Consider the following 55,795-nt stretch of genomic DNA (forward strand, 5'->3'; position numbering starts at 1 on the left):
AAGACCAACGAGGGCGACATCAGCGGCGAACCCGTGTACAAGTCGTGCGAGGCCAAGGACGACGGAACGGCCGTCCTCAACCTCAACAAGGCCAAGGGCGCCTTCCCGGACGCGTTCGGCCTGACCTCGCTGTCCATGTCGAGCCCGGACGCGCTCAAGAAGTACGACGCCGACAACGTCACGCAGAGTGGTGAGGCGTTCAGCTACCCGCCCTACGCCACGGACCACCCGACCGGCACCGGACCGTACAAGTTCGACAGCTTCGACAAGGCCAACAACACGATCACCCTGGTCCGCAACGACGACTACTGGGGCGAGAAGGCCAAGACCGCCAAGCTGATCTTCAAGATCATCCCGGACGAGAACGCGCGCAAGCAGGAACTCGCGGCAGGCACCATCGACGGCTACGACTTCCCGAGCCCCGCGGACTACAACTCGCTCAAGGATGCCGGTGACCAGGTCCTGATCCGGCCCGCGTTCAACATCCTGTACCTGGGCATCAACCAGAAGAACAATCCGAAACTGCAGGACGTGCGTGTCCGCAAGGCGATCGAGTACGCGATCAACAAGGACCAGCTGGTGCGCAACCGCCTGCCGGAAGGCGCCTACGCGCAGGACCAGTTCCTGCCGAACAACGTGCCCGGCTACACGCCCGCGGTGGAAAAGCACAGCTACGACGCCGACATGGCGCGGCAGTTGCTGGCCGAGGCCGGCGCGTCCGATCTGACGCTGAACTTCTACGTCCCGACCGAGGTCACGCGGCCCTACATGCCGAACCCGGTGGACATCGCGGCCGCGGTGACCGACGACCTGAAAGCCGTCGGCATCAAGGTGAACGTGATCCAGGAGCCGTGGAACGGCGGGTTCAAGGACTCCGTGCAGAAGATCGGCAAGCACGATCTGCACCTGCTCGGCTGGACCGGTGACTACGCCGACCCCAGCAACTTCGTCGGTACCTTCTTCGGCCGCCCCAAGGCGGAGTTCGGCTTCGACAACCCGCAGGTCTTCGACGCACTGTCCACCGCGGACGCGCAGACGACCCCGGAGACCAAGAAGACGGCCTACGAGAACGCCAGCGTGGTGATCTCGCAGTACGTTCCCGCGGTTCCGCTGTCGTCGTCGCCGCCGGGGATCGTCGTCCGGTCCGACGTGCAGGGTCTGATCCCGACGCCGCTGACCGACGAGCGCTTCTACACGGTGACCAAGGGCTGAGTCCGCGACCGGCGGCGGGGAAGCGCGTCCGTGCGCGCTTCCCCGCCGTGGCGCGACTCGAGGCAAACAGATGCTCCGATTCGTGATACGTCGGTTGCTGCAAGCGATCCCGACGCTCCTCGTGCTCTCCATCCTGGTCTTCGCCTGGCTCCGCCTGCTGCCCGGTGGTCCCGCCACCGCGCTGCTGGGCGACAAGGCGACGCCGGAGAAGATCGCGTCGCTGAACTCCGTGCTGGGGCTGGATCAGCCGATCCCCGTCCAGTACTTCAAGTTCCTCGGCCGCGTCGTCACCGGTGACTTCGGCGCCTCCCTCGTCAGCGGCGACACCGTGCTGGCCGAGATCGGCCGCGCGCTGCCCGCGACCATCGAGTTGTCCGTCGCGGCGCTGGTCCTCGCGATCGGGTTCGGGATCCCGATGGGGTATCTCGCCGCCCGGTACCGGGGCCGGTTCCTGGACAACGCCACCGTGCTCACCACGCTGGTCGGGGTCGCGGTGCCGGTGTTCTTCTTCGGTGTGCTGCTCAAGTACGTGTTCGCGCAGAAACTCGGGATCCTGCCGCCATCGGGCAGGCAGGACGTGACGATCGACGCCACGCACGTCACCGGGTTCTTCACCCTGGACGGGTTGCTCACCGGTGAGCTGGACGCGACGTGGGACGCGATCAAGCACCTGATCCTGCCCGGTATCGCGCTGGCCAGCATCCCGTTCGCGGTGATCGTGCGGATCACCCGCGCCTCGGTGCTGGACGTGCAGCAGGAGGACTTCGTGCGCACCGCCGAGTCCAAGGGCCTGACCACGGCGACCATCCGGCAGCGCCACGTGCTGCGCAACGCGCTGCTTCCGGTGTCCACGACGATCGGCCTGCAGACCGGTCTGCTGCTCGCGGGTGCCGTGCTCACCGAGAAGGTGTTCAACTGGAACGGCCTGGGTTCCCTGCTGGCGCAGGGCATCGAGCGCCGGGACTACCCACGGTTGCAGGCACTGCTCCTTCTGGCTGCTCTGGTGTACGTGATCGTCAACCTTCTGGTCGACATCTCCTACGCCATCATCGATCCGAGGGTGCGGGTGCGATGACCTCCCTGTTGCGGCGCAAGGCCGAACGCATCGACGACCTGGCCGAATCCGGCGGCACCAGCCTCGCGGCGGACGCGGTCAAGCGGATGGCGCGCAATCCGGTGGCGATCACCGGCGCGGTCATCACGGTCCTGTTCGTGCTGCTGGCGATCTTCGCCCCGTTGCTGGCGCCCAAGAACCCGCACATCCCCTACGACGAGCTGCGCGCGAACCTGCGGCCGGACTCGATCCCGGGTCCGATGGACGGGTTCGTGCTCGGCAGTGACCACCGCGGGTACGACTTCTTCTCCCGTCTGCTGGTCGGTTCGCAGCAGACGCTGATCGTCGGAGTCGTGGCGACCCTGATCGGGGCGTCGGTCGGCATGCTCATCGGCGGGCTGGCAGGCGCGCTGGGCGGCTGGGTGGACACGCTGCTGATGCGGTTCACCGACATCCTGCTCGCGATCCCCTCGCTGCTGCTGGCGATCTCGATCGCGGCGTTGTTCCAGGGCTCGCAGTGGACGGTCATCATCGCGGTCTCGGTGGTCAGCGTGCCGATCTTCGCGCGGCTGCTGAGGGGCGCGATGCTCTCGCAGAGATCGAGCGACCACGTGCTGGCGGCGACCGCGCTGGGTGTGCGGCGCAGCACGATCGTGTTCCGGCACATCCTGCCCAACTCACTCGGTCCGGTGGTCGTGCAGGCGACGCTGACGCTGGCGACGTCGATCATCGACGTGGCCGCGCTCTCCTTCCTCGGTCTCGGCGAAGACGATCCGAGCCGTGCCGAGTGGGGGCTGATGCTGGCGCAGGCCCAGAACCTGCTGGACGTCAAACCGAGCCTGGCGTTCTACCCGGCCATCGCGATCGTCGTGGTGGCGCTGGGGTTCACGCTGCTCGGGGAGTCGCTGCGCGAGGCGCTCGACCCGAAGAACAGGCGGTAGCGCGTTGAGTCTTCTGCAAGTACGCGACCTGTCGGTCGTCTTCCATCGCAAGGGAACCCGGCCGTTCACAGCGGTCGACGGTGTCTCGTTCGAGGTCGAGCCGGGCCGCACGGTCGGTCTGGTCGGCGAGTCCGGCAGCGGCAAGTCGGTGACGGCGCTGGCGATCATGGGCCTGCTGCCCAAACGTGGGGCGGAGGTCGCGGGCGAGGTCCTCTTCGAGGACACCGACCTGCTGCACCTGTCCGACAAACAGCTGCGTGACCGGCGCGGCCGCGACCTCGGCATGGTGTTCCAGGACCCGCTGTCCTCGCTGAACCCGGTGATCCCGATCGGTCTGCAGATCACCGAGGTGCTGGAACGGCACCGCAAGATGGAACGCAAGAAGGCCAGGGTGGAGGCCGCGGACCTGCTCGACCGGGTGGGCATTCCCGATCCGAATCGTCGCCTGTCGGAGTACCCGCACCAGCTTTCCGGCGGGATGCGGCAGCGCGCGCTCATCGCGATCGCGCTGGCCTGCCGTCCGCGGCTGCTGATCGCCGACGAACCGACCACCGCGCTGGACGTGACGATCCAGGCGCAGATCCTGGCGCTGCTGTCCGAGCTGGTGCGCGACACCGGCACCGCGCTGATCATGATCACCCACGACCTGGGCGTGGTCGCCGGACTCTGCGACGAGGTCAACGTCATGTACGGCGGCCGGATCGTCGAGCGGGCCGAGCGGCACGCGTTGTTCGCCTCGGCCCGGCACCCCTACACGCACGGGCTGCTCGCCTCGATCCCGCGGCTGGACGCGCCGCGTGGCGAGAAGCTGGTGCCGATCAAGGGGTCGGTGTCGGACAACATCCCGTGGTCGCAGGGGTGCGCGTTCGCGCCACGGTGCCCGAACGCGCTGGAGCGGTGCCGTGCGGTGACGCCGGAACTCGAACCCGACACCGGCGGGATGCTGCGGTGCCACAATCCGGTCGGCCTGGTGGCCGCGGGAGAGGGGGTGCGCTGATGTCCGAACCGCTGGTGACCGTGGAAGGTCTGCAGGTGCACTTCCCGATCAAGCGCGGCATCGTGCTGGACCGCACGGTCGGCCACGTCTACGCGGTGGACGGGGTCGACCTGGTGATCCAGCGCGGCGAGACCTACGGGCTGGTCGGCGAGTCCGGCTGCGGCAAGACCACGCTCGGACGCAGCCTGCTGCGGCTGGTCGAGCCGACCGGCGGGCGTGCCGTGTTCGACGGCACCGACCTGTCGACGCTCAAGGGCGAGTCGCTGCGGAAGATGCGGCGGCGGATGCAGATGGTCTTCCAGGACCCGCTGTCCAGCCTCGACCCGCGGCAGTCGGTCGAGTCGATCCTGGTCGAGGGCATGCGGGCGCACGGCCTGGACAAGGGCAGGGAGAGCACGCGCAAGCGTTTGCGCGAACTGCTCGCGGCGGTCGGACTGCCCGAGAGCTCACTGCGGAAGTACCCGCACGAGTTCTCCGGCGGGCAGCGTCAGCGCATCGGCATCGCGCGGGCGCTGGCCGTCGAGCCGGACCTGATCGTGGCCGACGAGCCGGTGTCCGCGCTGGACGTGTCGGTGCAGGCGCAGGTGATCAACCTGCTGGAGGAACTGCAGGACTCGCTCGGCCTGACCTACCTGGTGATCGCCCACGACCTCGCGGTCGTACGGCACATCTCCGACCGCATCGGCGTGATGTACCTGGGCGCGCTCGTCGAGGAGACCGACGCGGAAACCCTCTACGACGAGCCGTTGCACCCGTACACGCGGGCGCTGCTGTCGGCGATCCCGGTGCCGGACCCGGTGGTCGAGGACGGCCGGGAGCAGATCCTGCTCGCCGGGGACCTGCCCTCGCCCGCCGCGCCGCCGTCGGGCTGCCGGTTCCACACCCGCTGCCCGTGGCGGCAGGAGACCAGGTGCGACACCGAGCGGCCCGCGCTGCGGGAGCTGGCCGCGGGACACCGGGTGGCGTGCCACTGGGCGGAGGACATCCAGGCCGGCCGGATCACGCCGCACGAGGTGAAACCGGAACTGGTCACCGCGCAGGCGTCGGACGCGGTCTTTCCGCAGGCGGCCTCGGTCGCCGAAATGCTGGAGCCCTGATCCGGGTACCCTGGCTGACAATTCCGCCGGGGTATCCGACAGGGGGCTTTTCCGTTGCACATCGACGCGTGGCTGGAGACGGTCCCGCCGCTGGCCGTCTACCTCGCGGTCGGGCTCGTGATCGGGTTCGAAAGCCTCGGGATCCCGTTGCCGGGAGAGATCGTGCTGGTCAGCGCGGCTCTCCTGGCATCGCAGCACGACGGGCTGAACCCGTGGATGATCGGCATCCTCGGCAGTGCCGGCGCGATCGCCGGTGACAGCATCGGGTACCTGATCGGCCGGAAGGGCGGTCAGCGCCTCTTCGACTGGGCGGGCCGGAAGTTTCCGAAGCATTTCGGCCCGTCCCATGTGCACGCCGCTGAGCGAATGTTCCGGAAACGGGGCATGTGGGCGGTTTTCTTCGGGCGGTTCGTCGCGATCCTGCGCATTCTGTGCGGTCCGCTCGCCGGGTCGTTGCACATGCACTACCCGCGCTTCCTCGTCGCGAACGCGCTCGGCGGGATCGTCTGGGCAGGCGGCACGACGGCGCTGGTGTACTCGCTCGGCGTGGTCGCGGAGAAGTGGCTGTCCCGGTTCTCCTACCTCGCGCTGGGCCTGGCCGTCGTGGTGGGCGTGGTGATCAGTCTCGTCATCAAGAAGCGGATGGGCCGCCGTCACGACGAGACGAGTTCGGTGGAGAGCGCGCCGGCCGAGCGCTGACGCCTCGGCAGCGAACCGAACAGCACCCCGGCGACCACGACCACCCCGGCCAGCACCTCGACCAGCGCCGGTGTCTCGTCCAGCAGCAGGAACGCCGAGGTCATGCCGACGACCGGCACCAGCAGCGAGAACGGCGCGACGACGTTGGCCGGGTTGCGCCGCATCAGGACGGTCCAGATGCTCGACCCCAGTACCGTGCCGATGAGCACGACGTAGGCGAACCCGGCGAGCCCGGCCAGTCCGTCCGCGGTGCCGAGCGTGGCCAGCGACTGCCACTGCGTGGACGGGCCCTCGAAGATCGTCGACAGCGCGAACATCGGGATCGGCGGCACCACCGACATCCACAGCGTGAAGTGGACCGGGTTGGGGGCGCTGTCGTGCTGGAGCGCCTTGCGGGAGCAGATGTTGCCCGACGCCCAGCACAACGCGCCGAGCAGGGTCAGCACGACGGGGAACAGGACGGCGTTTTCGGCGCGGTGCCAGGCGATCACGCCCATCCCGGCGACCGCGGCGAGGATGCCGGTGAGTTGTCGTGCCGACAGTGGTTCGCGCAGGAAGACCCCGCCGAGCAGGACGGTGAGCGGCGCGGACGCCTGCAGCACCAGCGACGCCAGCCCGGTCGGCATCCCGTGGGTCAGTGCGAGGAACAGGAACGCGAACTGGCCGGTGCCGAAGCCGAGCCCGAAGCCGATCAGCCAGCGCAGCGGCACCTTCGGACGCGGGATGAACAGGATCGTGGGAATCGCGATCACGGCGAAGCGCAGCGCCCCGGCGAACAGCGGCGGGAAGTGTTCGAGCATCGGGTGCATCGCGATGAAGTTGAGGCCCCACAGGACGACGACGAACAGAGCGAGGAGACGGTCGCGAGTCGGCACTCTTCGAGCTTCCCTGCTGCAACTATGAAGGACAAGCGAGAATATTTGCAGGGACTGTGTAGATTCGCTACATGGACATCGGTCGGTTGCGGGTGCTGCGGGAGTTCGCCGACCGCGGCAGCGTGACGGCCGCGGCACGTGCCCTGCACCTGACGCCGTCGGCGGTGTCGCAGCAGCTCAGAGCGTTGCAGGCGGAGGTCGGGCTGGTCCTCACCGAGCCGGCTGGGCGCGGGTTGCGGCTCACCGACGCGGGCCGTGCGCTGGTGGTGCGCGCGGACGAGGTGATCGCGGCGCTGGAGAGGGCCGAGTCCGAGCTGGACGCCTTCCGCAGTGCGCCGCGGGGCCGGGTGCGGGTCGCGATCTTCCCGTCGGCCGCGTTGATGCTGCTGCCAGGTTTGTTGCACCGGGTCGCCGGGCGCGACAGCCTTGAGGTGGAGATCCGGGATGTCGACATGACACCGGCGGAGGTGCCGGAACTGGTGGCGGACTTCGACATCGTGGTCACCCACCGCGACGAGCACGCCGCACCGTTCCCGCCCGCGCGTCTCGACGTCGTGCACCTGCTGCGGGAGCCGCTGGACGTGGCGCTCCCACCCGGCCACCGCCTCGCCCGACGCCGCCGCGTGGGCCTCACCGATCTCGCCGGGGAGCAGTGGATCTCGGTCGACGTGGGTTTCCCGGTCGACGACGTACTGCGCTCACTGGCCGTGCGGACCGGGGTGCGAGCGGAGATCAAGCAGCGCATCAACGACTTCCGGGTGATCGAGGCACTGGTCGCGGCCGGCCACGGCATCGCACTGCTGCCGAGGTACCTGACGGGGGTCGGCTCACGCCGCCTGGTGCGCCGCCCGCTGGCAGGCATCCGCGCGGCGCGCCATATCGAAGCGGTGATGCGCACAGGCGCCGGAACGCGCCCGGCGGTGGCCACCGTGCTGGACCTCCTGCACGCCGAGGCGGCCGAGGTGACGACGAAGGCGTAGCAGGCGAGCGTCGGCGAGCTGCTTGAAAACCCGAGCCGGGTGGTCATCCCGTCGCCTGAGGCCGTCTGGCTCACAGTGATAGGCCTCAGATCAGGCGACGGGATGACCGCCCAGCGACCCCCTGCCCGAGGTGAGCCGGACTGCGAAAGCCCTGGTCATCCCGGAGCCAGCCCGTCCGGCGAGGACTCTTTTGATCTTTGAACTCGCGCCTTCGGCTGGCGAGGTGACCGCTGGTGGCGTGGGCGGCCGGTAGTCGGTCGGCTTGGGTTCGACCTCCCCCGCCCCTCGTCGCGGATGGTTTCGGTCGCTGAGCAGCGGCGTCAAGGCGGGAAAGCGTGCCTTGACTCCGCTGGTCAGCGACCGAAGCGGGCTTGGGATGAGGGGCGGGGGAGGTCCGGGCACGTCTCGGTTCGACTTGCGTTGCCGGTTGGCCGCTCAGCGGTGGGCGCGGTTGACGGCCGATACCACGGCCCGCAGCGACGCCGTCACGATCGACGGGTCGATGCCGATGCCCCAGAACACCTTGTCGCCGATGGCGCATTCGATGTAGGAGGCTGCTCGGGCGTCGTCGCCGGGGGTGAGGGTGTGTTCGCTGTAGTCGAGCAGCCTCAGGTCGTAGCCGACGGTGGACAGGGCGTCGAAGAAGGCGGCGATGGGGCCGTTGCCCGAGCCGGTGATGTCCTGTTCCTCGCCGTCCACCCGGACGGTGGCGCGCAACTGGTAGTCGCCGTTGGCGGTGACGTGCTGGTTGATCAGCTGCAGCGGCGTTTCGGTTTCCAGGTATTCCTTGGCGAAGGCGTCCCACATGGTCCGCGGGTCGACCTCGCCGCCTTCGGAATCGGTGTAGCGCTGGATGACCTGGGAGAACTCGATCTGCAGGCGGCGGGGCAGGTCGAGCTGGTGCTCGGTCTTCATGATGTAGGCCACCCCGCCCTTGCCGGACTGCGAGTTGACCCGGATCACGGCCTCGTAGCTGCGGCCCACGTCCTTCGGGTCGATGGGCAGGTAGGGCACCTCCCACGGGTACTGCTCGAACGGCACGCCGGCCTTGTCCGCGGCGCGGCGCAGCGCGTCGAAACCCTTGTTGATCGCGTCCTGGTGACTGCCCGAGAAGGCGGTGAACACCAGGTCACCACCCCATGGGTGACGTTCGTGCACCGGCAGCTGGTTGCAGTACTCGACGGTGCGCTTGACCTCGTCGATGTCGGAGAAGTCGATCTGCGGATCGATACCCTGGCTGAACATGTTCATGCCCAGCGCCACCAGGTCCACGTTGCCGGTGCGCTCACCGTTGCCGAACAGGCATCCCTCGATGCGGTCCGCCCCGGCCTGGTAGCCCAGCTCCGCCGCGGCGATCCCGGTGCCCCGGTCGTTGTGCGGATGCAGCGACAGGATCACCCCATCGCGGCGTTCCAGGTTGCGGTTCATCCACTCGATCGAGTCCGCGTAGACGTTCGGGGTGGCCATCTCGACGGTGGCGGGCAGGTTCAGGATCACCGGCCGCTCCGGGGTGGGCTGCCAGATGTCGGTGACCGCGTTGCACACCTCCGCCGCGTACGACAACTCGGTGCCGGTGTAGGACTCCGGCGAGTACTGAAAGCGGAAATCGGTGTCGGAGTACTTCTGCGCGTACTCCACCACCAGATCCGCTGCCTGCAGGGCGATCTTCTTGATGCCCTCGCGCTCCTCCCGGAACACCACCCGCCGCTGCAGGATCGAGGTCGAGTTGTAGATGTGCACGATCGCCCGCGGCGCGCCCTCCAGGGACTGGAAGGTGCGCTCGATCAGCTCCGGACGGCACTGCGTCAGCACCTGGATCCGCACGTCCTCCGGGATCGCGCCGTCCTCGATGATTTCCCGCACGAAATCGAAATCGGTCTGACTCGCCGCCGGGAACCCGACCTCGATCTCCTTGTACCCCATCCGCACCAGCAACTCGAAGAACTTGCGCTTGCGGGCGGGCGACATCGGATCGATCAGGGCCTGGTTGCCGTCACGCAGATCCACCGCGCACCACAACGGCGCACGCTCGATGTGCTTGTCCGGCCACGTGCGATCCGGCAGCCGGATGTCCTCCACCAGCTTGTACCAGGGCTGGTACCGGTGCACCGGCAACGAACTACCGCGCTGCGGGTTCCACGCGGGCTGGTCGGCCGGAGCCGGACGGGACGGCGTGCGTACGCGGTTCGAAATGGGTTCGGGCGTGGTCATGCTGGGGAATTCTCCTGCCGGGTGATCGGGCGACCGGCGACGTGACAAAGCCCCGCGACGGGGGGCCGGCCGTGATCAGGCCCCGTCGCGGCAGCGAAGCAGGAGAGCACGCGCCACGGTTCCACTGTAGCCCCGCGCCGATGATCGTGAAAAGTGACCCCGTCGAGACCCCCGACGGTTACTGGCAGGTAGCCAAGGGCGTCCGCGCGTGGGAAACTCGGCGACATGGCCGAGCACGCCGAAGAGGGCAAGAGCGACGTCGCCGAACCCGACGAGCAGCCGCGCGCCAGGCGCCAGGTGAACTGGGCTCGCGCGAAGGACCAGGTGGTCGGCCTGCTCGCGGGCATCGTGCGCTGGGTCGGCCTGATCTTCGCGCTCATCCTGGTGCTGCACGTGATCTTCGTCGTCGGCGGCGCCAACCCGGACAACGGCATCGTCTCGTTCGTCCGCGACTGGTCCGACGGTCTCGCGCTGGGCTTCAAGGACCTGTTCGAGCCCGCCGACGAAAAGCTGCGCATCCTGGTGAACTACGGCATCGCGGCGATCTTCTGGCTCGTCGTGTCCTCGATCGTCACCCGCATCATCCGGCGCGTCGGCGGCGTCACCTCCTGATCGCCGATGGCACCGATCGTCCGCTGGGCAGGCGGACCGCGTTCGCTGGTCTTCGACGTCGCGGTGGCCGCGTTCTTCGCCTGGCTCGCGATCGCCAAGGTGAGCGCGCCGATCGCCTGGCCGCCCGCCGTCGCGGTCGCCGTGTTCGGTGCGCTGCTGGCCCGGCGCCGGTACCCGCTGGCCGCGGTCGTGGTCGTCGGTGCGGCGCTGGTGGCCGGCGCCAGCCCGCTGCCGCTCGTCGTCGCCGTCTACACGCTGGCCTCGCGCCGCGGGCCCGTCTGGCCGACCGCGGCCGGTGCCGTCGTCGCGGTCGCCGCGTTCCTGATCCCGGCCGAGATCCGCTGGAGCGACGACTGGCCGTACGTGCTGCTGGCCGCGGGCATGTTCCTGCTGGTCCCGCTGCTGGCCGGGCTCTGGGTGCACCAGCGGGCCAAGCTGCTCACGGCCCTGCGCGAGCGTGCGGAGCAGGCCGAGCGGGAGCGCGACCTGCTGACCGAGCGTGCGGTGGTGGCCGAGCGGCGCCGCATCGCGGGCGAGATGCACGACGTGGTGGCGCACCGCGTCAGCGTCATCGCGGTGCAGGCGGGCGCGCTGACCGTGATCTGTGCGGACGAGCAGGCCGCCGCCGCGGCGGAGGTGATCCGCCAGAACAGCACGGCGGCGCTGACCGAACTGCGTGAGGTGCTGCGTGTGCTGCGGGACGGTGCGGCGGACGTGCATCCGCCGACCGGCTTGGACGGCCTGCCCGCGCTGGTCGACGACGCGCGGTCGGCGGGCACGCGTGCCGAGCTGAACCTGCCCGATCCGGTGCCGGAGGTGGCGGTTCCGGTCGCCCGCGCGGCCTACCGGGTGGTGCAGGAGGCACTGACGAACATCGGCAAGCACGCACCGGGGGCGCGGGCGCGGGTCGCCGTCGCGGTGCGCGGGGACGAGCTGGCCGTCGAGGTCGCCGACGACGGGTCCGGTGCGCGCCCGCCCGCGCACGAGCTGCCGAGTTCCGGTTTCGGACTGGTGGGGATGCGGGAACGGGTCGGCCTCGCCGGCGGTACCGTCCACACCGGCCGGTCCGGGGACGGTTTCCTCGTGCGGGCCGTGTTTCCGCTCGTGAGGGACGAGGAGGACGGGTGACGGTACGGGTTCTCCTGCTGGACGACGAGGAACTCGTGCGGGGCGGGCTGCGACTCATCCTCGAGTCCGATCCGGACATCGAGGTGGTCGCCGAGGCGGGCGACGGGACGGGTGTGCTGGACCTGGTGTCCCGGCACCGGCCCGACGTCGTGCTCACCGACATCCAGATGCCGCACGTCGACGGGCTCCAGGTGACGGCGAAGGTGACCGCGTTGCCCGACGCCCCGGTGGTGGTCGTGCTGACCACGTTCGACCTCGACGAGTACGTGCACACCGCGCTGCGCTCGGGCGCCGCCGGGTTCCTGCTCAAGGACATCCCGCCGCGCGAGCTGGTGCACGCCGTGCACGTGGTCGCCAGGGGCGAGGCGATGATCTCGCCGAAGGTGACCAAACGCCTGCTGACCCACTTCACGCGCGGCAGCGCGGAGGCACTCGACCGGGTCGGCACGCTGACCGACCGGGAACGCGACGTCGCACTGGCCGTCGGGCGGGGGCTGAGCAACAGCCGGATCGCGGCCGAGCTGTACCTGAGCGAGTCGACCGTGAAGGTGCACCTGGGTCACGCGATGGCGAAGCTGGGCGCGGGCAACCGCACCCAGGTCGCGATCGCCGTGCACGACGCCGGGCTGGTGTGAAACCCGGCCGAAAGTCGTAGATCGACTGCCGGGTCGTGCGATGTCCGCCGGACGTGCGGTCCCTAGCGTCGGGACCCATGACGCATCGCATCACCGCGCTCGCCCTGGCCTGCGGAATCGCCCTGGTCACGGCCGCTCCGGCACGGGCCGTCAGCGGCGGCACCGAGGTGCCGGACCCGGCCGCGGCGCCGTGGATGGCCACCGTCGCCTTCCCCGGCGACGAGCCGTTGAACCGGCGCGCGTTCTGCGGAGGCACGCTGATCGCACCGGACCGGGTGCTGACCGCCGGGCACTGCGCCGACGGCAAGGACGCCGGCCGCGTCGAGGTGTACCTGGGAGCCGCCGACACCACGAAGGTGACCGGTCCCGGACTGCCGGTCCGCGGCGTCGCGACCCATCCCGGGTTTGAGCTGATCCCGTCACCCGATCTGCCGGACGATCCGGCCGCCTCCGCTGTCGACGACGACGCCGCCGTACTCGTGCTGGAGCACCCCGTCTTCGACGTTGCGCCGGTCAAGCTGGCCAGGAGCGGCCCCGCGCCGGGCACTCCCGCCGCGGTCTTCGGTCACGGGCTGACCCGCACGCCCGCCCAGCCGGGTGACACCGACGTGCTGCGGCGCGGCTCGTTCACCACCATCGACGATGCCACCTGCTCCACCGAGCTGGGCGGCGTCCTGGAGGAGGAGTCGATGCTGTGCGCCCGCGGGGACACGCCGGAGACGACGGTGTGCCCCGGCGACTCCGGTGGCCCGCTGATGCTCGACGGCACCGTGCAGGCCGGGATCACGAGTTTCGCGGGCGAGGTGCGGGGTCTGGCGTGTGGACAGCCCGCGCCCGCGGCGTTCACGGACGTGAGCCGGGTGCGGGAGTGGGCGCTGTCGCCCCGGCTCGCCGTCGCGCCGGTGCCGCTCGGCCCGTCCGTCGTGCGTGGCGAAGCCGCGGCCGGCCGCACGGTGACCTGCGAGCCGCCCGCATGGCGCGGGCGCCCGGACTCGGTGACCTACGAGTGGTACCGGCAGCACGTCGACGACGGGTTCGTCTTCTACACGCCGATCGACGGTGCCGTCGACAGCACGTTCACGGTGACCGCCGACCTGGCCGGGAGCGCGGTGGCCTGCCGGGCCACGGCGACTTCGGCGGGCGGCCACGCCACCGCCATGTCCGACGCGGTCACGGTCGCGTCCTGAGGGAAGGAACCCATGATCGACAAGCCGTGGAACTACGTGCTGGCCGCGCTGATCATCGCGCTGGTGCTCGCCTGCGTGGTCCTGATCATCGGCGCGCTGGTGAGCATCCTGCGTTCACCGCAGTCCGGCGGCATGAAGCTCGTCTGGGTGGTGTTCGTGCTGGTGGCGCCTTACCTGGGCAGCGCGCTGTGGTTCCTGATCGGACGGAAATCCGCGCTCACCGCGAGTTAGAACGCGGGCATGCCCCACTCACCGGTGTAGGCGATTTCGCCCAGCGGGAGCCGCTGACGGGGTGCCTGTTCGCGGGAGACCAGCTTCTCCACACCGAGCAGGGCCGGGTCCCCGGCGTGGCCGACCGCGATCGCCACCCGGGGCACCGCGTCCGCGGGCACGGCGAACGCCTCACGCACGGCGTCGGCGTCGAAACCGGCCATCTGGTGCGCGACCAGGCCGTCCTCGACGGCCTGCAGCACCAGGTTCTGCGCGGCCAGTCCCAGCCCGTACTCGGCGTAGGGGATCTCGCCCTTCTCGTTGCGCGTCACCGCGATCGCGACCAGCAGCGCGCCCGCCCGGTGCGCCCACGCCTGGTTCCGCTCGGTGAGCGTGCCCAGGATCTGCCGGAAGGTCGCGTCACCACGGCGGCCGGCGAGGAAGCGGGCAGGCTGGGTGTTGCCGAACGACGCCGCCCACCTGGCCGCCTCCAGCAGGGCGCGCAGCTGCTCCCAGCTGACCTCACGCGTCTCGTCGAGCGCCCGCGGGCTCCACCGCTGCGCGATCGGCTCGGACAGGGGTGCGCTGGAATCGGCTGGTTTCCGCATCGGATCGCCTACTTCCGATCAGGTCAGAGTTCGCTGTGACGGGCCAGTGCCGCATGTGCCTTCGCGATGTCGGCGGCGGACGGCTGGAGCGGCACCACGCCCATGGGTGCGTCCCGGAACTGGCTGCCCGGGGTCGTCACGGCTTTCGCGACCAGCCCGAAGTTGATGACTACGCCGTTCGTGTCGCCCAGTCCGCCCGCGTGGACATAACCGGTCTTGCACCAGATCGCGACGACCGCGGCCGCGTCCCGCGGCGTCGTCCGGACGAACCGGAGCACGGGCCTGCCGTTGTTCATCTCCGGATCGACGATGGTGACGTAGCTGTCGGCGTCGTCGGGCTCGGCCATGATTCCCCCTCGCGGTTCACGCATCAGATCGCATACTTCCAGACCGTGAGGGCGAACGCGCCGAACCACGCGCTGGCCAGCGCCACGCCCGCGCAGACCCACAGCACGGTGTTCGTCCGCCGCTTCGCCAGCGCGATCGCCACCGGCACCAGCAGCGTGAACGCGGGCAGCAGCAGCCGTGGCTTGGCGTGCATCAGCGCGCTCGACCCGAGCGCCATCACGAGGATCCCGGCGGCGTACACCACCAGCGCCGTCTCGCGTCGCGCCAGCAACGCCATGCCGATCAGCGCACCGGCGATCACCGCGACCGTCAGCACGCTCATCGCCGAGTCTGCGCTGGTCAGGGCGTCGAACACGAACCGCGCCGTCGACGCCCCGCCATCGAACCGGGTTCGCCACCCCTGCCACTCCAGATCGGACCAGGTGGCCAGCTGGGCCTCGAAACCCGAGTCCGGCCGCACGCGCATGCCGGTCCACCACAGGTAACCGAACAGCCCGGCCGGGGCCAGCGCGAGCGCGACCAGCGGGCGGCCGCCACCCTCGCGCCGCGCCAGGGCGATCACCGCCACCACCGCGACCGCCACGACCAGCGCGAGCGCCGACGAGCGCACCAGCCCGGCGAACGCGCAGCACACGCCCGCCAGCTCCCATCGCCGTTCGAGCAGCGCGACCAGCGTCCACACCGCGAGCGCGCAGAACAGCGCCTCGGTGTAGGCCATGGTCAGGACGACGCTCATCGGCGTCGCCGCGAACAACGCCACCAGGATGTAACCGGCCCGCCGCGAACCGCCCCGCACCAGGCGCCCCAACCGGGCCAGGCCGTACGCGGTGCACAGGCCCGCGGCCAGCGAGACGAGGACCGCCGCCGCCGTGGTCCCGACCGCCGCCGACACCAGCCGCACGAGGAACGGGTACGCGGGGAAGAACGCCCGCGGCGTGAACGGGTTCGGGTGACCGAGGGCGTCCGTGGTGGGACCCAGTTCGTAGCCGTGCTCGGCGATCCGGAGGTACCACTGGCCGTCCCAGGCGGAGATCCCGGCGAGCAGGCTCGTGTCGTGCAGCGCGGCGAAGACCGTGAGCACCGCAACACCGAGAGCCCGCACACCGAGGTAGACGGCCGCGGGCAGCAGGAGTGCCCTTCGTCTCAACAGCCGGTCCGCGAGGTTTAGCGGCAGGCCAGGGCCCGCTTGAACCGGTCGTGCCGCGGTCTGGCTCGTCGCCCCCACACCTTCGCCTTTGGCTCAGTTTTGAAAAGTCAGGCAGGAAAGGTTAGTCATTTTCCCACGCGCTTGCCCAGGGGCAGTGGCCGGAGCCACACAACGGGGTGGCCAGGGCCGCAACCCCCGGTAGGCTCTCCCGAAAGGTGCGAAATAGGAGGTCGGCAGACAAGTGGCGCTCGTGGTCCAGAAATACGGCGGTTCGTCGCTGGAGAGCGCTGATCGCATCAAGCGCGTGGCCGAGCGGATCGTGAACACCAAGAAGGCGGGCAACGACGTGGTCGTCGTCTGTTCCGCGATGGGTGACACCACCGACGAGTTGCTCGACCTGGCACAGCAGGTCAACCCGGTGCCGCCGGAACGAGAGATGGACATGCTGCTCACCGCGGGCGAGCGCATTTCCAACGCGCTGGTGGCGATGGCGATTTCGGCACACGGTTTCGAGGCGTGGTCGTTCACCGGTTCCCAGGCGGGCGTCGTTACGACGGGCGTGCACGGCAACGCGCGCATCATCGACGTCACGCCCAGCCGCGTCACCGAGGCGCTCGACCAGGGCTACATCGCCCTGGTCGCCGGGTTCCAGGGCGTCTCGCAGGACACCAAGGACATCACCACGCTCGGCCGCGGTGGATCGGACACCACCGCGGTGGCGCTCGCCGCGGCGCTCGACGCCGACGCGTGCGAGATCTACTCCGATGTGGACGGTGTGTACACCGCCGACCCGCGGATCGTCCCCAACGCACGCAAACTCGACACCATCCCGTACGAGGAGATGCTCGAACTCGCCGCGAGCGGTTCGAAGATCCTGCACCTGCGCTCGGTCGAATACGCCCGCCGCTACGGCGTGCCGATGCGCGTCCGTTCGTCCTACAGCGACAAGCCGGGCACCACCGTGGCCGGTTCGATTGAGGAGATCCCCGTGGAACAAGCGTTGATCACCGGTGTGGCGCACGACCGGTCGGAGGCCAAGGTCACCGTCACCGGGGTGCCCGACCACGCCGGTGCCGCGGCGCGGATCTTCCGGGTCATCGCCGCCGCCGAGATCGACATCGACATGGTCCTGCAGAACATCTCCAACACCGCGGGCCGCACCGACATCACCTTCACACTGTCCAAGGCGAACGGTCCCAAGGCCGTCGCCGAGCTGGAGAAGCTGAAGGGCGAGCTGGAGTTCGACTCCGTGCTCTACGACGACCAGGTCGGCAAGGTGTCGCTGGTGGGCGCGGGCATGCGCTCGCACCCCGGCGTCACCGCGACCTTCTGCGAGGCGCTGGCCAAGGTCGGCGTCAACATCGAAATCATCAACACCTCGGAGATCCGGATCTCGGTCCTGATCCGCGACGCGCAGCTGGACGACGCGGTGCGCGCGATCCACGAGGCGTTCGAACTGGGCGGCGACGAGGAAGCCGTTGTCTACGCGGGGAGTGGTCGCTGATGGCACCCACATTGGCTCTGGTCGGCGCGACCGGTGCGGTCGGCACCGTCATGATCGACATCATCAACGGGCGCGAAAGCGTGCCGTGGGGCGAGATCCGCCTGATCGCCTCGCCGCGGTCGGCAGGCAAGAAGATCACCGTGCGCGGCGAGGAACTGACCGTCATCGCGCTGTCCCCGGAGGCGTTCGACGGCGTCGACGTCGCGATGTTCGACGTGCCGGACGAGATCTCCGCCGAGTGGGCGCCGGTCGCGGCCGAGCGTGGCGCGGTCGCGGTCGACAACTCCGGCGCGTTCCGGATGGACGACGAGGTGCCGCTGGTGGTGCCCGAGGTCAACGCCGACAAGACGCGTGAGCGGCCGCGCGGCATCATCGCGAACCCGAACTGCACGACGCTGTCGATGATGGCGGCACTGGGTGCGCTGCACCGCGAGTTCGGCCTGACCGAGCTGGTCGTCGCGTCCTACCAGGCGGCCTCCGGGGCGGGCCAGCCCGGCATCGACCGGTTGCAGGCCGAACTGGCCGCGGTGTCCGGCAAGGGCCTCGGCGCGAAGGCCGGTGACGTGCGGGCCGAGCTGGAGGGCGCCGGTCTGTCGCTTTCGGACACTCCGTTCGCCGGGACCCCGCTGGCGTTGAACGTCGTTCCCGCCGCCGGTTCCTACAAGGGCGACGGCTGGTTCTCCGAGGAGCTGAAAGTCCGCAACGAATCGCGGAAGATTCTCGGCATTCCGGACCTCAAGGTGTCCGCGACCTGCGTCCGCGTCCCGGTCGTCACCACCCACTCGCTGGCGGTGCACGCGACCTTCGCGCGTGAGGTGACGGTCGAGGCCGCGCACAAGGTGTTCGAGGCCCAGCAGTCGATCGTGCTGGTCGACGACCCGGAGAACGGGAAGTTCCCGAGCCCGGCCGAGGTCGTCGGCGGTGACCCGACCTTCGTGGGCCGGGTGCGGCAGGCGCTGGACTTCCCGAACACGCTGGACTTCTTCGTGTGCGGCGACAACCTGCGCAAGGGCGCGGCGTTGAACACGTACGAAATCGCGGAGAAGCTGGCTCCCGAGTTCGAGTGATCAAATACGCAGAGTTGCCCTGACCGTCCCGAAATCACCCGATGGAGAGACGACTTTTCCCGGTTCTGACCTGAATGCGCTTCTAGGGTGGGCGCTGTCAATGGCAGGGGAAACGTCGGGGAGCTCGCGGTGGCAAGGCATGTCCTGGCCGCGTTGGTGTGCGCGGTGGCGCTGCTCGGGATGAGCGCGCCGCTGCTCGTCGCGAGCGCGGACGACACCGACGGTCCGCTCACGGTGCGGGTCGTCCGGGGTGAGGCAGGGGTCGGCGGCATTCTGGTGGTCGCCACCGACCCCAGCGGCGCCAGCGTCAGCGGCGTCACCGGACCGGACGGCGCCGCGCAGCTGGCCACCGCCCCGCTGTCCGGCGGGAAGTACCGGGTCGACGCCTCGATCCCGGCGTCGATGTCCGACCTCAAACCGGCCGCCGAGGACGCGAACCGGGCCAGTCTGACCGAGTTCGTCGACGTCAGCGGCGGCAAGGCGGTGACGCTGACGATGGGCGTCGGCGCCATGGACGGGCCCGTCCAGCTGGGCGACCGGACCTGGTTCGACACCGACGGCGACGGCGTCCAGGACGGCGACGAGCCGCCGCTGCCCGGCGTGAAGGTGCAGCTACTCGCCTGCGACGGCGGCGGTGCGCCGCTGGCGGAGAAGACCACCGACGGCGCCGGGCGCTACCTGTTCGGCCCGGCCGAGGGACTCCAGCCCAACACCTGCTACACCGTGCGCTTCGACTTCGGCGGCGTGAACACCGCGGCGCTGCCCGGTTCCCCGCCCGTCGACGGTCTCAAGTGGACCACCCCGCGCACGGGTGACCAGTCACTCGACTCCGATGTGGACCCATCGGCGGCCACGGTGCGGGTCACGGTCGGTCCGCCCGGATCGGTGGACCACACCGTCGACGCGGGCGTGGTCGGCGGGCTCAACCGCGTCGGCGACGTGGTGTGGGCCGACGTCAACCGCAACGGCCTGCAGGACCCGGGCGAACCGGGCATCGCCGACATCGGGGTGCGGCTGCAGAAGGCGGACGGCACCCCGGTCGCGGGCACCAGCACCGGCCCGCATGGGCAGTACGCCTTCTCGCACCTGCCCGACGGCGCCTACCAGGTCTGCTTCGACACCGCGGAGCTCCCGCCCCAGTACGGCGACTACCAGCTCACGAAGCCGCGCGCGGGCAACCCCGGTCAGGACTCCGCGCCCGACCCGGCCACCGGCTGCACCGCGCCGACCGAGCTGAAACCGGACCGCACCCAGGACCTCACGCTGGACGCCGGCCTCGCCCCGCCGGTCAACCGCATCGCCGCGCTGGTGTGGCAGGACGACGACGGCGACGGCCAGGCCGGTGCGATCGAGCCCGGCATCGCCGGGGTGCCGGTCAAGCTGCGCAGCGAGGACGGCACGCAGTTCGCGATGACCACCACCGGACCGGACGGGCGCTACGCCTTCGACGACCTGCCGTCTGGCTCGTTCGCGGTGTGCTTCGACCTGGCCAACCTGCCGCCCTCCGCCGCCGACTTCACGCCGGTGCCCAAGAGCGCGGCCTCCGGCGCCGACCCGGCGACCGGCTGCACGTCCGTGGTCACGCTCGGCCTCGGCAAACGCGAGGAAACCACGCTCAACGTCGGTCTGGCCGCGCCGCCCAACCGCATCGGCGACCGCGTGTGGACCGACACGAACCGCAATGGCATCGCCGACGCGGCCGAGTCCGGGCCGAGCGGGGTGCCGGTCAAGCTGCTCCGCGCGGACGGCACCGAGGAGAGCACGACGACGACCGGCGCGGACGGGCAGTACCGCTTCTCCGGAATGCCGGACGGCACCTACCAGGTGTGCGTGGACCGTGCCGCGCTGCCGTCCCCGGTCACCGGCTACCAGTTCACGCGCCCGCGCGCCGGCGAGTCCACGAAGGACTCCGATGTGGACCTGGCGACCGGCTGCACCAGGCCGGTTTCGGTCGGCGTGGGGAGCAGGGAGGACAACACCGTCGGTGTCGGGTTGCTCCCGGCCCGCAACCGGGTCGGTGACCTGCTGTGGGTCGACCGCGACGGCAACGGCGCCCAGGACCCGGACGAGCCGGGTGCGGCGGGGGTCGCGGTGACGATGACGGACACCGAGGGCAGGCCCGTCGCCACGACGCGGACCGCCGCGGACGGCTCCTATCTGCTCGACGACCTGCCCGACGGCACCTACCGGGTGTGCTTCGACCTGGGCGAGGCATACCGCGACTTCCGGCTCGCCGCGGGCGAGGACGGGTGCGCGGGCCCGGTGAACGTCGGGCCGAAGCCGCACGAGGACCTGTCCGTGCGCGTCGCGCTGGTCAGCGGCAACCCCGCGGTGGTGCCCGCGGCGCAGGAGTCGTCGAGCGGCGGCGGTGGCTTCCCGGTCGGCTGGGTCCTGTTCGGCGTCGTCGCCGCGTTCGGGCTGGTCGTCGGGGTGCGTTGGTGGAAGGCTGCCGGACAGGACGAGTGACCCGGTAGTTTGGGCGATATGAGAACTGCGCGGGTGCTCGGAATGGTCGGGATCGCGGTCGTGCTGGCCGGATGTGCGGAAGCCGCCGAGACGGCGGACCGGGCCAGTGCCTGCGCGCAGGCGCTCGGGCTGGCGAACCTGAACCCCAACGCCACGGCGCAGGAGGTGGCCGACCAGGCCCAGCAGAAGGCAGGCGAGCTGCGGGACCTCGGCAACCAGGTCGCCGACCAGACGCTCAAGGAGAACCTGTTCGCCATCGCCGACTCCTACGTCGCGCTGGAGCAGCGCAAGTCGCAGGGCCTGTCCGACGTCAACGACTGGATCCAGACCAACGCGGCCAACCTGGACCGGTTGCGTCAGGCCTGCACGTAGGCGGTCCCCGCCGGCTGCGTGAATGCGCTTTCCCACGCGGGTGCCAGGAATTCGGTGAGGATCCCGGGTGCCGCGGTCTCGGCGAACTCCTCGGCGTGTGCGGTGTCCAGGTCCGGAATGCGGTAGCCCTGCTCGCCCGCGGCCACCGCCGCGGTGAGGGTGACCAGACCTGCCCGGCGGGTGAACGGGGACGAGGTGAAGGTCCAGGCGACGACCCCGGACCGCTGCAGGGCCGTGGTCCGGCGGGTGAACGTGCCGGCGCGGGCGATCAGGAACTCCTCGTCGAAGCCGTGCCCGAGGTTGCGGTAGGCGTCGCGGGCCAGCCAGGCCGTGACCGGTGTCGCGAGCGCCAGGAACGCGGCGCCGCCGAGGAGGTAACCGGGACCGAACACCACGCCCGGGACGACCATCGCGGCGGTGAGCGGCAGAACCACGAAGAGCATTCCGCGCCGGAACCGGCGACGCCGCGCGACCGGCGGGTGCGGGATCAGCGTGCGGCCGAACACGGCGTGCCCTGCGACCCGCCGCACCACTCGCAGCGCTTCGGCCAGCGGCGCGGGAGGCAGGACAGCACTGCGGTGCCGGGTTTCGTCCTCGTCACCGAGGCCGCCCGCGACCGCGGAGACCTTCGCGCCGCCACCCGCGCGCAGCGGAAGCGGTTCGGCCAGCTGCACCCCGCGCAGCCGCGCCCGGTCCATCGTTACCGAGCGCGTCGTGAACAGGCCCCGGCGCACTCCCAGCGCACCCGCACCCGTCCACTCGACGCGAAAGCGCCACCAGTTCTCGATGTACAGCGCGACCGCGCCGGCGCTACCGAGCATGAGGATTCCCAGCAGCAGCACTGGGATCGTGAGCCACAGCGCGCTGGCGCCGAAAGCGGAAAACGCTTCCCGCACGACGCCGATCCGCCACGGCTCGATGCCGAAACCGTCCAGCACGCGGTACAGCGAACCGGCCGCGACGAACACCCCGCCGACCGCCCAGAAGGTCAGTGGCGCGTACCGGATCCACCGCGGGTTCCACGTCGCGAGCACCGGCTCGTCCGACGGTTCGGGGCGCGCCAGCCGCGCCCGCAGCGCCTCCGCCGCGGGCCGGTCGAGCGCGTCCAGCCGCAGTTCACCCTCGCCCGCGGTGCCGACGCGGACGACGACCAGCCCGAGCACGCGGTGGACCGGCGGGGCGGTGAGGTCGACGTTGCGGATCCTGGTCAGCGGGACCTTCCGCACGTGGCGGGTGAACAGCCCGGACACGAGTTCGAACGCGTCGCCGGTGACCCGGTACCGAGTGACGCGGCGGCGGAGCATGCCGCACGCGGTGATCACGGCGAACACGATCGCGATCGTCCCCAGGGTGATCCACATCTGGGGATTGCCGCGGCCGCCGGTCGCCAGCAGGGTCAGCGCGGCCGACCCCAGCGGGGCGGCGAGCCACGCGTTGTCGACAAGGAGGCTTCTCGGGTGCGGACGCTGCCAGGTCATGTCGCCTCCCCGGGCACGGCCTGGGCGGCTTCGCCGATGCGGGCGGCGATCTGCTCGGCGTCCTCGTCCGACAGGCCGGCGATCTTGACGTTCCCGGCCGTCGACGCCGTCGTGACGACTATGGTGGCCAGCCCGAAGGACTGCTGGACCGGCCCGCGCACGACGTCGACCGTCTGCACGCGCGACAGCGGGGCGATCCGCCGCCGCTGCCAGAACCAGCCGCTCGCCGCGTAGACGGCGAACTCGCCCAGCTCCCACGCGTGCACCCGGTACCGCCACCGCGGCATCACGGTCAGGTAGGCGATGGCGGGCAGCACCAGCGTCACCAGCAGCAGCGGACCGAGCCAGACCAGCGCGCCGGGGAAGAACAGCAGCGCCAGGATCGCCAGCGTCAGCGCGGTCAGCAGCGCCGGGCCGGACAGCACCAGCAGGGCCTGCACGGTCCACCAGCGGCGGGCCGCCGGGTGCACCCCGTGCCGTGGTGGCCGTAACCGGTTCACGAGTCCCCCGTTTCCAAGTCATCTGTCTGGAAAACGAGGTTAGCAAGTCAGTTGACTTGAATCAACAGCCGGTCGAGGTAGCGGTCCATCAGCGCGACCGTCTGCTCGGCGGTGAGGGCGCCGAGGTGGAAGTCGGACCGCAGACCCTGCGCCAGCGCGATGAGCAGGGCGGCCTCCTCGGCCGGGTCGCAGTCCGCGGACAGGTCGCCGGAGCGGATGGCCAGCGCGACGATGCCTTCGAGAGTGTTCCGCAGGCCCGCGGCCTGTCGCGTGGCGAAGTCGCGCAGGGACTCGTTGCGGGCGGATTCGAGGAGGAAACTGAGCTGCATCAGGCTGCCGGCCTCGGCGCGGTCGTCGATCGGCACCATCTCGTGGGCGATCGCGCGGAGCCGGGCCCGCGGCGTCGGTTCGGCGAGGGTCATCATCCGCGCGGCGACACGTTCCACGTTCTTGCGGCCCATGAACTCCATGGCGAAGATCATCATCTCGTCGCGGTTGGCGAAGTAGTGCTGGAGCTGGCCCAGCGAAATCCCGGCCTCCGTGGCGACCTCGCGCAGGCTCACCCTGTCCAGCCCGCGTGCTTCGGCCACCCGCCACAGCGCCCGGGCGATCGCCGTTTTCCGCGCCTCGTGGTCCACCTGTCTGGGCACCCGATCCCCTTTCCAATACGAGCGACCCAGTATAGGTGGGCCACCGGGCGTGGGTGTCCCCGCGACTCCTAGGATCGACTGGGAACTGCCTGCTCCTTCGCCGCGCGGGCATCGTGGAGTTCAGCAGGAAATCCAGGAGGGAAGTTCCATGACAGCGAACACACTGGCCGGCGGGACCTTCACGATGACGCAGGACGTGACGGTCGGCCGCATGGGCTACGGCGCGATGCAGCTGGCCGGACCGGGCGTGCTCGGCCCGCCCGCCGACCGCGGCGCCGCGGTCGCCCTGCTGCGCGAGGCCGTCGAGCTGGGCGTCAACCACTTCGACACGGCCGACTTCTACGGCCCGCACATCACGAACCAGATCATCCGCGAGGCCCTGCACCCCTACGACGGGCTGGTCGTGGTGACCAAGGTCGGCGCGGTGCGCGACGCCGACGGCGGCTGGGTGCACGAGCGCTCGCCCGAACAGCTGCGTGCCCAGGTCCACGACAACCTGCGCAACCTCGGCGTCGACGCGCTCGACGTGGTCAACCTGCGCGTCGGTGGTGGCGACGACGGGCACTCGGCGGTGCCCGGCTCGATCGCCGAGCCGTTCACCGCGCTCGCCGAGATGCGGCAGGAGGGGCTGATCAAGTACCTCGGAATCAGCACGGTCAACGCGGAGCAGGTGGCGCAGGCGCAGTCGATCGCGCCGGTCGTGTGCGTGCAGAACGGCTACAACGTCGCCCACCGCGAGGACGACGACCTGGTCGCCTCGCTGGCCGCGCAGGGCATCGCGTACGTGCCGTACTTCCCGCTCGGCGGTTTTTCGCCGCTGCAGTCGAAGACGCTCGATGACGTCGCCGCCCGCCTCGGCACGACCCCGATGGCCGTCGCGCTGGCGTGGCTGCTGCAGCGCTCGCCGAACATCCTGCTCATCCCGGGCACCTCCTCCGCGGCGCACCTCCGCGAAAACGTCGCGGCCGCCACGCTGGAGCTGCCCGCCGACGCCCTCACCGAACTGAACGCCATCGCCTGACCCGCGCCGCGTCGGCCGCCCCGGTCGCCGTGTTTGCCGCTCCGGTCGTCGTGTTTGCCGCTCCGGTCGTCGTGTTTGCCGCTCCGGTCCGCGTGTTGGCCGTCCCGGTCGGCGTGTTGGCCGCTCGGGGCGGCGCGCGGGTCAGGCGACGATCAGGTGCAGGCCGCGGGCGGCGGTGTCACGGTCGATGACGGTGAGTTCGTTCCAGCCGCGGCGCTTGCCTTCGGTGAGCAGGGCACGCACGCGCGGCAGCCGCCGGAGGTGGCGGCAGAACGACGCCGACCGCAGCACGCGGCCGCGCGTCCGCTGTCCGGTCAGCGCCTCCTCCGGCGTGCAGTCCACCCACAGGAGGTGCCGTCGCCGTCCGGTGAGCAGCCCGGTCAGCACCAGCCACGCCCTGGTCGCCGCGCCGGTCGCCGGATCGTGCACGACGACCGGGCCGGGCGTGCGGATCGCGGCCAGCACCACGCGCAGCCGGTGCAGGACGTGCACCGCCGGGCGGTAGCGGCGGTACGGCGTGCCCGGCGGCAGGGCGGCGGCGAGCCGGTCCCGCATCTGGTCGGAGTCGAGGACCTCGACCGGGCGACTGGCCTGTGTGCTGCGCAGCAGGGTGCTCTTGCCCGAGCCCGGCAGCCCGGCGATGACGAGCAGCGCCCGCGGTCCGATCGACATCTCCAGTGCGGTGCCGGTGGTCCTCATGTCTACGCCAACGCGTGATCACACCGCCTGCGTTCCTCACTTACCGGTCAAACCGGTCATTCACAGCGCAGCCGCAGCGGGCGCGTGGACCGTGCGACGGCGCAGCGCGAACGCCACCAGCGCGAACCCGAGCCCGAACACGCCTGCCGCCGCGAAACCCCAGCCGGGGCCACTGTGGTCGATCACGAACCCGACCACCGGGCTGCCCGCGGCCATGCCGAGCCGGGTCGCCGAGTCGAGCAGGCCCATCGCCTCACCGCGAACCCGAGGCGGCGCGAGGCCGGTGATCTCCTCCGCGGTGGAGGCGAGCGTCGGCGCGCAGGCCAGGTTCGTCGGCACCAGCGCGAGCGCCAGCAGCCACCACGGCAGCCCGGTGGCGAACCCGACCGGGATCACGAGCACGGTCAGCAGCAGCATGAGCCGCGCCTGCGACAGCGACCGCCGGACCGCGCCGTGCACGACCCCGCCGATCACCGACGCGACACACATCACCGCGATCACGACGCCCGTCCAGCCCACCTCGCCGGTCGACCGCAGCGCGGCGAGCGTCGCCAGTTCCGTGCCGATCAGGCAGAACAACGCGCCCGCGGCGACCAGCAGGGCGCCGACGAGCCGCGGCGTGAGCCATTCGCGCATCGGCGGCCGCTCCGCGCTGACCGCCTCGGCCTCGTGCCGGACAGGCGGGTCGAACCAGTACAGCGCGAGAGTCCCGAGGCCGAAACACACGCCGATCCCGCTCAGCGCGAGCGTCGAGGACACCTGCGTGGACAGGGCGATCCCGGCGCTCGGCCCGATCATGAACGAGGCTTCGAGCAGGACCGAGTCGAGCGAGTACGCCGAGCGCCGCGACTCCGGCGGCACCAGCGCGGTGAGGACCTGCCGGGCGATCGAGCTGGCGGGCAGCACGAGCATCCCCGCGGGCAGTGCCGTCGCGAGCAGCGCCGCGTACGGCAGGTGCGGGGTCGCGAGCCAGAACACCGCCGACGTCGAACCGCAGACCGCGGTCACCGGGCGCAGGCCGTGGCGGTCGATCATCCGGCCGACCAGCGGGGCGCCGAGCGCGCTGCCGAGCATCGTCGCGGTGCCGACCAGGCCGGCCTGCCCGTAGCCGCGGCCGAGGTCGCTGACCACGTGCAGCGTCAGCGTGATGCCGGTGGCCGTCATCGGCAGGCGGGTGAGGAAGAACAGCAGCATCGCCGTCGGCACGCCGGGCACGGCGAGGACGCGGCGGTACGGCTGGAGGGGCACGCTCCCACTTTGGCACGGGCGTGCAAGTCCTTTTCTGCGGCCGACCTGGGGCGAGGTCACCCGGAGTGGTGAGTTGTCTGGAGTCGTTCCAGATTTTTTCTTGACTGATTCCAGATTAGCGGGCACTGTGGATGTCGATGCCTCACCCAGTCAGCCCCGTGCGGGACCAGCTCAAAGCCGCCGGCCTGCGGATCACCGCTCCGCGGGTCGCCGTGCTGGAGTGGCTCGCCGGGCATCCGCACAGCACCGCCGAGCAGGTCACGGCGGGTGTTCGTGTGGTGCTCGGTTCCGTGTCGGCCCAGGCGGTCTACGACGTCCTGCGTGCCTGCGCGAACGCGGAGCTGGTGCGGCGCATCGAACCGGCCGGTCACCCGGCCCGGTTCGAGACGCGAACCGGGGACAACCACCACCACCTCGTCTGCCGCGGCTGTGGCCGGGCCGAGGACGTCGACTGCGTCCACGGTGCCGCGCCCTGCCTGGCGCCGTCCGACACCGCGGGTTTCGTGGTGGAGGAGGCGGAGGTCGTCTTCTGGGGTCTGTGTCCGGCCTGTTCCACCATCCACCACGACAAGGAGGTGTCGGCGTGACGAAGCCGACCACCAACAACGTCGGCATCCCGGTCGCCAGCGACAACGATTCGCTGACGATCGGCGCCAACGGCCCGATCCTGTTGCAGGACCACTACCTCATCGAGAAGAACGCGCACTTCAACCGCGAGCGCGTCCCGGAGCGCGTGGTGCACGCGAAGGGCGGCGGTGCGTTCGGTTTCCTCGAGGTCACCGAGGACGTCAGCCAGTTCACGAAGGCCGCCCTGTTCCAGCCGGGTGCCCGCACCGAAAGCCTCATCCGGTTCTCGTCGGTGGCAGGCGAGAACGGTTCGCCCGACACCTGGCGCGACCCGCGCGGGTTCGCCGTGAAGTTCTACACCTCGCAGGGCAACTACGACCTCGTCGGCAACAACACGCCGGTGTTCTTCATCCGCGATCCGATCAAGTTCCCGGACTTCATCCACTCGCAGAAGCGCCGCGCCGACAACCACCTGCGCGACCACAACATCCAGTGGGACTTCTGGACCCTGCGCCCGGAGTCGGCGCACCAGGTCACCTGGCTGATGGGCGACCGCGGCATCCCGTCGAACTGGCGTGAGATGGACGGTTTCGGCTCGCACACCTACCTGTGGGAGAACGCGGGCGGCGAGAAGTTCTGGGTGAAGTACCACTTCAAGACCGACCAGGGCATCGGCTACCTGCCGCAGGACGAGGCCGACCGCATCGCGGGCGCGGATTCGGACTTCTACATCCGCGACCTGTGGACCGCGATCGAGCAGGGCAACCACCCCAGCTGGACGCTCTACGTCCAGGTCATGCCGTACGCGGAGGCGGCGGACTACCGGTTCAACCCGTTCGACCTGACGAAGGTGTGGCCGCACGCCGACTACCCGCTCATCAAGGTCGGCCGGTACGTGCTCGACCGCAACCCGTCGAACTACTTCGCGGAGATCGAGCAGGCCGCCTTCGCGCCGACGAACCTGGTGCCCGGCATCGGCCCGTCGCCGGACAAGATGCTGCAGGGCAGGCTGTTCGCCTACCCGGACGCGCACCGCTACCGGATCGGCGCGAACTTCGCGCAGCTGCCGGTGAACGCGCCCAAGTCCGAGGTGAACACCTACTCCCGCGACGGCGCGATGGCCTACCGCAACCCGGGCAACCCGGTGTACGCACCGAACTCGTTCGGCGGCCCGCACGCTGACGCGGCGTACGCCGGTGAGACCGCCTCGGCCTACGGTGTCGAGGACGAGGTCATCCGCAGCGCCTACAAGCTGCACGCCGAGGACGACGACTTCGGCCAGGCGGGAACGTTGGTACGCAAGGTGATGGACGACGAGCAGCGTGAGCGGCTCGCGCAGAACATCATCGGCCACGCGAAGGGCGGCGTTTCGGAACCGGTGCTGGAGCGGGTGTTCGAGTACTGGCGCAACGTGGACAAGACCCTGGGCGACAAGGTTGCCGAGGCGTTCGGCAAGTAGTTCTCTCCCACCACGGAGTACGCGGCCCGGTAAGTCCAATGTGGTCTCGCCGGGCCGCTTTTCGTCGGGTGGGCGCTACGCGGGTTGTTGCGCTGCGCGCGGCTGGGAGCGCCGGCTTCGCTTCGCTACGCCCCGATTGGGCCGCCCCGATTTTTCATCTGTTTCTGCGGCCGAGCAGGCGGTGTCAAGGCGGGAAAGAGTACCTTGACTCCGCCTGATCGGCCGCAGAACTGGGCTGTGTATCGGGGTGCGGGGGAGGGCTGGGGCGGCTGTCGGGTCGGGTTCCGTTGCCGGGCGGCGGTTGTGCAGGTGAGTGGTGTACCGGAAGAGCAAACACGCCGCCCGGAAGAGCCAACACGCCGCCCGGAAGAGCAAACACGCCGCCCGGAAGGGCCAACACGCCAGCCGGAGCGGCCAACACGCCGCGCGCCGCGCCGTGTTTGCCGCTCCGGGCACCGTGTTTGCCGTTCCCGGCGGCGTGTTGGCTGCTCCGGGGCGGCGCCCGGCAACGGCAAGTGATCCGGCACTGTGTCTGCCGGGCTTTCCTCTCCCGCAACCGATCCCCAGCCGTCGTTGGCGGTCTGCTCGATCGCCAAAACACTGAACGATCGGGTCCGGGAGGGGCAATCCGTTGCGAGCTTGCGAGCTCGGCGCTTGGGAAACCCGCGTAGCGGCTACGAGAAACACCTGAACGAGCGGCTGCTGCATCGCGGAAGAAGCATCCAGTCACCCACCGCATGCATTCCATCCCACCCCGGAACGCCGAAACCTCCACCGATCGCACCTTTCGGGCGGTTTCACCCGCGCCGGAATCCCTGCACGTGAAGGACCGCCGGTCCCCATCCGAGTGGCGGATGGGTGAGTGGCGAACACCGTTGGTACCTCTGGGCATCGGGCAAGGGTGCGTCAGGCCAGGAGGTAGGGAAAATGCGAGGGAAGTTCGCCCGGATCGTCGCCGTGGCGGTGGCAGGCAGTGTTCTGGCGCTGGGTGGCGCCACGATGGCCGTCGCCGACGGGAAGGGCACGTCCAGCACACAGGCCGCCGGTGAGCAGTTGCTCCAGATGCGCACGCAGCTCGTCGACTCGGCCTATTCGGCTGATGTGGTGGGCACCCAGCGTGCGCTGGGGCAGGTGAGCCCACTGCTCGGCGACCTCGCCGCGGGTCAGCAGTACCAGATCCAGTCCGACGCACGGCAAACGGCGGCGTCCGCCCGGGACGACGCCACCAACGCGAGCCGGATCATCGCCGACCCGGCTCAGGCGGCCACGATCAAGCAGGTGCCCTCGACGTCGCCGCTGCAGAGCCCGCCGCCGCCGCTGGACATCGTCGCGGACCTGCTCCGGACGCTCATCGAAAAGCTCACGGAGCTGTTGAACGCGCTGACCGGCACCCCGCCGCCCGCGTTGCAGGTCCCGGCCGTCTGAGCCCCCGAGCAGGGAGACCGGAATCCGGTGTGGACGTCCACACCGGATTCCGGTCTTGCCGTCGGCGGACGGGGTGACGTGGGTGACGTGCGTCGCCCGGAGGTCGGAAGCAGCGGTTCGGGTGAGTTTCGCGCCACCGGTGGGTGAGCGGGACACTCAGGGCAATACTTGGTCGTCAAAATCTTGATCAACCGGGCGATCAGCAAGGGCCCGGCGTTCATCAGATGCGGGGGTTTGCCGCCGTCACCCGGATCCGGCACGTGAACGGCCTTGGGCGTTCGAGTGGTGGGAGATCAACTAGGCAGGTACTCCTGAGCCTGACAGGTCCACCGAGGCCAGGAGGTTGAAATGAAAGGCAAGTTCGCCAGGGCCATCGCGGTCGCGGTGGCAGGCAGCGTGCTGGCGCTCTCCGGCGCCGGCGTCGCCGCGGCCGGCGGAAAGGGCACGTCCAGCACGCAGGCCGCCGGAGAACAGGTCCTCCAGCTGCGCGACCAGCTGGCCACGGCCGCCTACGCTGCCGACGTGCCCGCCACCCAGCGTTCGCTCGGCCAGATGAGCCCGCTGCTCGGCGACCTCGCCGCGGGCCAGAAGTACCAGATTCAGTCCGACGCCCAGCAGACCGCAGCCGCGGGCAACGACTACGCGAGCGAAGCGAGCCGCATCCTGGCCGACCCGTCGAAGGCGAGCGAGGCGCGCCAGCTGCCGCCGGTGCCGGAGATCCCGGACCTGCCGCCGCCGCTGAACCTCGTCAGCAACCTGCTCAAGAACCTGTTGAAGACCGTGACCAGCCTCCTCGCTTCGCTGCTCGGCGCAGCTCCGCCGCTACCGGTTCCGGTGCCGGTTCCGGTGGCCTGAACAACCACCCGGCAGGGGGTGACCGGGGTCCGGTGTGGACATCCACATCGGACCCCGGTCCTTTTTCACGCCCGCAGGCCGAGACGCAGCGCGCCCGCCGCCTCGGAGGCCGCTTCCCGGAAGCGCTTGCCGACGCCGAGGAAGTTCATGTACCCGTGGATCAGGTCACGCTGACGGCTCAACGTCACCGGCACGTTCGCGGCACGCAGCTTCGCCGCGTACTCCTCACCCTCGTCGCGCAGCGGGTCGAAACCGGCCGTCGCCACGTAGGCGGGCGGCAGGCCAGTGAAGTCCTCGGTCAGCAACGGGGACAACCGCGGATCGGTCCGGTCCACGCCGGCGGGCGCGTAGTGGTCGGCGAACCACGTCATGTCGGCGTCGGTGAGGAAGAAGCCCCTGCCGAAGACCTCCCGTGACCGGCGCCGCCTGCTCGCGTCGACACTCGGGTAGAGCAGCAGCTGGAACACCGGTGCCGCGCCACCACGGGCCGTCGTGACCTGTGCCGTCACCGCGGCGAGGTTGCCGCCCGCACTGTCCCCGCCCACCGCGATGCGGTCCGGGTCGACGTCCAGGTCCGTGGCCTTCGCGTGGGCGTAGTCGAACGCGGTGACGGCGTCCTCCGGCGCCGCCGGGAACGGGTTCTCCGGGGCGAGCCGGTACTCGACCGACAGCACCCGGACCCCGGCCTGCTTGGCGAAGTAGCGGGCCGCGTTGTCGTGGCTGGCGCGGCTGCCGACCACCCAGCCGCCGCCGTGGAAGAACACCAGCAGCGGCGATGGCGACGGGATGCCCTCCGGCACGTACAGCGTGGCCGGGAGCGGCCCGTGTTCGGCCGGGATCACGACTTCCCGGGTGTGGACCGGCTCGATCGGTGTGCCGCTGACCAGGTGGCCGGAGTCGAGGATCCGCTGCCGGGCGATCTCCGGCGTGCCCGCGGCCATGCTGACCCGGGAGATCTGCTGGAGCCGCAACAGCAGTTGCGCGTCCAGCGCCAGCTCCTGCCCGTCCAGCCGGATCGCGCGGCCCGCGATGAGCCGTCGCACCGGCGCGGGGAGCCCGAAGATCAGTTGAGCCGCGGCGGCTTCGACGCGGCTCTGCAGTGAGGTCGCCATGGCCCGTGACGTTACTCGCGGGTAGGCACGCTGGCCAGGTGTGACCGGTGCCTCCGTCCCAGAACGTGGTCCTCTACTTAGGTGGAGGGGTTAGCCTCGAAGACGTGACTAGTGCGGCGATCAACGTGGTCGGAATCGGCGGCTCCCTGCGCCCGGGCTCCCAGTCCGAGCGCGCACTGCGCATCGCGCTGGACAGCGCGGCCGCGGCCGGGGCCGAAACGCTCGCCCTGACCGGTGAAGACCTCGTGCTGCCGTTCTACGATTCGGCACTGGAGGAGCGCACCCCGCAGGCCGTCCGCCTGGTCGAGGCGCTGCGCGGGGCCGACGGTGTGATCATCGTCTCGCCCGGCTACCACGGCGCGCTGTCCGGCCTGATCAAGAACGCCCTGGACTACGTCGAGGACCTGCGCCCGGACACCCGCCCCTACCTGGACGGACGCGCGGTCGGCCTGGCCGCCGTCGCGTTCGGCTGGCAGGCCGCCGTGACCACCCTCGACCAGCTGCGCACCATCACCCACGCGCTGCGTGGCTGGCCGACACCGCTCGGCGGCTCGGTCAACTCCGCCGAGGTCAAGTTCGACGAGGTCGGGGGCGCTTCCGAGGAGAAGGCCGTGACCACGCTCGAGCTCATCGGCAGGCAGGTCGTGGAGTTCGCCCGCGCCCGCCGCTGAAGGGTTGGTTCGCCCCGGCCCGGGGTATCCACCGGCTGACACCTGCCGCCAGGAGGGACAGACGTGGAACCGGTGTACACGGCGGTCGCGACCGCACGGGGTGACGGCCGCAACGGCGAGGTGACCTCGTCCGACGGCGTCATCGACGAACGGCTGGCCGTGCCGAAGGAGATGGGCGGGCCGGGTGGTGAGCTGACCAACCCCGAGCAGCTGTTCGCGGCGGGCTACGCGGCCTGCTTCCACAGCGCGCTGCAGCTCGTGGCCCGCAAGGCCGAGGTGAGCCTGGGTGAGTCGACCGTCACCGCCGAGGTCGGGATCGGCCGCGAGGGGCAGGGCCTGGAACTGGCCGTGAAGGTGGTGGCCCACCTGCCGGGGATGGAGCAGGACAAGGCCGGTGAACTTGCGGCGCAGGCGCACCAGGTGTGTCCTTATTCTCGCGCCACCAGGGGAAACATCCAGGTCGAGGTCACCGCGACGACCTGACGAAAGTTCGGACAAGGAGGATCTTTTCGATGGCGAACGCACCCATCAAGAGCCCGCTCAGCCCCGCCGACAAGGAGATCACCGGTAACGCGCTGCAAGCCGCGCTGGTGGACCTCGTCGATCTGCACCTGATCGCCAAGCAGGCGCACTGGAACGTGGTCGGCTCCAACTTCCGCAGCGTGCACCTCCAGCTCGACGAGCTGGTGGACACCGCGCGCAACTACACCGACGAGGTCGCCGAGCGCGCCAACGCGATCGGCATCTCGCCCAACGGCAAGGCGAAGACCATCGTGGAGAGCTCCGGCCTGCCGGAGTACCCCGACAACTGGCAGAACGTCGAGGCCACGATAGAGAACATCGTGAACATCCTCGCCGACCTGATCCAGCGCATGCGCAAGCGCATCGACGAGACGGACAAGAGCGACCTGGTCACCCAGGACCTGTTCATCGAAATCACCCAGGCGCTGGAGAAGGCCCACTGGATGTGGCAGGCGCAGACCGCCTGACCGGTGCCCGCGGAAGGCCCTCGTCCGGATGGGGCGAGGGCCTTCCGCTGTTTCCGGGTCACTGGGCCAGGCCGACCGCCTTCATGGCGAAATGCACCTCGGCCGCGGTCTGCTTGATCGTTTCGGCGATCACGAGTGAACCGTGCCCGGCGTCGTAGCGGTAGAACTCGTACGGCAGGTCGCGCTTGGCCAGCCGCTCCAGGTAGTTCTCGATCTGCCGGATCGGGCAGCGCGGGTCGTTGTCGCCCGCGAGCACCAGCACGGGTGCCTTGACCGCGTCGACGTAGGTGAGCGGCGAACACTCCCGGTACACGGCGGGCACGTCCTCGGGTGAGCCGCCGAACAGGGCGCGGTCGAACTGGCGCAGCTGCTCCATCTCGTCCTCGTAGGCGGCCACGTAGTCCGCGACCGGCACACTCGCCACACCGGCGGCCCAGCGGTCGGGCTGCGTGCCCACCGCGAGCAGCGTCAGATATCCGCCCCACGATGCGCCGGAGACCACCGTGCGCGCCGGATCGCTCAGGCCGCTTTCCACGGCCCAGTCGTGGACCGCGGCGACGTCCTCCAGTTCGGTCAGACCGGGGCGGCCCTCGATCGCGTCGCGCCACGCCGAGCCGTAACCGGTGGAGCCGCGGTAGTTGACCTCGACGACGGCGAACCCGGCGTCCAGCCACACGGCGCGGTAGGCGGAGAAGCGGTCCTCGTCGGCCGCGTGCGGTCCGCCGTGCAGGGTGAACACCGTGGGCAGCGGACCGTCCGGGGCGTCGAGCGGCCGGGCGACCAGCGCGTGCACGCGGCCACCCGCGCCCTCGACGAACGCGTCGGTGACCGGCGCCGATCCGGGCGCGGGGTCGCCGGGCGGGGTGAGCAGCACGGTGTCGGTGCCGTCGGCCGCGCGGGCGCGGATCACGGACGGTTCGGCGGCGCTGGACCAGGAGTACTCGACGGTGCCGTCCGGGCGGACCCCGGCGCCACCGATGCGGCCGGGCGGGGTGTCCACAGCGGACAGTTCGCGGGTGGTCAGGTCGTAGCGGTGCAGTGAGCTGCGTGCCTCGTGGAAGTGCACGACGAGCAGCGCGTCGGCCTTCGGGTACCAGGTCGCGACGACCTCGCCGGGCAGGCCGAGGTCCAGCTCCTGTTCGGTGCCTGCCGCGACGTCCCACACCAGCAGCTCCTCGCGGCCGCGGCGTTCGTGCAGGACGAGCATCCGCTGGTCACCGGCGACGGGCGAGAACTCCAACGGGGTGAGGCCCTTGCCCTCGCCGTCCCATTTGTCCGCGACGGCTTCGAAGCCGGTGGTGTCCAGGACGCGGACCGCGGGGTGGCGGGAGTCGCCGTGCTCGGCGTGGGAGATGGCCAGCAGCGTCTCGTCGCGGGACAGCGCGGCGATGCCGGCGTCCTGCTCGTGGGCGTAGAACCGGGTGGTCCGGCCGTCGCGGGTGGCGAACAGCTCGCTGCCGTCGTCGGTGGAGACGCCGGTGGCGGTGACGTGGTGCCCGATTTCGAGTCCGGCCGGGTAGCCGGCGTGGACGTCGGGCAGGGCGGGTTCGGCCGCGCCGCCGTCGAACGGCTGACGCATCCAGGTGCCGAACTCGTCACCGTCGGTGTCGTTGAACCACCAGATCGCGGAGCCGTCGGGGGAGGTGGTGGCGTGCAGTGTGCCGTTGGGGCGGTCGGTGACCTGGCGGTGTTCGCCGGTCTCGCGGTCCCAGGAGTAGACCTCCCAGACGCCGCTGGCGTTGGAGACGTAGATGTTGTGCTGGGGCGCGTCGAGGGCCCAGTCCGGCACCGACACGCGCGGCGCGTGGAACCGGGCGCGCCAGCGGGACTCGGCCTCGGCGTCGGCGAAGAGGCGGTCGGGGATGTTCGCGGGCGGGTGCTGGGTAGTCACCCCTCGATCCTGCCAGCTTCTGCCCGTACCGTGTGCGTGTGCTGGAGGGATACGCGCCCGGGTTCGCGCAGGACGCGCTGGCGATGATGAGATCGCGGACCGCCGCCGATCGCGCGGAGTTCGTGTTGCGCCTGCTGCGGCCGGGCATGCGGGTGCTCGACGTGGGGTGCGGCCCGGGCACGATCACCGCGGGTTTCGCCACCATCGCGGGGCGTGGCAACGTGCTGGGCGTCGACCGCGAGCCGGGCTTCTTCGCGGCTGGGTCCAAAGTGGAGTTCGTGGCCGGGGACGCGTACGCGTTACCGGTGGGGGACGAGAGCGTGGACCTGGTGTTCGCGCACGCGTTGTTCGAGCACCTCGCGCGGCCTGCTGAGGTGTTGTCGGAGATGCGCCGGGTGCTGCGGCCGGGTGGCACACTTGCTTTGTCCACTTCGGACTGGTCGCGGGCGCGGTTGCGCCCGGCTACCGCGAACGTCACCGCCGCCTTGCGGGGCCACTACCTGCTGCGTCGTCGTGCCGGTGGGGATCCCTTTGCCGGTAAGCATGTTGCTTCCTGGGTATCCTCGGCCGGTTTCCGGGAGGTGCGGACGCACGGCCGGTTCCGGCCGGACATGTCCTACCGGGCTCTGGCACGGTATGTGGAATCGCGCCTTGATGCCGCTCTCGGTGAGCTCCCGCGGGACCGGGACCAGCTCGCCTCGGCCGCTCGTTCCGCCTGGGCTTGGTCGCATGGCGGGGATGGGGAGTTTTCGCAGTACTGGCTTGAGTTGCTTGCGAGTAAGTAGCCGCTACGCGGGTTGCTCCGCTACGCGCGTGTCTTGAGCGCCGGGCTTCGCTCCGCTACGCCCGGCGCCACCCCCACCGGCCCCTCCCGTTGAGTGTTCGGTTGCCGAGCCGCCGCGTCAAGGCGGGAAAGAGTACCTTGACCCGACGACTCGCCAACCAATTTCAGCTGGGGATCGGGCCCGGCGGGGGTGTGGTTGGTGGGGTGGTCCCCCGCGCACACGGCCGCCGGTCCAAAGAACTTCTTTTTTGAGAAGGCGACTGAGGTGCCAAGGCGCCTCGCGACAGATCGGCGAGCGAAGCCTCGCCGCGGGGGGGGGCCAGGGGGCTTGCCCCCTGGCGGGGGTCTGGGGGTTCGACCCCCAGTGCAATGAGGTTGGGTCCCCCGGTCCGCGAGCTTGCGAGCGGACACGGAGGACCCGGTCCCAAGAGGTAAACAGCGCGGATGCCGCTCCGCGGCACGCGCTACTCGCGGCTCTCAGGCGAGCGAAGCTTCGCCGCGGGGGGCCAGGGGGCTTGCCCCCTGGCGGGGGTCTGGGGGTTCGACCCCCAGTGCAATGAGGTTGGGTCCCCCGGTCCGCGAGCTTGCGAGCGGACACGGAGGACCCAGACCCAACCGTCGGGGTGGCGGGATTTGAACCCACGACCTCCTCGACCCGAACGAGGCACGCTACCAAGCTGCGCCACACCCCGATGTACTGCTGAGCGGGTCGAAGAAGAGTTTAGCGGATGGCGCGGGGGGCTTTGCGGGGGGTTGGGTTGGTGGGGTTGTGCGCCGTCTTGCCTCGGGCTACCAGCGTCAACAGGGTGGCTTCTGGTGGGCAGGCGAAGCGGGCGGGGGCATACGGTGAGGTGCCGAGGCCCGCGGACACGTGGAGCCACATGCGGGCGCCCCAGCGGGAGGCGCCTCGGGCGCGGCTGCGGTCGAGTTCGCAGTTGGTGACGAGTGCGCCGATGCCGGGGATGCGGAGTTGGCCGCCGTGGGTGTGGCCTGCCAGGACCAGGTCGTAGCCGTCGGAGGCGAAGGGGTCGAGGATGCGTGGTTCGGGTGAGTGGGTGACGGCGAGGCGGAGGGTGGCGGCTTCGGCGGGGCCGGCGATCTCGCCGTAGCGGTCGCGGCGGAGGTGGGGGTCGTCGAGGCCGGCGGCGAACACGGTCTGGCCCGCGATGGTCAGGGTGTGGCGGGTGTGGGTGAGGTCCTGCCAGCCGTGTTCGACGAAGGCCGCGCGGAGGTCCCGCCAGGGGAGTTTGCGTCCGTGGATGCGTTTCTTCTTGCCGCGGGGCATGAGGTATCGGGCGGGGTTTTTGGGTTTGGGGGCGTAGTAGTCGTTGCTGCCGAAGACGAACACGCCGGGCCGGTCGAGGAGCGGGCCGAGTGCGCGCAGGACGGCGGGGACGGCTTTGGGGTGGGCGAGGTTGTCGCCGGTGTTGACGACGAGGTCGGGTTCGAGCCGGTCGAGTGCGGCGACCCAGCGTTGTTTGAGGTGCTGACCGGGCAGCATGTGCAGATCGGACACGTGCAGGACGCGCATCGGCCGGGCGCCGGGTTCCAGGACGGGCAGTTCGGCGGTGCGCAGGACGAAGTGGCGCCGCTCGATGCCGGACGCGTATCCGAAGGTGGCGGCCCCGAGGGCGACCGTTCCCGCGGCGAGGCGTTTGGCGGTCAGGATGTGGCTGCTGTCACGGTCCGTGCTCACCTGACCCAGGATACGGGTCGGTGGTGCGCTTCGGGCACCGGTCGAACGGCGGGAGAAGCGCCCTCGGGCGCCGGAAACGAGACGGGGTGCTCACCGCGAAGGTGAGCACCCCGGTCGAGTCAGCGGACTCGTTCGTATCTCGGGTCCGATGGCGGGAGCGGCAGGGCCGGGTCGTTGGGGCCGAGGATCTTGCTCATCGCGCCGAACCACGTCCGTGCGGGTGTCTTGCCACCGAACATGTTGCCGCTGCTGCAGGTCGAGACATTGCCCGGGCCGCCGTCACACAGGCCGCCGCTACCACCCTCGGGGCGGAAGACCATGGCGGCGCCCGCGAGCTGCGGGGTGCCGCCGATGAATGCCGCCGAACCGTTGCTCTGCGTGGTGCCGGTCTTGCCGATCATCGGGCGGGTCCAGCCGACCTGCTGCGCGGCCGCGGCGGAGGTGCCGCCCGGCTGGTCGTCCTTGCTCATGCCGACCGCGAGGGTGTTCGCGGCGCCCTCGTCCATGACCTGCTCGCACGGCTCCTCGCTGATCGGGATCGGTTTGCCGTCCCGGTCCTGCACCTGGGCGATCGGGGTCGGCGGGCACCACTTGCCGCCGCTGAGGATGGTCGCGGCGACGTTGGCCATCTCCAGGTTGCTGGTCGCCGACACGCCCAGCGTGAACGAACCCTGGCCGGGCGATTTGTCCGTCGGCCCGAAGTACGCGGTCTGCGTCTTGGTCTCGTTGTAGGTCTCCGAGTCGGGCTTGACCGAGCCGCCACCGATGGTGCGCGTCATCGTCTCGCGCAGGCCGAGCTTGCTCGCCATATCGACGATCGGCCCCATGCCGGTGCGTTCCTCAAGGATGACGAACGCGGTGTTGGGTGAGGTTTGCAGACCCTGCTGCAGGGTCATCGTCCGCGTGCCGCCCTCGTAGTCGGTGGCGTTGCTGAGGCAGTACGCGCGGGTTCCCAGCGCCACCGTCGGACATCGCGTGGCGCCACCGGTGAACACGTTGGACACATAGAAGTTCGGCACCTGGAACGTGTCGTAGATGCCCATGACCCGGTTCTGGATCGCCGCCGCCGAGGTGAAGATCTTGTAGCTCGACCCGGCGCCGCCGGTGTTGTACACACCGGAGGGCAACGCGTAAGTCGTCTGCCCGGCGCTGGCGTCCGTTCCGTAGTCGCGGTTCGCGGCGAGCGCGACCACCTCGTGCCGGTCCTTGCCGGGGCGCACCAGTGACAGGGTGTTCGCGACGTTCTTCTGCGTCTTGCTCACCTGGGTCTGCGCGGACATCTTCGCCTCGTGGTTGGCGCGCTGGTCCATCGTGGTGCGGATGGTGTAGCCGCCGCTGTAGAGGTCGTCCTTGTCCATGCCGTGCTGCAGCAGATAGTCCTCGACGTACTGGCAGAAGAACCCGTTCTCCGGTCCGGCGCCGACACAGTTCGAGGCCGGCTTGGACGGTCCGCCCGGCACGACGCCCAACGGCTCGGTCTTCATGCGCTCGGCGTCGGCCTTGGACAGTTTCAGGTTGTCCACCATGCGGTCCAGTACCAGGTTGCGGCGCTCGGTGGCGCGCTCCGGGTGGTTCCACGGGTCGTAGAACGGCGGGTTGTTGACCATGCCGGCGAGCAGCGCGGACTGGGTGACCGACAGCTTGTCCGCCGTGGTGTTGAAGTAGGCCTGCGCGGCCGCGCCGACGCCGTAGATCTTGCGGGAGAACTCGACGACGTTGAGGTAGCTGGCGAGGATCTGGTCCTTGCTCATCTGGTTTTCGAGCTGGATCGCGATCCGCGCTTCCTTGAGCTTGCGGGCGATCGACTGCTCCTGGGCCTTCTGCTGGCCCACCTCGTCGTCCCGGTAGATCACGTTGATCAGGTAGTTCTTGACGTACTGCTGGGTGAGCGTCGAGGCGCCCTGGGTGTCGCCCCCGGCGCTGTTGCTCAGCGCGGCGCGAAGGGTGCCCTTCCAGTCGACGCCGTGATGCTCGTAGAACCGCCGGTCCTCGGTCGAGACCAGTGCCCATTTCATGGCGTCGTTGATCTCGTCGCCCGCCGTCGGGATGCGGTACTGGTCGTAGAGGGTGGCGATCTGGTTGCCGGCCGAGTCGGTGATCGTGGTGACCAGCGGCGGCGGGACGTTCGCCAGCTCGGCGGACATGCTGTCGACCGTCTCGCTCGCCCGGTTCGACGCGACCCCCGCCGCGCCGACGATCGGGAACAACACCCCGGCGACGAGGATTCCCGCGAGCAGGCACAGGCCGACCAGCTTGAACAGACCATCCGTCTTGCGCACACCGCCAGAGTAGTGGGAACGGATGTTCCCGCGCCGCGCCGCGTCGTGTGAATACCACGGGAACGCCGGGTTCGCGACGTATTCCGGTAACGAATTTCCATCGGGCCCTTGGCGGCGGGAACCGTCGGCCTCTACAGTCCGTCAACGTCTCACGTAGTTGCGGAGCCGGGGAGGCTCCGGGTGAGCCGGAACATCACGAGGGGAGCTTGGGGGATGGAATCCACACCACAGAGCTGGCGCATCCGCGCCCTCTGCCGGGAGGCGGATCCGGATGAGCTGTTCGTTCGCGGCGCCGACCAGAACCGGGCCAAACTGGTCTGCATGGGGTGCCCGGTCCGCACCGAATGCCTGGCCGAGGCGCTGGACAACCGGATCAGCTTCGGCATCTGGGGCGGCATGACCGAGCGGGAACGCCGCGCACTGCTGCGCCGGCGTCCCGAAGTCGAGTCGTGGTCCGAGCTGCTCGACTCGGCGCGCAAGGACTTCGCCGAAGCGGCGTCCTAGACCTCGCGCGACGACAATCGGTCGCCGATTTCCCGGAGACCCCCGAGGTCGTGCACGTCGCTGGGGAGCGCGGGCACCTCGACCAGGGGGACTCCGGGATGCGCGCGTGTGAAGCGCGCCAGCAGGCGCTTCTCCCTGGCCGCCAGCGCGACCCGGTCCGCGTGCAGTTGCAGCACGGCCGTGGCCAGTGGTGCGCTCGACTCCAGCTTCTCGGCGGCGGACAGCGCCGCCGTGGCCGACAGGTCCGCCAGCACCGGGTGGGTGCGGTTGGCGACCAGCCCGGCCAGCGGCATGTTCTCGCCGCCCAGCCGTTCCACGAAGTAGCTCGCCTCGCGCAGGGCGTCCGGCTCCGGCGCGGCCACCACCAGGAACGACGTGCCTGCCGACCGCAGCAGCTCCGCCGTCTTGCGTGCGCGTTCCCGGAAGCCGCCGAACATGCTGTCGAACGCCTGCATGAACGCGGACGCGTCGGCGAGCAGCTGTCCGCCGATGATCGTCGACACGGCCTTCGCGAAGATCGAGAAACCGGTGCTGACCACCTTCCGCAAACCCCAGCCGCCCGCCTTCGCCGGGCCGGTCAGCAGCCGGATCATGCGTCCGTCGAGCGCGCTGGACAGGCGGCTCGGCGCGTCCAGGAAGTCCAGCGCGGACCGGCTGGGCGGGGTGTCCACGACGATCAGGTCCCACTCGTCGGTGGCGGCGAGCTGGCCCAGCTTCTCCATCGCCATGTACTCCTGCGTGCCGGAGAACGACGTGGAAATGGTCTGGTAGAAGGGGTTCGCGAGCAGTGCTTCGGCGCGTTCGGGCCCGGCGTGGGTGCGCACCATGTCGTCGAAGGTGCGCCGCATGTCGAGCATCATCGCCCACAGCTCGCCCTTGGGTTCGAACCCGGCGACCGACACCTGCCGCGGGTGGTTGCCCAGCTCCCGCAGCCCGAGCGCCTGCGCGAGCCGTCGCGCCGGGTCGATCGTGAGCACTACCGTCTGCCGTCCGCGTTCGGCGGCCCGCAACGCCAGCGCGGCCGCGGTGGTGGTCTTGCCCACCCCGCCCGACCCGCAGCACACGACGATGCGGGTCTTCGGATCGTCGATCAGCGCGTCGACGTCGAGCCGCTCGGTCATCAGCGCACTCCCTGCTCGGTCAGCGACTCGGCGAGGTCGTAGAGGGCGGCGAGGTCGATGCCGCCGGGCTCCTCCGGCAGCTCCAGCGTCGGCAGGTCCGCCTCGGCGAGCTGCTCCCGCGCGCGCTGCTCGGCGGCGAGCCGGATCGCGTGCTCGACCGTCTCCGCGACGAGCGCGTCCAGCGTGACCTCCGGCAGGTCGAGCCCGGCCGAGGCCAGCCCGGTGCGTACGCGTGAGGCGTCCACCCGGCCGTCGGCGGCGGGCGTGACCGACCGGGCCGGCAGCCGCGGCGGGCGCACCCGGTTGACCAGCACCGCACCCGGCCGCAGGTCGGCGCCGTCCAGTTCGGCGACCGCCTCGACGGTTTCACGCACCGGCATCTCCTCCAGGAGCGTCACCAGGTGCACGACGGTCTCCTCGGAGTGCAGCAGCCGCACCACGCCGTCGGCCTGGCCGCGGATCGGGCCGGTCTTGGCGAGGTCGGTGAGCGCCTTGGTGACGTCGAGGAACTTGACCACGCGGCCGGTCGGCGGCGCGTCGACCACGACGGCGTCGTAGACGTGGCGGCCGTCCGGACCGGTCCGCCCGACGCACTCCTTGATCTTGCCGGTGAGCAGCACGTCCCGCAGGCCCGGCGCGAGCGTGGTCGCGAACTCGATCGCGCCCATCCGCCGCAGGGTCCGGCCCGCGAAGCCCAGGTTGTAGAACATCTCGAAGTACTCGAGCAGCGCCGCCTCGACGTCGATGTGCAGCGCCCGCAGCTCGCCGCCGCCGGGCACCGACGCGATCCGCTGCTCGGCGTAGGGCAGCGGCTCGGTGTCGAAGAGCTGCGCGAACCCCTGCCTGCCCTCCACCTCCACGAGCAGCACGCGCCGTCCGTGGCTGGCCAGCGCGATGCCGAGTGCCGCGGCCGAGGTGGTCTTGCCGGTGCCGCCCTTGCCGGTGACGAAGTGCAACCGGGCGCGGGCGAGCTCGTCGGTCCATCCGGCCAGGGGTGTGCTCACACGATCCAGCGTAAATCAGCGATCACGCTGCCGCCGCGAGGAGACCTTCCCATCACCACTAGATTGGCCCCCATGAGCGCCACCAAGTGGGAGTACGCCACGGTTCCGCTGCTGATCCACGCGACCAAGCAGATCCTCGACCAGTGGGGCGAGGACGGCTGGGAGCTGGTCACCGTGCTGCCGAACCCGAGCGGGGAGCAGCACGTCGCCTACCTCAAGCGGGTCAAATCGTGAGCTGGGGCGAGCGCCTGGCCGAACTCGGCATCGAGCTGCCGGACGTCGCGGCGCCGGTCGCGGCCTACGTGCCCGCCGTGCGCAGCGGTTCGCAGGTGTACACCTCGGGGCAGTTGCCGTTCGTCGACGGCCAGCTGGCCGCGACCGGCAAGGTCGGCGCCGAGGTGAGCCCCGAGGAGGCCAAGCGCTACGCCAGGACGGCGGCGCTGAACGCCATCGCGGCGGTCGACGCGCTGGTCGGTCTCGAATCGGTTGTCCGGATCGTGAAGGTCGTCGGGTTCGTGGCGTCCGCCGAGGGGTTCACCGGCCAGCCGGCCGTGATCAACGGCGCGTCCGAGCTCTTCGGCGAGATTTTCGGCGACGCGGGCGCGCACGCCCGCTCGGCGGTGGGTGTGGCCGAGTTGCCGCTGGGGGCACCGGTCGAGGTCGAACTGATTGTCGAGGTGAGCTGATGGACCCGGATATCGAGGCCGCATGCCACGAGCTGCTGCTGCGGCTGGCCGGGCGCATGCCCGACCGGCTGCTCTGGCGCTACCGCGACTGGCTGGGCGAGGGCGCGATGTCGACCTTGGCTCGAACGTTGCCGCGCACGCTGCTCAAGCACGACATCGATCTCGACCAGCCGGAGTATCGCCTGCTCGTGGCCGGGCTGGTGCCCCACGGCGCCGACTGGCACCAGGTGAGTTCGACCCTGGGGGTGGACGAGGTCGGCGAGAACCGGTACACATTCACCCCGAGTGCACCCGATCAGGTGAACTCGGTTGACTCGGTGTCCGCGCTCGTCCACGCCACCCTGCGGGGCCGGCCGGACGTCGGTGAAGTGCGGCAGAGCTGGCGTCAGCGCACGGGGGAGGAATCCAAGCGCGTGCTGTTGATCACGGCCCTGTCGGGGCTGCCGAGGCTGACCGGGGAGCTGCAGCGGGTCCTGCGGGTGCTGGGGGACGAGGAACCCAGCGTCGAGGTGCTGCCGCCGCGGTTCGAGCTGCCGGAGTACCACCACGCCGCACTGGCGAGTTCCGAGCTCGTCTGCGTCGGGGCGGTCGACACCGGGCACCGGCTCGTCGCCGCGTGACGGCACTCCTGCCGGAGCTGGAGGGAGAAGGTCAGATGGTGGACGTCCACGACGGAACAGCGGGCGACGGGTTCGCGGTGCCGTTGCGGCTGCACAACCTGTTGCTCGGGCTGGCGGGCCGGCTGGACGACAGCCTGCTGTCGGAGGCGCGTGAGCTGATCGCACGGGCGCGCCTCGACGAGGCGGCCGAGCTGACGACGGGCGCGTTGATCGCGGGCAGGCTGCCGGTGCGCGAGGCCGAACGGCACGAGCTGGCACTGGTGCTGGAGCTGACGCGGTCCGACGCGACGCTCGCCGACCAGCTGACGGTGAACGACCCGGAGGCCGAGACCGGCGTCCTGCACCGCTTCACCGGCGACAACCACCCCGAAAGCGGCGTTTCCGACGCGCTCGACCGCACCCTCCAGGTGCTGCCGGACCTGCGCTCGGTGCACGCGGTGTGGCGCAACACCCCGGCGGGCAGTGTGCCGGGGCCGCTGCCGCAGCGCGTCGTGCTCGTCGAGATCGGCCCGGAGGGCAACCCGCCCGCGGCGGCGTACCGCATCGACGCCGCGCTGCGGCGGGCCGGGATCCGGTCCGTCGTCGAGGTCACCGGCCCGACCACCGAGCGGTCCCGCTACCACGAGCAGGGCCTCACCGCGGCCACCGCGGTCTGGCTCTCCGGTGGGGCCGTGTCCTCGTCCGCTCCCACGGCGCCCGCGCAGCGCCAGGGAGGCTCCGGACGGCACGTGGCGCATGCCACGGTCGCCGCCGGAGACGAGCCCGAGGAGCCCGAACCTCAGGCGGAGGAACTGTCCCCCGCCGCCGACGTGACCGAAGACACCCCGGTCGACACTCCCGAGACCACCGACGTGGTCCAGCCGCCCAGCGGCCCCGGGCACATGTTCAAGCCGCGCGAGGAGGGCCCCGAGCCCAGCCGCGTGGAGAAGACCATGGACATGACCTCCGAGGAGGTCGCGCAGCTGCGCGCGGCCCTGGCCAAGGAGGACGGGGAAAAGCCGAAAGCCGTGGCCTCCGCGACGATCGGCCCCGGCGAAGTGATCGAGATCCCGGAACTCGACCTCAACGACCCGCAGCTGTCCGAGCGCGACCGCCAGCTCCTGCGTGAGCTGCACGCCGAGCTCGCCGAGCGGGAGCGTGCCGAGGCCGCCAAGGTGCGCGCGAACGGTTCGGGCCGCGCCGAGGACGACCCGCGCTGGGTGGACGGCTTCTCGGGCGCCTGACGAACCCGTATGTTGCCCCCTGTGGTGCAACTTGATTTTCGGATCCCGGGGAGCATGAACTTCTCCGTCGCGGAGCCTGCCGAACCGGCCGTGCCCCGCGACGCGGCGACGGTGCTGTTGTTGCGGGACGGTGCGGACGGGCTCGAGGTCTTCCTGCAGCGGCGCGTGTCCGCGATGGCGTTCGCGGCGGGCATGACGGTCTTCCCCGGCGGCGGGGTGGACCGGCGCGACGCGGACGCGACGATCGCCTGGGCGGGCCCGCCGGCCACTGACTGGGCGGGCTGGTTCAACGGCACCGAGCAGACCGCGCGCGCCCTCGTGTGCGCGGCCGTGCGGGAGACGTTCGAGGAGTCCGGCGTCCTGCTCGCCGGCACCGCCGACGAGGTCGTCACCGGCACCGCGCAGTACGCGGGCGCGAGGGAGGCGCTGGTCTCGCGGGAGCTGTCGCTCGCCGGGTTCCTGGCCCGTGAAGGGCTCACCCTCCGCTCGGACCTGCTGCGCCCGTGGGCGCACTGGATCACGCCGGTGCAGGAGAAGCGCCGCTACGACACCAGGTTCTTCGCCGCGATCCTGCCCGCGGGCCAGGACGCCGACGGCAAGACGACCGAGGCCGAGTCGTCCGGCTGGCAGCGCCCGGTGGACGCGCTCGCCGACGCCGAGGCAGGCCGCAGCATGCTGATGCCGCCGACTTGGCACACCCTCACCGAGCTGGCCTCCTTCGGCACCGCCGCCGAGGCGCTGGCCACCGAGCGCACGGTCGAGGCGATCATCCCGAAGCTGATCCGCGAGGGCGACGAGATCCGGGTGGTCGTGGAATGACACACCCCGCCTACGAAGTGCGCCGCGAGGTCTCGCCGACGGCGTCGGTGGTCTTGGAGAACAACCCGTCCACGATGACGCTGGACGGCACGAACACCTGGATCCTGGGGGCGCCGGGCGCGCGCGAGTGCGTGATCGTCGACCCCGGCTACCGGGACCTGGACCACCTGACGCTGCTGACCCAGCAGGGCCCGGTCGCGCTGATCCTGCTGACCCACCACCACCCCGACCACACCGAGGGCGCACCGTGGCTGGCCGAGCAGGTCCAGGCCCCGGTGCGGGCGCTCGACGCCGCGCTGTGCCGCGATGCCGCGCCGTTCGCCGACGGCGACGTGATCTCCGCCGCCGGGCTCGACATCGAGGTCGTGCACACCCCCGGCCACACCGCCGACTCGGTCTGCTTCCGGGTCGGCGACCAGGTGCTGACGGGCGACACGATCCTGGGCCGCGGCACGACGGTGCTGACCGACCTCGGCGCCTACCTGGACACGCTGCGGAAGCTGATCGAACTGCCGTCCGGGCTGCTCGCGCTGCCCGGGCACGGCCCGGAACTCGCCGACGTGCAGGTGGTCGCGCAGGAGTACCTCGACCACCGCGAACAGCGGCTCGACCAGGTCCGCAAGGCGCTGGAGACGCTCGGCCCGGACGCCACCGCGCGGCAGGTGGTCGAGATCGTCTACGCCGACGTCGACAAGGCGCTGTGGACCCCGGCCGAGCACAGCGTCAACGCCCAGCTGCAGTACCTGCGCTCCACCCGGACGCGGTGATCTAGGAGACGAGGACCTGCTCGCGCGGTGCCTTGACGGTGCCGCGCAGCAGGAACACCACCGCGGCGATCACCAGGGCGGCGCCGGTCGCCGCGAGGAAGGCCGTCGACGGGCCGGAGTGCTCGACCAGGTAGCCGCTCACCGACTGCCCGAAGGCCAGGCCCAGCGTCACCGCGGTGAGCACCCAGCCGAACGCCTCGGCGGCGGTGCCCTTCGGTGCCACGAGCTCGATCGCCGTCGAGTGCGTCGCCGACTGCGGGGTGATCAGGGCGCCCGCCGCGAGCATCGCCAGCGCCAGGCCCCACAGCGTCGACGGCCACGCCAGCAGTGCGACGAGGGCACCGAACCCGGCCAGCAACAGCGGCAGGCGCAGCGGCATCTCGCGCGGCCACGGGCGGAGGCTGTAGGCCACGCCGAACGCGACCGAGCTGACGGACCACACCGACAGCAGCACCCCGCCCAGCGCCGGTTTACCGGCCTCCGTGGCCGCGGCGGGCACGGCGACCTCGACGAACCCGATCACGACGCCGAATCCGAGCGCGGCCAGCGCGAGCGTCCGCATGCCGGGGCTGCTCAGCGCGCCCAGCAGCGAGCGGTGCGTCGCGCCCGCCGGTCCCCACGCCCGCACGGCCGGGCTCAGCGCGAACAACACCGCACCGGCCACCATGCACGCGCCGCCCGCGACCATGCCGGTGCCCGGCCACGGCGCGGCGACCAGCAGGCCCGCGACGCCGGGGCCGAGGATGAAGAAGACCTCCATGCTGATGGCTTCGTAGGCGAACGCGGCGTTGCGTGCGTTCTCGTCCGGCACCAGCCGCCCCCACAACGCCCGCGATGCCGACCCCACCATCGGCTCGGTGATACCGATGCCGAAGGACAGCAGCACGAGCAGCGGCGTTGCGGCGTGTGCTTCGATCGCGAGTGAGAGCGTGACGAGGATCACCGCGAACATCGCGGCGGTCGCCAGCAGCGGGCGCGTCGGGCCGAAGCGGTCGATCAGCCTGCCCTGCAGCACCGATCCCACGGACACCCCGACCAGCGAACTCGCCGACACCAGCCCCGCTACCGCGAACGAACCCATCTCCTGCTGCACGTAGAGCAGCGCGGACAACCCGATCATCGCGATCGGCAGGCGCGCCAGGATGGACGCGGCCATCGGACGGGTCGCGCCCGGTGTGGTCAGGGCAGCACGGTAGTCGGCAAGAGAGGTCTGGGACACGCGTACCAGTATGCACGATTTTGGTACGTCGGTACCAGTAATTTCGGCCTCAGGTCACGGTCGCGTAACGGTCGGAAACTTTTCCCCGAACCGGCGCAACGAACCCGCAACGGGGACGTCTGTGAGGGTGAACGGTCTTGAACTTCGGGGTACAGGCCGTGGCAAGGTTGACAGAAACACAATGCTCCCTCCGGCGAAGGGTCGGGGCCGGAACCGGAGGGCGGGGAGCGCGGTCTGTCGGGGGATGGCCCGCGCAACACAAAAGAACCGGTGCGCCACGTCGGGGGTGGCGCCCGGTTCTTTTGTTGTTTTCTGAGTGTGGTGGCCCGCGTGGCGGGCGGGCTTGGGTTGCCCCCTCACCTGGCCCGTCGGGCGAGGCGTTCCGGGTCCAGGATCAGGACGCTCTTGCCTTCCAGGCGCAGCCAGCCGCGGTGCGCGAAGTCCGCCAGAGCCTTGTTCACGGTCTCCCGCGAGGCGCCCACGTACTGCGCGATCTCCTCCTGCGTCAGGTCGTGCGTGACCCGCAGGATGCCCGCCTCCTGGCTGCCGAACCGCTGCGCCAGCTGCAGCAGCGCACGCGCCACGCGGCCGGGCACGTCGGTGAAGATCAGTTCCGCGACCATGTTGTTGGTCCGGCGCAGCCTGCGGGCGATGACCCGCAGCAGCTGCTCGGCGATCTCCGGCCGGTTCGCGATCCACTTCCGCAGCGAAGGCCGGTCCATCGACACGGCCCGCACCTCGGTGACCGTCGTCGCGGTCGAGGTGCGCGGGCCCGGGTCGAAGATCGACAACTCGCCGAACATGTCCGAGGGCCCGGCGATCCACAGCAGGTTCTCCCGGCCGTCGGCCGACTTGCGGCCGATCTTCACCTTGCCGGACAGGATGATGTACAGCTTGTCGCCGGGCTCGCCCTCGGAGAAGATCACATGACCCCGCGGGAACTCCACGGTCTCCAGGGTCTGGGCGAGCGCCTCAGCCGCGGCCGGCTCCACCCCCTGGAAGATGCCCGCCCGGGCCAGGGTCTCGTCCACCTCGTGCCTCCTCGTCGGTGGCGCCACGTTGTCCCGCGAGCCGGGGCGTGTCGCCGATCACTTGCGTGCAGTCTAGGCCGTTCGGACCAGATCGCCTCAGGGCACGCCGACGACAGGCCGATCACCGCCCGGCCGGGCGAGGGCGATCTCGCTCCGACTGAACACGATAACTCTCGCTGAATCGGTCGAGGTCAGTGGGCCTGGGGTGGGCCCGGGCAGGGGTCAGCGACGGGACCTGCGCGGGCGCAGCTTGGCGGCCCGGCCACCCAGCCTGCGCAGGCGGAACAGCTCCAGCGCGCGGCCGATGCCGTGCCCGTAGAGCGCCCTGACCTCGTTCGGCCGGGCCTGCTCCAGGAACTCCTCGACCTCTTCCTCCTGGACCGCGACGTGGCGCAGACGGTTCTCCACCCGTTCCATCGCCAGCGCGAAGAACATCATCACGAGTGGCACCGCTACTACGAACCAGACAGTCATCGGTTCTGAATCCTCGCTCATCACGGGTTCGGGGTGGTGCAGGGGTCCGGCGTGTCGGCTTCCGTAGGCTAGCGGCGTGCCGAATGCGTCTCGTGTCAGCCCCCGTAGGAGCGCCGTGGCGCGAAGCGCTTCCGCTGAGGGTGGGGGCGGGCGACGGGTGGGCGAGAGCCGCCTCGCACTGGTCAGACGTGCGCGCCGGATGCTTCGTTGCCTCGACGCGGCGTATCCCGACGCACACTGTGAGCTCGACTTCACCACGCCGCTGGAGCTGCTGATCGCCGTCGTGCTGTCGGCCCAGACCACGGACGTGCGCGTCAACGAGGTGACCCCGGCGCTGTTCGCCCGCTACCGCACGGCGGCCGACTACGCGGGCGCGAACCGGACGGAGATGGAGGAACTGATCCGCCCGACCGGCTTCTACCGCGCCAAGACCAATTCGCTGCTGGGGCTGGGCGCGGCCCTGGTGGAGCGCTTCGACGGTGAGGTGCCGAAGAAGCTCGACGACCTCGTCACGCTGCCCGGGGTCGGCCGCAAGACCGCCAACGTCGTGCTCGGCAACGCCTTCGACGTGCCCGGCATCACGGTCGACACCCACTTCGGCCGCCTGGTGCGCCGCTGGGGCTGGACCGAGGAGGAGGACCCGGTCAAGGTCGAGCACGCGGTCGGCGAGCTGATTCCCCGCAAGGAGTGGACAATGCTCTCGCACCGGGTGATCTTCCACGGCCGCCGTGTCTGCCACGCCCGCAAACCGGCGTGCGGCGCGTGCCCGCTCGCCCGCGACTGCCCCTCCTACGGCGCGGGCCCCACCGAGTTCGAGGAGGCCGCCAAGCTGGTCAAGGGCGCGGAGCGGGACCACCTGCTGGCGATGGTGACGCAGCGGTGACGACGGCGACCAAGTGGGCGCTCGCCGTGGGGGTGCTGGTGCTGGCGGCGATCGTCGCGGTGCTGCCGCAGCTCCGCTCGACCGATCCGGCGGGCACGCCCGATCTGACCGCGGCACGTGCCACCGCCGCGCTGGCCGCGTGCCCGTCCGGCACCGGCGAGGTCGGGCCACTGGCCGGTGTCACCGCCGAATGCCTCGGCGACGGGTCGAGCGTCGACCTGGGCAGCGCGCTCGCCGGGCAGGTCACGCTGGTCAACGTGTGGGCCACCTGGTGCGAGCCGTGCCGCACCGAACTGCCCGTGCTGCAGCGGTACGCCGCCGAGCCGGGGGCCGCGCGGGTGCTGACCGTGCAGGTCCAGAGCAAACCGGACGACGGCCTCGACCTGCTGGCCGACCTCGGGGTGCAGCTGCCGACCGTGTTCGACGGTGACGGCATGAGCGGACCGGTGCGCTCCGCGCTGAAGGTGCCGCCCGCGCTGCCCGCGTCGTACCTGGTGACCGCCGGCGGACAGGTCCGGTTCGTCGACGCGCCGCGGACCTTCACCGACCCCGCGCAGGTCCGCGATGTCGTGGCGAGGCTGTCGTGAAGGGCCCGCTCGTCGATCCGGCGTCGGTGCCGGACTGGTTGCGCCCGCTGGTCGAGATCAGCGGAGACCTGGATTCGAGCGCGTTCACCCGCTTCTCCGCGCCCGAGGACGAGTTCACCCGCGCTGCGTCCGTGCTGATCCTGTTCGGTGAGACCGGGCACGGGCCGGACGTCCTGCTGCTGCGCCGCGCCGACACCCTCGGATCGCACGCCGGGCAGGTCGCCTTCCCCGGCGGCGGCGCGGACCCGGACGACGCCGACGCCGTCGCGACCGCGTTGCGCGAAGCCGAGGAGGAGACCGGCGTCGACCCGGTCGGCGTGCGACCCGTCGCGGTGCTGCCGGAGCTGTTCATCCCGGTGTCGAGGTTCGCGGTGACACCGGTGCTCGCCCACTGGCACCGGCCCTCACCGGTGCACGCCGTCGACCCCGGGGAGACCGCGGCGGTGGCGCGGGTCCCGCTGGCCGACCTGGTCGACCCGGCCAACCGGTTCCAGGTGCGCAAGTCCGGCACGGGGTACCGGGGCCCGGCGTTCACCGTCAACGGCATGTTCGTGTGGGGCTTCACCGCGGGGCTGCTCACCGTGCTGCTCGAACTGGGCGGCTGGGCACGTGAGTGGGATCGCGGCGACGTCCGCGATCTTGACGTAGCGTTGCGCGATCATCTGCTCGCGACCACTGAGGAGACGCGGTGAACTGGGTCGACGTGCTGGTCGTTCTGCTGGCGCTGCTGGCGGCCGTCTCCGGGGCGCGGCAGGGTGTGGTGATCGCGTTGCCCGCGCTGGTCGGGGTGATCGCCGGCGCGATCATCGGGATCCGGATCGCGCCGTGGGTCGTCGAGCTGTTCGACAACCCCGCCGCCAAGGTGGCCTTCGCCGTCGCGACGGTGGTGTTCCTGGTGGCGCTCGGCGAAACGCTGGGCGTGTGGCTGGGCAGGCGGTTCAAGTACGCCGTCAAGCGGCGGGTCAACACCGACAAGCTGACCGGCATCGACCAGACCCTCGGCGCCATCGTGCAGGCCGTGGTGGTGTTCGTGGTCGCGTGGCTGATCGCGGTGCCGCTGACCGGTGTCGCCGCGCTGCCCGGCCTGGCGCGGGCGATCAACAACTCGACGGTGCTCGGCACGGTCGACAAGGCGATGCCGCCGGTGGCCGAGAGCCTGCCCAGCGATCTGCGTCAGCTGCTCGACGTCTCCGGGTTCCCGTCCATTGTGGACCCGTTCCAGAAGACGCAGATCAACGACACCGCGCCGCCCGACACGACACTGCAGGACAGCGCCGTCGTGCAGCAGTTGCAGGACAGCGTGCTCAAGATCCGCGGCACCGCGGAGTCGTGCTCGCGGACGCTGGAAGGCAGTGGTTTCGTCGTGGCGCCGCAGCGGGTGATGACCAACGCGCACGTGGTGGCGGGCACGGAGACGACGGCCGTCGAAACGTCGTCCGGGCGTCTGCCCGCGCGGGTCGTGTACTTCGACCCGCAGGTCGACGTCGCGGTGCTCGCGGTGCCCCGCCTGGAAGCGACACCGCTGACGCTGGCCAGTCAGGCGGCGGAGCCCGGCGACAGCGCGATCGTGCTGGGCTACCCGCTGGACGGGCCCTACCGTGCCACGCCCGCCCGGATCCGGAACGAGATCACGTTGCAGGGGCCGGACATCTACGACTCGCGCACGGTGCGGCGGGACGTGTACACGGTGCGTGCGCAGGTTCGCAGCGGGAACTCGGGCGGGCCGTTGGTCGATCCGTCCGGGCAGGTGGTCGGCGTGGTGTTCGGGGCGTCCGTCGAGGATGCCGATACCGGGTTCACGTTGACCGGGAAACAGGTGCGGTCCGTTGTCGAGGACGCGCCGGCGCTGAGTGCGCGGGTTTCTACTGGGGCTTGCGCGGCTTGATGCCGCGAGTCCCACGCTCCCGTCGGTGAGTTCTGCGTTCGTGGGCGCTACGCGCGTTTCTGCGCTACGCGGGTATCTCGGGCGCCGGGCTTCGCTTCGCTACGCCCCGGCGCCTGGGCGCTGGCGCGCCCGGCGGGTTGGGCCTGCCGAACCCGATCTTTCAGTGTCTTTGGCGGCCGAGCAGACGCGTCAAGGCGGGAAAGCGTGCCTTGACCCGCCTGATCGGCCGCCAAAGCTGGCTGGGGATCGGGTTGCGGGAGAGGGCTGGTTCGGGGGGTGGGCGCGGTGCGATGCCGGGTGGCGGTTGGCGAGCCTGGGGGCCGGGGTGCTGAGTGTGGGACTCGCCCGCGGGACGGTGGGACTCGCCGAGAGCCTGCGCGAGTTCCACGTTCCCGGGCGCGAACTCTGCGTTCGGTCTACGGTTTGGCGAGGAAGCTCGTCAGGGTCTTGGTGGTTTCGTCGGGGGCTTCGAGGTGGGGGAAGTGCCCGATGCCCGGCAGCTCCTCGAACGCCGAGTGCGGGCCTCGCCAAGGGGCGGACGCCTGGGCGGTCGACGTCAGGATGCAGGGGTCCGCGCTGCCGTGGATCTGCAGCACCGGGGCCTCCACCCGGGTGCCGACCGCGTTGACGAAACGTCGGCCCTCGCCGCGGAACTGGGCCCGGAACGCCCACCGGTAGTACTCGAGCGCGCTGTGGGCGACGCCGGGGATCTGCATGGCCTGCCGGAACATGGCGGCGCTCGTGTCGAAGTCCGGCGTCGACGTCCACCGCGGGCCTGCCCAGGCGCGCAGCAGTGCCTCCACGTTGGCGGCGTCGTCCTCGGTCAGCCAGCGTTCCGGCGTCATCGGCACCTGGAAGCGGAACAGGTGGCCGAGCGCGCGGGTCTGGTTCGACCGCTTGCGCCGGAAACCCGTGTGGGCGATCGCGGTGCGCAGGGCCAGTGGGTGCGCGCCGCCGAGGACGCTCACCGATGCGACGATCCGGGGGTGCAGCGCGGCCGCCGTCCAGGCCAGCAGTCCGCCCCAAGCGTGGCCCACCAGGTGCGCCTGCCGCTCGCCCAGCGCCCGGACCAGGCCGGCGACGTCACCAGCCAGCGTCCAGGCGTCGTAACCCCGTGGCGGCTTGTCCGAATCGCCGTAGCCACGCAGATCGGCCGCGACCACGTGGTAACCCGCGTCGGCGAGGGCGGTGAGCTGGTGCCGCCAGGTCCACCAGAACTGCCCGAAACCGTGCAGGAGCAGCACCATCGGCCCGTGACCGGCCTCGGCGACGTGCAGCCGGATGCCGTTCGCGGACACGTCGCGATGCGCCCAGGGCCCGTCGATCCGGACGAGGGACGGGTCGGGCGGCATCACGGTCGCGGTGCGGTTCAGCTGTGTTCGGGAACGGTGTCGCGGCGCGGTTTCAGCGCCGCGGCGGTGTCCTTCACGCTGGTGATCGTGCGTTCCGGCGCGCGGATCTTCTTGACCTTGCGGTAGCCGAGCAGCCCGAGCAGGCCCGCGACCACCAGCATCAGCAGGAACACGATGCCGAACGCGGCCCACCGCTTGAGCCACTCGGACAGCAGTTCGCCGAGGAAGAAAAAGAAGAAGAACGAGCTGTAGAGCCCGATCACCCCCGCGGCGATGAAGAAGACGCTGCCCTTGAGACCCTTCTTGACCTCACCCGTCACCTCGGACTTGGCCAGCTCGACCTCGGCCCTGACCAGGGTGGACAGGTGCTGGGTCGCCTGGCCGACGAGGCTCCCGACCGACTGACCGTCCGAGGCGGACCCGGCTTCGTCGCTCAGCGGGATGTACGGCACGGCCCCGAGGCCCTCCCGACCATTGCGTTCGTGCTCCTGGCTGCTCACGGGGGTCATCGTGCCAGAAGACCCGCCAGGTGGCTCGGTTAGTCCTCCGACGCGGCGTGTACCTTGTTCCGCCGCAGCAGCACGGCCGCGCCCATCAGCGAGCAGGCGGCCGACGCCAGCAGCACCGACATGCGCGCCAGATCACTCGTCTCGCCCGTCAGCGCCAGGTCCGCGATCAGCAACGCCACCGTGAACCCGACCCCGCCGAGCAGCGACAACGCCGCGATGTCCCGCCAGCCGACGCCGCTCGGCTTCTCCGCGAGCCGCAACTTGACCGCCGCGAAGCACGCACCGAAGATGCCGACCGCCTTGCCCACGACCAGTCCGGCGAACACCGCGAGGGGCACCGGCTCGGTGAACACCCTGCCGAGCGAGCCGCCGCTGACCGAGATCCCGGCGGCGAAGAGCGCGAACACCGGCACGGCGACGGCCGCCGACCACGGTTG

General features: G+C 70.6%; 58 protein-coding genes and 1 tRNA gene (2 of these 59 cut by a window edge). 36 read left to right on the top strand and 23 right to left on the bottom strand.

Annotation, left to right across the window (positions count from 1 at the left end):
* The 6 genes from HNR02_RS11250 to HNR02_RS11275 form a co-directional block, all read left to right on the top strand.
* Nucleotides 1–1,212, top strand: the 3' portion of a protein-coding gene (locus HNR02_RS11250; RefSeq protein ID WP_179773081.1) for an ABC transporter substrate-binding protein. The gene continues 453 nt to the left of window position 1, outside the view; the window shows 1,212 of its 1,665 coding nt (coding positions 454–1,665); the start codon falls outside the window, past its left edge; the stop codon is at nt 1,210–1,212.
* 70 nt (nt 1,213–1,282) lie between these two features.
* Nucleotides 1,283–2,287, top strand: a complete 1,005-nt coding sequence (locus HNR02_RS11255) for an ABC transporter permease (RefSeq protein WP_179773082.1) — start codon at nt 1,283–1,285, stop codon at nt 2,285–2,287.
* Entirely contained in the window at nt 2,284–3,207 is a 924-nt protein-coding gene (locus HNR02_RS11260; protein WP_179773083.1) for an ABC transporter permease, read from the top strand. Before HNR02_RS11255 ends, HNR02_RS11260 begins: the two co-directional genes overlap by 4 nt.
* A 4-nt stretch (nt 3,208–3,211) precedes the next feature.
* Complete coding sequence (locus HNR02_RS11265) at nt 3,212–4,204, top strand: ABC transporter ATP-binding protein (protein ID WP_179773084.1); 993 nt, start codon at nt 3,212–3,214, stop codon at nt 4,202–4,204.
* Nucleotides 4,204–5,301 (top strand): ABC transporter ATP-binding protein, encoded by a 1,098-nt coding sequence (locus tag HNR02_RS11270; protein ID WP_179773085.1) that lies wholly within the window; start codon nt 4,204–4,206, stop codon nt 5,299–5,301. Before HNR02_RS11265 ends, HNR02_RS11270 begins: the two co-directional genes overlap by 1 nt.
* Before the next feature lie 54 nt (nt 5,302–5,355).
* The gene (locus tag HNR02_RS11275) at nt 5,356–6,000 is read left to right on the top strand and encodes a DedA family protein (protein WP_179773086.1); all 645 of its coding nucleotides are present in this window, start codon (nt 5,356–5,358) and stop codon (nt 5,998–6,000) included.
* Here HNR02_RS11275 and HNR02_RS11280 read toward each other — a convergent pair.
* Complete coding sequence (locus tag HNR02_RS11280; protein ID WP_179773087.1) at nt 5,955–6,875, bottom strand: EamA family transporter; 921 nt, start codon at nt 6,873–6,875, stop codon at nt 5,955–5,957. The genes HNR02_RS11275 and HNR02_RS11280 overlap by 46 nt on opposite strands.
* 71 nt (nt 6,876–6,946) lie before the next feature.
* Here HNR02_RS11280 and HNR02_RS11285 point away from each other — a divergent pair, with 71 nt between their 5' ends.
* Nucleotides 6,947–7,855: a LysR family transcriptional regulator gene (locus HNR02_RS11285; protein ID WP_179773088.1), complete on the top strand. Its 909-nt coding sequence runs from the start codon at nt 6,947–6,949 to the stop codon at nt 7,853–7,855.
* A 435-nt stretch (nt 7,856–8,290) separates the two neighbouring features.
* Here HNR02_RS11285 and leuA read toward each other — a convergent pair whose 3' ends face one another.
* Nucleotides 8,291–10,066: a 2-isopropylmalate synthase gene (gene leuA, locus HNR02_RS11290; protein ID WP_179773089.1), complete on the bottom strand. Its 1,776-nt coding sequence runs from the start codon at nt 10,064–10,066 to the stop codon at nt 8,291–8,293.
* Between the two features lie 225 nt (nt 10,067–10,291).
* On the opposite strand from leuA, the gene HNR02_RS11295 reads away from it, so the two are divergent.
* From HNR02_RS11295 to HNR02_RS11315, 5 genes are all read left to right on the top strand, one after another.
* Nucleotides 10,292–10,678: a hypothetical protein gene (locus HNR02_RS11295; RefSeq protein ID WP_179773090.1), complete on the top strand. Its 387-nt coding sequence runs from the start codon at nt 10,292–10,294 to the stop codon at nt 10,676–10,678.
* Between the two features lie 6 nt (nt 10,679–10,684).
* Nucleotides 10,685–11,806: a sensor histidine kinase gene (locus tag HNR02_RS11300; RefSeq protein WP_179773091.1), complete on the top strand. Its 1,122-nt coding sequence runs from the start codon at nt 10,685–10,687 to the stop codon at nt 11,804–11,806.
* Nucleotides 11,803–12,441, top strand: coding sequence for a response regulator (locus HNR02_RS11305; protein WP_179773092.1), 639 nt, complete (start codon nt 11,803–11,805; stop codon nt 12,439–12,441). Before HNR02_RS11300 ends, HNR02_RS11305 begins: the two co-directional genes overlap by 4 nt.
* A gap of 77 nt (nt 12,442–12,518) precedes the next feature.
* Nucleotides 12,519–13,628 (top strand): S1 family peptidase, encoded by a 1,110-nt coding sequence (locus HNR02_RS11310; RefSeq protein WP_179773093.1) that lies wholly within the window; start codon nt 12,519–12,521, stop codon nt 13,626–13,628.
* A 12-nt stretch (nt 13,629–13,640) separates the two neighbouring features.
* On the top strand, nt 13,641–13,859 hold the full coding sequence (locus HNR02_RS11315) for a PLD nuclease N-terminal domain-containing protein (RefSeq protein ID WP_179773094.1): 219 nt from the start codon (nt 13,641–13,643) through the stop codon (nt 13,857–13,859).
* On the opposite strand, the gene HNR02_RS11320 is transcribed toward HNR02_RS11315, so the two are convergent.
* From HNR02_RS11320 to HNR02_RS11330, 3 genes are read right to left on the bottom strand one after another with little or no spacing between them, the layout of a single operon-like run.
* Nucleotides 13,856–14,446, bottom strand: coding sequence for a nitroreductase family protein (locus tag HNR02_RS11320; protein ID WP_179773097.1), 591 nt, complete (start codon nt 14,444–14,446; stop codon nt 13,856–13,858). The two genes, HNR02_RS11315 and HNR02_RS11320, sit on opposite strands and share 4 nt — an antisense overlap.
* Nucleotides 14,447–14,469: 23 nt before the next feature.
* On the bottom strand, nt 14,470–14,793 hold the full coding sequence (locus HNR02_RS11325; RefSeq protein ID WP_179773098.1) for a hypothetical protein: 324 nt from the start codon (nt 14,791–14,793) through the stop codon (nt 14,470–14,472).
* A gap of 23 nt (nt 14,794–14,816) precedes the next feature.
* On the bottom strand, nt 14,817–15,941 hold the full coding sequence (locus HNR02_RS11330; RefSeq protein ID WP_246338541.1) for a mannosyltransferase family protein: 1,125 nt from the start codon (nt 15,939–15,941) through the stop codon (nt 14,817–14,819).
* A gap of 241 nt (nt 15,942–16,182) precedes the next feature.
* On the opposite strand from HNR02_RS11330, the gene HNR02_RS11335 reads away from it, so the two are divergent.
* The 4 genes from HNR02_RS11335 to HNR02_RS11350 all read left to right on the top strand — a co-directional run bounded on the left by HNR02_RS11335 (nt 16,183) and on the right by HNR02_RS11350 (nt 21,350).
* Entirely contained in the window at nt 16,183–17,445 is a 1,263-nt protein-coding gene (locus HNR02_RS11335) for an aspartate kinase (RefSeq protein WP_179773102.1), read from the top strand.
* Nucleotides 17,445–18,512, top strand: coding sequence for an aspartate-semialdehyde dehydrogenase (locus HNR02_RS11340; protein ID WP_179773109.1), 1,068 nt, complete (start codon nt 17,445–17,447; stop codon nt 18,510–18,512). Before HNR02_RS11335 ends, HNR02_RS11340 begins: the two co-directional genes overlap by 1 nt.
* Before the next feature lie 129 nt (nt 18,513–18,641).
* A complete protein-coding gene (locus tag HNR02_RS11345; protein ID WP_312860974.1) occupies nt 18,642–20,978 on the top strand; it encodes an SdrD B-like domain-containing protein in 2,337 nt (778 codons plus the stop codon).
* An 18-nt stretch (nt 20,979–20,996) separates the two neighbouring features.
* Nucleotides 20,997–21,350 carry a DUF8711 family protein gene (locus HNR02_RS11350; RefSeq protein ID WP_179773110.1) on the top strand — a complete coding sequence of 118 codons (354 nt, stop codon included), beginning with the start codon at nt 20,997–20,999 and terminating at the stop codon, nt 21,348–21,350.
* On the opposite strand, the gene HNR02_RS11355 is transcribed toward HNR02_RS11350, so the two are convergent.
* The 3 genes from HNR02_RS11355 to HNR02_RS11365 are packed head-to-tail and all read right to left on the bottom strand — an operon-like array spanning nt 21,335 to nt 23,978.
* A complete protein-coding gene (locus HNR02_RS11355; protein ID WP_179773111.1) occupies nt 21,335–22,828 on the bottom strand; it encodes a PH domain-containing protein in 1,494 nt (497 codons plus the stop codon). The genes HNR02_RS11350 and HNR02_RS11355 overlap by 16 nt on opposite strands.
* Nucleotides 22,825–23,328: a PH domain-containing protein gene (locus HNR02_RS36460; RefSeq protein ID WP_179773113.1), complete on the bottom strand. Its 504-nt coding sequence runs from the start codon at nt 23,326–23,328 to the stop codon at nt 22,825–22,827. Before HNR02_RS36460 ends, HNR02_RS11355 begins: the two co-directional genes overlap by 4 nt.
* A gap of 47 nt (nt 23,329–23,375) precedes the next feature.
* Nucleotides 23,376–23,978 (bottom strand): TetR/AcrR family transcriptional regulator, encoded by a 603-nt coding sequence (locus HNR02_RS11365; RefSeq protein ID WP_179773115.1) that lies wholly within the window; start codon nt 23,976–23,978, stop codon nt 23,376–23,378.
* A gap of 148 nt (nt 23,979–24,126) precedes the next feature.
* Here HNR02_RS11365 and HNR02_RS11370 point away from each other — a divergent pair, with 148 nt between their 5' ends.
* Nucleotides 24,127–24,999 carry an oxidoreductase gene (locus tag HNR02_RS11370; protein WP_179773116.1) on the top strand — a complete coding sequence of 291 codons (873 nt, stop codon included), beginning with the start codon at nt 24,127–24,129 and terminating at the stop codon, nt 24,997–24,999.
* A gap of 141 nt (nt 25,000–25,140) precedes the next feature.
* Here HNR02_RS11370 and HNR02_RS11375 read toward each other — a convergent pair whose 3' ends face one another.
* Together HNR02_RS11375 and HNR02_RS11380 are read right to left on the bottom strand one after the other, a co-directional pair.
* Nucleotides 25,141–25,698, bottom strand: a complete 558-nt coding sequence (locus HNR02_RS11375; RefSeq protein WP_179773118.1) for a P-loop nucleotide/nucleoside kinase family protein — start codon at nt 25,696–25,698, stop codon at nt 25,141–25,143.
* Nucleotides 25,699–25,758: 60 nt separating this feature from the next.
* Nucleotides 25,759–26,946 carry an MFS transporter gene (locus HNR02_RS11380; RefSeq protein WP_179773120.1) on the bottom strand — a complete coding sequence of 396 codons (1,188 nt, stop codon included), beginning with the start codon at nt 26,944–26,946 and terminating at the stop codon, nt 25,759–25,761.
* Between the two features lie 137 nt (nt 26,947–27,083).
* Between HNR02_RS11380 and HNR02_RS11385 the strand changes: the two genes are divergently transcribed.
* The 4 genes from HNR02_RS11385 (at nt 27,084) to HNR02_RS11400 (ending at nt 31,252) form a co-directional block, all read left to right on the top strand.
* Nucleotides 27,084–27,533, top strand: a complete 450-nt coding sequence (locus HNR02_RS11385) for a Fur family transcriptional regulator (RefSeq protein ID WP_179773122.1) — start codon at nt 27,084–27,086, stop codon at nt 27,531–27,533.
* The gene (locus tag HNR02_RS11390) at nt 27,530–28,972 is read left to right on the top strand and encodes a catalase (protein WP_179773124.1); all 1,443 of its coding nucleotides are present in this window, start codon (nt 27,530–27,532) and stop codon (nt 28,970–28,972) included. The genes HNR02_RS11385 and HNR02_RS11390 overlap by 4 nt, the downstream gene beginning before the upstream one ends.
* A gap of 927 nt (nt 28,973–29,899) precedes the next feature.
* Nucleotides 29,900–30,397 (top strand): hypothetical protein, encoded by a 498-nt coding sequence (locus tag HNR02_RS11395; RefSeq protein ID WP_179773125.1) that lies wholly within the window; start codon nt 29,900–29,902, stop codon nt 30,395–30,397.
* Between the two features lie 348 nt (nt 30,398–30,745).
* Entirely contained in the window at nt 30,746–31,252 is a 507-nt protein-coding gene (locus tag HNR02_RS11400; protein ID WP_179773126.1) for a hypothetical protein, read from the top strand.
* A 65-nt stretch (nt 31,253–31,317) separates the two neighbouring features.
* On the opposite strand, the gene HNR02_RS11405 is transcribed toward HNR02_RS11400, so the two are convergent.
* Complete coding sequence (locus tag HNR02_RS11405) at nt 31,318–32,364, bottom strand: alpha/beta hydrolase (RefSeq protein WP_179773128.1); 1,047 nt, start codon at nt 32,362–32,364, stop codon at nt 31,318–31,320.
* A 125-nt stretch (nt 32,365–32,489) separates the two neighbouring features.
* Between HNR02_RS11405 and HNR02_RS11410 the strand changes: the two genes are divergently transcribed.
* The 3 genes from HNR02_RS11410 to HNR02_RS11420 all read left to right on the top strand — a co-directional run bounded on the left by HNR02_RS11410 (nt 32,490) and on the right by HNR02_RS11420 (nt 34,024).
* Nucleotides 32,490–33,035, top strand: a complete 546-nt coding sequence (locus HNR02_RS11410; RefSeq protein WP_179775856.1) for an NADPH-dependent FMN reductase — start codon at nt 32,490–32,492, stop codon at nt 33,033–33,035.
* 63 nt (nt 33,036–33,098) lie between these two features.
* Complete coding sequence (locus HNR02_RS11415) at nt 33,099–33,518, top strand: organic hydroperoxide resistance protein (protein WP_179773129.1); 420 nt, start codon at nt 33,099–33,101, stop codon at nt 33,516–33,518.
* A 29-nt stretch (nt 33,519–33,547) separates the two neighbouring features.
* A complete protein-coding gene (locus HNR02_RS11420; RefSeq protein ID WP_179773130.1) occupies nt 33,548–34,024 on the top strand; it encodes a Dps family protein in 477 nt (158 codons plus the stop codon).
* Nucleotides 34,025–34,082: 58 nt separating this feature from the next.
* Here HNR02_RS11420 and HNR02_RS11425 read toward each other — a convergent pair whose 3' ends face one another.
* Nucleotides 34,083–35,915, bottom strand: a complete 1,833-nt coding sequence (locus tag HNR02_RS11425) for a S9 family peptidase (protein WP_179773131.1) — start codon at nt 35,913–35,915, stop codon at nt 34,083–34,085.
* Between the two features lie 38 nt (nt 35,916–35,953).
* On the opposite strand from HNR02_RS11425, the gene HNR02_RS11430 reads away from it, so the two are divergent.
* A complete protein-coding gene (locus HNR02_RS11430; protein WP_179773133.1) occupies nt 35,954–36,700 on the top strand; it encodes a methyltransferase domain-containing protein in 747 nt (248 codons plus the stop codon).
* Between the two features lie 617 nt (nt 36,701–37,317).
* Here HNR02_RS11430 and HNR02_RS11435 read toward each other — a convergent pair.
* The 3 genes from HNR02_RS11435 to HNR02_RS11445 all read right to left on the bottom strand — a co-directional run bounded on the left by HNR02_RS11435 (nt 37,318) and on the right by HNR02_RS11445 (nt 40,674).
* A tRNA-Pro gene (locus tag HNR02_RS11435) sits at nt 37,318–37,391 on the bottom strand.
* A 29-nt stretch (nt 37,392–37,420) separates the two neighbouring features.
* On the bottom strand, nt 37,421–38,395 hold the full coding sequence (locus HNR02_RS11440; protein ID WP_179773135.1) for a metallophosphoesterase: 975 nt from the start codon (nt 38,393–38,395) through the stop codon (nt 37,421–37,423).
* A gap of 119 nt (nt 38,396–38,514) precedes the next feature.
* Entirely contained in the window at nt 38,515–40,674 is a 2,160-nt protein-coding gene (locus HNR02_RS11445) for a transglycosylase domain-containing protein (RefSeq protein WP_179773136.1), read from the bottom strand.
* A gap of 213 nt (nt 40,675–40,887) precedes the next feature.
* Here HNR02_RS11445 and HNR02_RS11450 point away from each other — a divergent pair, with 213 nt between their 5' ends.
* Complete coding sequence (locus tag HNR02_RS11450; protein WP_179773138.1) at nt 40,888–41,178, top strand: WhiB family transcriptional regulator; 291 nt, start codon at nt 40,888–40,890, stop codon at nt 41,176–41,178.
* Here the strand turns inward: HNR02_RS11450 and bagB are convergent.
* Nucleotides 41,175–42,299, bottom strand: a complete 1,125-nt coding sequence (bagB, locus tag HNR02_RS11455) for an ATPase BagB (RefSeq protein ID WP_179773140.1) — start codon at nt 42,297–42,299, stop codon at nt 41,175–41,177. The genes HNR02_RS11450 and bagB overlap by 4 nt on opposite strands.
* Nucleotides 42,299–43,303 carry an ATPase BagA gene (gene bagA, locus HNR02_RS11460; protein ID WP_179773142.1) on the bottom strand — a complete coding sequence of 335 codons (1,005 nt, stop codon included), beginning with the start codon at nt 43,301–43,303 and terminating at the stop codon, nt 42,299–42,301. The genes bagB and bagA overlap by 1 nt, the downstream gene beginning before the upstream one ends.
* Nucleotides 43,304–43,375: 72 nt before the next feature.
* On the opposite strand from bagA, the gene sp36 reads away from it, so the two are divergent.
* From sp36 to HNR02_RS11490, 6 genes are read left to right on the top strand one after another with little or no spacing between them, the layout of a single operon-like run.
* Nucleotides 43,376–43,537, top strand: coding sequence for a Sp36 family protein (gene sp36 / locus HNR02_RS11465; RefSeq protein ID WP_179773144.1), 162 nt, complete (start codon nt 43,376–43,378; stop codon nt 43,535–43,537).
* On the top strand, nt 43,534–43,989 hold the full coding sequence (locus HNR02_RS11470) for a RidA family protein (RefSeq protein WP_179773146.1): 456 nt from the start codon (nt 43,534–43,536) through the stop codon (nt 43,987–43,989). Before sp36 ends, HNR02_RS11470 begins: the two co-directional genes overlap by 4 nt.
* A complete protein-coding gene (locus HNR02_RS11475; protein ID WP_179773148.1) occupies nt 43,989–44,609 on the top strand; it encodes a hypothetical protein in 621 nt (206 codons plus the stop codon). Before HNR02_RS11470 ends, HNR02_RS11475 begins: the two co-directional genes overlap by 1 nt.
* Nucleotides 44,610–44,644: 35 nt before the next feature.
* Nucleotides 44,645–45,832: a hypothetical protein gene (locus tag HNR02_RS11480; protein ID WP_179775857.1), complete on the top strand. Its 1,188-nt coding sequence runs from the start codon at nt 44,645–44,647 to the stop codon at nt 45,830–45,832.
* 54 nt (nt 45,833–45,886) lie between these two features.
* Nucleotides 45,887–46,651, top strand: a complete 765-nt coding sequence (locus HNR02_RS11485; RefSeq protein ID WP_179773149.1) for an NUDIX hydrolase — start codon at nt 45,887–45,889, stop codon at nt 46,649–46,651.
* Nucleotides 46,648–47,418 carry an MBL fold metallo-hydrolase gene (locus HNR02_RS11490; RefSeq protein ID WP_179773151.1) on the top strand — a complete coding sequence of 257 codons (771 nt, stop codon included), beginning with the start codon at nt 46,648–46,650 and terminating at the stop codon, nt 47,416–47,418. Before HNR02_RS11485 ends, HNR02_RS11490 begins: the two co-directional genes overlap by 4 nt.
* Nucleotide 47,419: 1 nt before the next feature.
* Here HNR02_RS11490 and HNR02_RS11495 read toward each other — a convergent pair whose 3' ends face one another.
* The 3 genes from HNR02_RS11495 to HNR02_RS11505 form a co-directional block, all read right to left on the bottom strand.
* A complete protein-coding gene (locus HNR02_RS11495; RefSeq protein WP_179773153.1) occupies nt 47,420–48,637 on the bottom strand; it encodes an MFS transporter in 1,218 nt (405 codons plus the stop codon).
* 356 nt (nt 48,638–48,993) lie between these two features.
* Nucleotides 48,994–49,668: a Crp/Fnr family transcriptional regulator gene (locus HNR02_RS11500; RefSeq protein ID WP_017985500.1), complete on the bottom strand. Its 675-nt coding sequence runs from the start codon at nt 49,666–49,668 to the stop codon at nt 48,994–48,996.
* 222 nt (nt 49,669–49,890) lie between these two features.
* Nucleotides 49,891–50,142, bottom strand: a complete 252-nt coding sequence (locus tag HNR02_RS11505; protein WP_179773155.1) for a hypothetical protein — start codon at nt 50,140–50,142, stop codon at nt 49,891–49,893.
* Nucleotides 50,143–50,341: 199 nt separating this feature from the next.
* On the opposite strand from HNR02_RS11505, the gene nth reads away from it, so the two are divergent.
* Genes nth through HNR02_RS11525 form a run of 4 tightly spaced genes read left to right on the top strand, consistent with a single transcriptional unit; the run spans nt 50,342 to nt 53,497 of the window.
* Nucleotides 50,342–51,025: an endonuclease III gene (gene nth, locus HNR02_RS11510; RefSeq protein WP_179773156.1), complete on the top strand. Its 684-nt coding sequence runs from the start codon at nt 50,342–50,344 to the stop codon at nt 51,023–51,025.
* Entirely contained in the window at nt 51,022–51,612 is a 591-nt protein-coding gene (locus HNR02_RS11515; protein ID WP_179773157.1) for a TlpA family protein disulfide reductase, read from the top strand. Before nth ends, HNR02_RS11515 begins: the two co-directional genes overlap by 4 nt.
* Nucleotides 51,609–52,304: an NUDIX hydrolase gene (locus HNR02_RS11520; RefSeq protein WP_179773159.1), complete on the top strand. Its 696-nt coding sequence runs from the start codon at nt 51,609–51,611 to the stop codon at nt 52,302–52,304. The genes HNR02_RS11515 and HNR02_RS11520 overlap by 4 nt, the downstream gene beginning before the upstream one ends.
* On the top strand, nt 52,301–53,497 hold the full coding sequence (locus tag HNR02_RS11525; RefSeq protein ID WP_179773161.1) for a MarP family serine protease: 1,197 nt from the start codon (nt 52,301–52,303) through the stop codon (nt 53,495–53,497). The genes HNR02_RS11520 and HNR02_RS11525 overlap by 4 nt, the downstream gene beginning before the upstream one ends.
* A 416-nt stretch (nt 53,498–53,913) precedes the next feature.
* On the opposite strand, the gene HNR02_RS11530 is transcribed toward HNR02_RS11525, so the two are convergent.
* The 3 genes in view from HNR02_RS11530 to nhaA are tightly spaced (at most 38 nt apart) and all read right to left on the bottom strand, a layout consistent with a single transcriptional unit that may run on beyond the window.
* A complete protein-coding gene (locus HNR02_RS11530; protein ID WP_179773163.1) occupies nt 53,914–54,852 on the bottom strand; it encodes an alpha/beta fold hydrolase in 939 nt (312 codons plus the stop codon).
* Nucleotides 54,853–54,866: 14 nt separating this feature from the next.
* Nucleotides 54,867–55,349, bottom strand: a complete 483-nt coding sequence (locus HNR02_RS11535) for a phage holin family protein (RefSeq protein WP_179773165.1) — start codon at nt 55,347–55,349, stop codon at nt 54,867–54,869.
* A 38-nt stretch (nt 55,350–55,387) separates the two neighbouring features.
* Nucleotides 55,388–55,795, bottom strand: partial view of a Na+/H+ antiporter NhaA gene (nhaA, locus tag HNR02_RS11540; protein WP_179773166.1) — the final stretch only. It continues 783 nt past the right edge of the window; only the last 408 of its 1,191 coding nucleotides appear in the window; its start codon lies beyond the right edge, outside the window; the stop codon is at nt 55,388–55,390.

Source organism: Amycolatopsis endophytica (genome assembly GCF_013410405.1).
In the GTDB taxonomy this organism is placed as follows: Bacteria; Actinomycetota; Actinomycetes; order Mycobacteriales; family Pseudonocardiaceae; genus Amycolatopsis_E; species Amycolatopsis_E endophytica.

What these genes read in the sequence shown, in the direction of transcription:
- HNR02_RS11260 (WP_179773083.1), top strand. Translation starts at nt 2,284, where the DNA reads ATGACCTCCCTGTTGCGGCGCAAGGCCGAACGCATCGACGACCTGGCC.
- HNR02_RS11300 (WP_179773091.1), top strand. Translation starts at nt 10,685, where the DNA reads ATGGCACCGATCGTCCGCTGGGCAGGCGGACCGCGTTCGCTGGTCTTC.
- sp36 (WP_179773144.1), top strand. Translation starts at nt 43,376, where the DNA reads ATGAGCGCCACCAAGTGGGAGTACGCCACGGTTCCGCTGCTGATCCAC.
- HNR02_RS11315 (WP_179773094.1), top strand. Translation starts at nt 13,641, where the DNA reads ATGATCGACAAGCCGTGGAACTACGTGCTGGCCGCGCTGATCATCGCG.
- HNR02_RS11480 (WP_179775857.1), top strand. Translation starts at nt 44,645, where the DNA reads ATGGTGGACGTCCACGACGGAACAGCGGGCGACGGGTTCGCGGTGCCG.
- HNR02_RS11420 (WP_179773130.1), top strand. Translation starts at nt 33,548, where the DNA reads ATGGCGAACGCACCCATCAAGAGCCCGCTCAGCCCCGCCGACAAGGAG.
- HNR02_RS11285 (WP_179773088.1), top strand. Translation starts at nt 6,947, where the DNA reads ATGGACATCGGTCGGTTGCGGGTGCTGCGGGAGTTCGCCGACCGCGGC.
- HNR02_RS11255 (WP_179773082.1), top strand. Translation starts at nt 1,283, where the DNA reads ATGCTCCGATTCGTGATACGTCGGTTGCTGCAAGCGATCCCGACGCTC.
- HNR02_RS11400 (WP_179773126.1), top strand. Translation starts at nt 30,746, where the DNA reads ATGAAAGGCAAGTTCGCCAGGGCCATCGCGGTCGCGGTGGCAGGCAGC.
- HNR02_RS11310 (WP_179773093.1), top strand. Translation starts at nt 12,519, where the DNA reads ATGACGCATCGCATCACCGCGCTCGCCCTGGCCTGCGGAATCGCCCTG.
- HNR02_RS11355 (WP_179773111.1), bottom strand. Translation starts at nt 22,828, where the DNA reads ATGACCTGGCAGCGTCCGCACCCGAGAAGCCTCCTTGTCGACAACGCG.
- HNR02_RS11320 (WP_179773097.1), bottom strand. Translation starts at nt 14,446, where the DNA reads ATGCGGAAACCAGCCGATTCCAGCGCACCCCTGTCCGAGCCGATCGCG.
- HNR02_RS11405 (WP_179773128.1), bottom strand. Translation starts at nt 32,364, where the DNA reads ATGGCGACCTCACTGCAGAGCCGCGTCGAAGCCGCCGCGGCTCAACTG.
- HNR02_RS11340 (WP_179773109.1), top strand. Translation starts at nt 17,445, where the DNA reads ATGGCACCCACATTGGCTCTGGTCGGCGCGACCGGTGCGGTCGGCACC.
- HNR02_RS11350 (WP_179773110.1), top strand. Translation starts at nt 20,997, where the DNA reads ATGAGAACTGCGCGGGTGCTCGGAATGGTCGGGATCGCGGTCGTGCTG.
- nth (WP_179773156.1), top strand. Translation starts at nt 50,342, where the DNA reads ATGCTTCGTTGCCTCGACGCGGCGTATCCCGACGCACACTGTGAGCTC.
- HNR02_RS11325 (WP_179773098.1), bottom strand. Translation starts at nt 14,793, where the DNA reads ATGGCCGAGCCCGACGACGCCGACAGCTACGTCACCATCGTCGATCCG.
- HNR02_RS11475 (WP_179773148.1), top strand. Translation starts at nt 43,989, where the DNA reads ATGGACCCGGATATCGAGGCCGCATGCCACGAGCTGCTGCTGCGGCTG.
- HNR02_RS11505 (WP_179773155.1), bottom strand. Translation starts at nt 50,142, where the DNA reads ATGACTGTCTGGTTCGTAGTAGCGGTGCCACTCGTGATGATGTTCTTC.
- HNR02_RS11370 (WP_179773116.1), top strand. Translation starts at nt 24,127, where the DNA reads ATGACAGCGAACACACTGGCCGGCGGGACCTTCACGATGACGCAGGAC.
- leuA (WP_179773089.1), bottom strand. Translation starts at nt 10,066, where the DNA reads ATGACCACGCCCGAACCCATTTCGAACCGCGTACGCACGCCGTCCCGT.
- HNR02_RS11385 (WP_179773122.1), top strand. Translation starts at nt 27,084, where the DNA reads ATGCCTCACCCAGTCAGCCCCGTGCGGGACCAGCTCAAAGCCGCCGGC.
- HNR02_RS11295 (WP_179773090.1), top strand. Translation starts at nt 10,292, where the DNA reads ATGGCCGAGCACGCCGAAGAGGGCAAGAGCGACGTCGCCGAACCCGAC.
- HNR02_RS11395 (WP_179773125.1), top strand. Translation starts at nt 29,900, where the DNA reads ATGCGAGGGAAGTTCGCCCGGATCGTCGCCGTGGCGGTGGCAGGCAGT.
- HNR02_RS11450 (WP_179773138.1), top strand. Translation starts at nt 40,888, where the DNA reads ATGGAATCCACACCACAGAGCTGGCGCATCCGCGCCCTCTGCCGGGAG.
- HNR02_RS11270 (WP_179773085.1), top strand. Translation starts at nt 4,204, where the DNA reads ATGTCCGAACCGCTGGTGACCGTGGAAGGTCTGCAGGTGCACTTCCCG.
- HNR02_RS11375 (WP_179773118.1), bottom strand. Translation starts at nt 25,698, where the DNA reads ATGAGGACCACCGGCACCGCACTGGAGATGTCGATCGGACCGCGGGCG.
- bagB (WP_179773140.1), bottom strand. Translation starts at nt 42,299, where the DNA reads ATGACCGAGCGGCTCGACGTCGACGCGCTGATCGACGATCCGAAGACC.
- HNR02_RS11485 (WP_179773149.1), top strand. Translation starts at nt 45,887, where the DNA reads ATGAACTTCTCCGTCGCGGAGCCTGCCGAACCGGCCGTGCCCCGCGAC.
- HNR02_RS11490 (WP_179773151.1), top strand. Translation starts at nt 46,648, where the DNA reads ATGACACACCCCGCCTACGAAGTGCGCCGCGAGGTCTCGCCGACGGCG.